Here is a 57,522-nt window from a genome sequence, read left to right on the forward strand (position 1 = left end):
GGCTTCGGCTTCGGCGCCGCGATGCTCGCGATGTTCATGCGGGTCGGCGGCGGTATCTTCACCAAGGCTGCCGACGTCGGCGCCGACCTGGTCGGCAAGGTCGAGCAGAACATCCCCGAGGACGACCCGCGGAACGCCGCGACGATCGCCGACAACGTCGGTGACAACGTCGGTGACTGCGCCGGTATGGCGGCCGACCTGTTCGAGTCGTACGCCGTGATGCTGGTGGCCTCGCTGATCCTGGGCAAGGCCGCGTTCGGCGAGCAGGGCCTGATCTTCCCGCTGATCGTGCCGGCCATCGGCGCCATCACCGCGGTCGTCGGCGTCTTCCTGACCCGCCCGCGGACCGGTGAGAACGGTCTGCGCACGATCAACCGCGCGTTCTACATCTCCGCGGTCATCTCCGCCGTACTCTGCGCGGTGGCGGCGTTCGTCTACCTGCCGAGCAGCTTCAAGGACCTGACCGGCGCGGCCGGTACGGCGATCGCGGACAACAGCGGCGACCCGCGGCTGATCGCGACCGTCTCGGTGATCATCGGCATCGTGCTGGCGGCCGTCATCCTGGCGCTGACCGGTTACTTCACCGGCACCGAGGACAAGCCGGTCAAGGACGTCGGCAAGACCTCGCTGACCGGCGCCGCGACCGTGATCCTGTCCGGTATCTCGGTCGGCTTCGAGTCCGCCGTCTACACCGCAGTGGTGATCGCGGCGGCCGTGTACGGCGCGTTCCTGGTCGGTGGTTCCGGCATCGTCGCGCTGTTCGCGATCGCGCTGGCCGGTTGCGGTCTGCTGACCACCGTCGGCGTCATCGTCGCGATGGACACCTTCGGCCCGGTCTCCGACAACGCGCAGGGCATCGCCGAGATGTCCGGCGACGTGGACGGCGAGGCGGCCCAGATCCTCACCGAGCTGGACGCCGTCGGCAACACCACCAAGGCGATCACCAAGGGCATCGCGATCGCGACCGCCGTACTGGCCGCGACCGCGCTGTTCGGCTCGTACACGGACGCGATCCGGACCTCGCTGGCGAACAACTACGCCAAGTTCGAGGCGGACGCGCTGGTGTTCAACCCGGGCACCCTGGTCGGCATCATCCTCGGTGCCGCGGTCGTGTTCATGTTCTCCGGTCTGGCCATCAACGCCGTCGGCCGTGCCGCCGGTGCGGTGGTCTACGAGGTCCGTCGGCAGTTCCGCGACATCCCCGGGATCATGGAGGGCACGGGCAAGCCGGAGTACGGCAAGGTCGTGGACATCTGCACCAAGGACTCGCTGCGGGAGCTGGCCACCCCGGGTCTGCTCGCGCTCACCGCGCCGATCGCCGTCGGCTTCGGCCTCGGCGCCCCGGCGCTGGCCGGCTACCTGGCCGGTGCGATCGGCTCCGGCACGCTGATGGCGGTCTTCCTGGCCAACTCCGGTGGTGCCTGGGACAACGCCAAGAAGCTGGTCGAGGACGGCAACCACGGCGGCAAGGGTTCGCCCGCGCACGAGGCCACCATCATCGGTGACACCGTCGGTGACCCGTTCAAGGACACCGCCGGCCCGGCCATCAACCCGCTGATCAAGGTGATGAACCTGGTCTCGGTGCTGATCGCCCCGGCGATCGTCGGGATGTCGAAGATCGGCGACAACCCGAACACCGCGCTGCGGATCGTTATAGCGGTCGTCGCGGTGGTCATCCTGGCCGCGGCGGTGTACATCTCCAAGCGTCGCGAGTCGGTCATCTCCGACACGCCCGCGGAGGCGAAGGCAGCCGCCTGACGTAGGCAACTCCATGGAACGGCCCGCCGGTGAAGCCACCGGCGGGCCGTTCCGTATCTCTGGACCCGGCCCACCCGCCCCGATTACTGTCGTCGTACGACGGACTGCGGGGAGGTAGGGGTGCGACGACTGCCGGCGTTGCTGCTTCTCGCCTTGGCCGGGCTGCTGGTGACGATGCAGCCGGCGGGTGCGGTGACGACGCAGCCGGATCCGACGTACCTGAACGCCGCCCATCAGCTGAACCTGACCATCATCGAGGCCGCGCACGCGGCGACCACGGCCGCGAAGACCGCGTGTGTACGGCGGGCCGGGGCGCAGCTGGAGAGCGATCACCGCAAGCTCGCGGCACAGGAGCTGGACGTCGCCACCCGGCTCGGGATCGTGCTGCTGACCGTGCCGTCGCTGGCCCAGCGCCAGCAGCTCGACGCACTCGCCGCGAAGGGCGGGAAACCGGGGTACGACGCCGCGTGGCTCGTGCTGCAGCGGCAGCAGCACCAGAAGTACCTGACGCTGGTCAACGGCGATCTGCCGAAGAACGCGTCGCCGGCCGTGGAGTCCGTGGCCAACGCGGCCAAGCCCGTGATCGAGATGGACCAGCGGCTGATCGCCGGCAAGTGCAAGGCGGGCACCGGCACCCCGGTGGTCTCGACCGGCAGCGGCGGACAGCACGCGGACGCGGTGCTGGCCCGTTCGCGGGCGGCGCTGATCCTGCTGGGGCTCGGCGCGATCCTGCTGCTGGTCGGCAAGTCGATCTCGGTACGCCGGCGGCTGCTCGGGATCGCGGCGCTCGGGGCCGGGCTGGTGCTGATGTTCGGCGGTCAGCCCCGGAACACCGGGAAGGTCCCGGACGCGAGCGCGTCGCTGTCCGACCGGGAGGCCGCCGTACCGCCGGTGAAGCTCAAGCTGCCCGGATACCTGGAGGCGACGGTACGGCCGGTCGCGACCGGTGGGGACGGGCAGCTCCAGGTGCCGAAGACGGCGGACGTCGGCTGGTGGGCCGCGGGGGCGGCGCCCGGCGCGGAGGGCGGCACCGTACTGCTGGCCGGCCATGTGGACACCACGCAGGGCCTCGGGGTGTTCGCGCCGCTGTCCGGGGTGCCGGTCGGCGCGAAGGTCGCGGTGACGGCCGGGGACGGCGACGTGCACTGGTACCGGATCGTCGCGCGGCGGACGTACAAGCAGAACGCCTTGCCGTCGGACCTCTTCCATGGCGCCGTGAAGCCGCGGCTGGCCCTGGTTACCTGTACCGGTCCGTACGACCACAAGGCGCAGCGCTACAGCGACAACCTGGTGCTGTACGGCGTACCGATGGACTGAAGTACGCCCCGCTGTCGACTTTCGGCTGATGTGCTCACCCTCGGGATGGGGGATCGTCGGGGTCGTGGTCAGGGTTTCAACCGATGGCAGCAGCCGCCGTGCGGACGGCAGAATCAACCCACGGGTGGACACACCGGATCCGCCCGGGGTCCGATGCCTTGCACCGCATGGACCTCGATACTGATCTCATCACCACAAGACCCGGCCGCCCGGGAACGGTTCTCACGCCACCGAACGAGGAGTTACGGCGATGATCGAGGCAAAAGGCCTCACCAAGCGATACGGCGAGACAGTTGCCGTTGACAACCTGTCTTTCGAGATCAAACCCGGTAAGGTGACCGGCTTCCTCGGTCCGAACGGCGCCGGCAAGTCCACCACCATGCGGATGATCCTCGGACTCGACACCCCGACGTCCGGCGTGGTCACGATCGACGGGCAGCGCTACCGCGACCTGAAGCGGCCGCTGACCAAGGTCGGCGCGCTGCTGGACGCGAAGTGGGTGCACCCGAACCGCTCGGCCCGTGCGCACCTGGCCTGGATGGCGGCCTCGAACAAGCTGCCGAAGGCGGCGGTCGACAAGGCCCTCGACATGGTCGGCCTGCACTCGGTCGCGAACAAGCGGGCCGGCACCTTCTCGCTGGGTATGTCGCAGCGGCTCGGCATCGCCGGCGCCCTGCTCGGCGACCCGGAGGTGCTGCTCTTCGACGAGCCGGTGAACGGCCTCGACCCGGAGGGCATCGTCTGGATCCGGACGTTCATGCACCGGCTGGCCGACGAGGGCCGGACCGTGCTGGTCTCCAGCCACCTGCTGTCCGAGATGGCGCTGACCGCCGAGGAACTGGTCGTCATCGGCCGCGGCAAGCTGATCGCGCAGAGCAGCACCCAGGAGTTCGTCGACCGCGCCAGCGGTACGACGGTCAAGGTCCGGACGCCGCAGCTCGACCAGCTGGCCGGCATCCTGAACGAGCAGCAGCTGACGACCCGGATCGAGGACGTCGAGGACGAGGGCAAGGTGCTGTTCGTCGAGGGCGACCTGAAGACCGACCAGATCGGCGAGACGGCCGCCGTGCACGGCATCGTGCTGCACGAGCTGACGCTGCAGCGCGGTTCGCTGGAGCAGGCCTTCATGCGGATGACGGGCGACTCCGTGGAGTACCACGCGTCGGAGGAGATCGCCGGCGTCACGCACCTCGAGGCGCCGTCCGGCGCCGAGGTGGCCGCGGGTCCGAAGGAGGACAACTGACATGTCGGTCATCAACGTTGAGCGGATCAAGCTCTTCTCCACCCGCTCGCCGTGGTGGTGCATGGTGGTCGCGGCAGTGCTGTCCCTTGGGCTGGCGGCACTCGCGACCGGCTTCCTCAAGGGCGACCAGAAACAGCAAGCGACGATCTTCATGACCCAGGGCGGCACCTCGCTCAGCCAGATGGTGATGATGGTCATGGCGGCCCTCGCGGTCACCACCGAGTACCGCTTCGGCACCATCCGGACCAGCTTCCAGGCGGTCCCGCAGCGCGCCCAGCTGCTGCTCGGCAAGACCGTCGTGGTCGCCGCCCTGGCCGCCCTTGTCGGCGAGATCGCGGCCTTCGGCGGCTGGGGGATCGGCAAGCTGCTGGCCAGCGGCGCCGACCTGTCGATCAACACCGGCGCGGAGTGGCGGCTGGTCGCCGGGCGCGGACTCATCTTCTTCCTGTCCGCCGTGGTCGCGGTCGCGGTGGCGATCCTGCTCCGGCACACCGCCGGTGCGATCGCGCTGCTGATCCTGTGGCCGCTGGCGGTCGAGCAGTTGTTCAGCCTGATCCCGAAGGTCGGCGACGACATGACCAAGTGGTCGCCGTTCCAGAACGCCAGCGCGTTCATCGCCCAGGGCAACGACGGCGGTCTGGCAGGCAGTGTCGGCGACGCCAGCAACTATGCGCTGGGGCCGTGGATGTCGCTGCTGTACTTCGCCGGCTGGGCAGTCGTCCTGATGGCGATCGCGCTCTTCACGGCGAGCAAGCGCGACGCGTGACACAGTCCACCCCGGTTCGAGGTTGAGGGGCCTCGACCGGGGCGCGGGGCCCGGCCGGGCTGAGGGGTCCTGGCCGCGAACGGCCCGTGGTGCATCCGGGAGACCGGATGAACCACGGGCCGTTTCCCGTGGACCCGGGACGGAATACCGTGCCGCGCATGACCGATTGGGTGCAGGTCCGGGAGAACGGGTTCGCCGTACCGGAAGGGCCGCCGGTGCGGGAGCTGGTGGCCGAGCTGGTAGGGATGCTGCGGTCGCCGGATCCCGGCGTACGGGACCGGCAGGCGTACTCGACGCTGGCGACCTGGATCGACCGCGGGGTGCTGTCCGAGCCGGAACTGCGGGCGCTCGGCGACGAACTGGTGCCGCGGTTCGCGGACCCGGAGATCCAGGCGCGGACGTTCGTACCGCTGATCCTCGACTCGATCGTGACGGCCGGGGTCTTCGAGCCCGGCTGGGTGCCGCCGTTCGAGCGCTGGTACGTCGGGGAGCGGGACCTGCGCGGGTACGACGAGAAGCTCGGCTGGCTGCACGCGGTCGCGCATGGGGCCGACCTGCTCGGGGCGCTCGGTCAGCATCCGGCCGTGGAACCGGTGCAGATGCTCCGGCTCGGGATCGGGCGGCTGCTGACGCCGACGCCGTACGTGTTCCGGGACATGGAGGACGACCGGCTCGGATACGCGCTCGCCGCGACGCTCACCCGCGACGACCTCACCGGGAACGACGTGACCGACTGGCTGGACCCGGCGCTGCGGGTGCTGGCGAACCCGCCGGCCGAGGGGATCACGCCCGAGGTGACCAACGTGGTCCGGACCTTGCGGGTGCTGTACGTGTTCGCGGACCACGGACTCCGGATCGGCAGTGCGAAGAAACTCACACCGATCCCGCGGCGCGAGCAGCTGAAGGCCAGGCTCGCGGACGTGCTCCGGATCTTCACGCCGTACTGGCTCTGAGGCATCCGACTTTCGGCTGGTTTTTCCCTGAATCCTCCCCGAGACACGGCATGTCGAGGTCCAGGGCGGCGTACAGGTGGTGTCAGGTGGCAGTGGAACCTCGGTCCGTGACAAGGTTCTCTGCTGGTACTCCGCGGCCCCCTCCCGTGGTGGTGCCAACGCCACTACCGCAGTAGTGCCAACACCATCAGATCTGGTCCCTGACGACGTTAGCTTTGAGTCACAAGAGCCGTGCGGGGGCGCAGTCGAGAGAGGGCGCGTAGAAGTCATGGTTGCGACATACCTGAAGCGTTGGGTCGGCAACCGGATCCTCAACAGGGCCAGCCGGAAGGGCGGTCTGGACCTGTCGAAGATGCGGATGTTCCCCGACTCGGTCTCGATGCCGCTGCGCCGGCACGGCCTGGACCCGGTGCCCGACCTGGCCGCCGTCCGGGAGACGGAGCCGGTGCACAAGCTGGCTCATCTGTTCGGGCTGAACGTCTGGGTCGTGAGCGGACACGCCGAGGCCAAGTACGTGCTGTCCAACGAGGAGGACTACAGCCACGACATCCGTCCGCTGGTCGGCTCCGACCCGAACAAGCCGTCCGAGGGGATCGGCGGACTCGGCTTCACCGACCCGCCGGACCACACCCGGCTGCGCAAGCTGCTGACGCCCGAGTTCACCAAGCGGCGGCTGGCCCGGCTGGAGCCGGCGATCGAGAAGATCGTCAACGACCAGCTGGACCTGATGGACGCCAAGGGCCCGGTGGCCGACATCGTCGCGGACTTCGCGTTCAACGTGCCGTTCCTGCTGATCGCCGATCTGCTCGGCGTCGAGGAGCAGGACCGCGACCGCTTCCGCGCCCTCGGTCCAGCCCGGTTCGACATGTCAGGCGGCGGGATCGGGCTGTTCGGGTCGGCGTCGGAGTCCCGCGAGTTCCTGTTCGAGATCGTCCGCAAGCAGCGCGCGAACCCAGGCGACGGGCTGATCGGGTCGATCATCCGCGACAAGGGCGACGACATCGACGACGTCGAGCTCGGCGGGCTGGCCGACGGCGTGTTCCTCGGCGGGTACGAGACGTCCGCGAGCATGCTCGCGCTCGGCACGCTGGTGCTGCTGCGCGACCCGGAGAACTTCGAGCGGATCCGGAACGAGCCGGGCGCGGTCGACGTGATCGTCGACGAGCTGCTCCGGTACCTGACCGTCGTCCAGGTGGCGTTCCCGCGGTTCGCGCGGCACGACCACGAGCTGTTCGGGCAGCCGGTGAAGAAGGGCGACCTGGTCGCGGTGTCGCTGTCCGGCGCGGACCGGGACAAGGGCGTCTTCGGGTCCGACGCCGAGGACTTCTACCCCAAGCGCACGGTCTCCTCCGCGCACCTCGCGTTCGGGCACGGCATGCACCGCTGTGTCGGCGCCGAGCTGGCCCGGATGGAGCTCCGCGCCGCGTTCACCGCGCTCGCGCACCGCTTCCCGGACCTCGCCCTCGCCGTACCGGAAGACCAGCTCCGCTTCCGTGACTTCTCGATCGTGTACGGCGTGGACTCGCTGCCGGTCCGCCTGCATGCGGCTGCCGGTACCGAACAAGCGGCCGGGTAGCCGGTGCCGGACGGGGGATACGCGGCGGGGCTGCCGCGCAAGCGTGTCGCGGCCGGCGTCCTGTTCCGCTCGGCGGACGGGCGGGTGCTGCTGGTCGAGCCGTCGTACAAGCCGAACTGGGAGCTGCCCGGCGGGGTCGTCGAGGCGGACGAGGCGCCGTGGGACGGGGCGGTCCGGGAGCTGGGCGAGGAGCTCGGCACCGACCGGCCGGTAGGGCGGCTGCTGGTCGTCGACCACGTGCGTGGGTACGACGGGCGTCCGGACGGCATGAACTTCGTCTTCGACGGCGGCGTGCTGGACGACGCCGATGTCGCGGGCTTCGTGTTCCGCGACGGGGAGATCCTGTCGGCGGGGCTGTACACGCTCGAGCAGGCGCGCGGGCTCGGCAAGCCGATGCTCGCGGAGCGGCTGTCGGCGGCGCTGGCCGCGGTCCGTGAGGGGTCGGTCGCGCTCTGCCGGGACGGCGTACGGATCTCCTGACAACGTTTTGGCGGTCCCACCGCGTCTCGGTGGGCGTCGGAACGGGGCTGCGAAGGGATTCGGCATGGAACCGGAGTTCGAGGCGTTCGCCGTGGCGCGGCAAGGGGCGTTGTTCCGCTACGCCTACCTGCTCGTCGGCGACCGCGGACATGCCGAGGATCTGCTGCAGGAGGCGTTGACCAAAACCTTCATGCGCTGGCACCGGCTGCGGGACTCCGCGAACGCCGAGGCCTACACGCGCCGGGTGATCACCAACACCGCGTTCAGCTGGTTCCGCCGGAAGGGCTGGAGCGAGAAGCCGCGGGACGACGTCCCGCCGCTGCCGCACACCGACGACACGACGACCCGGATGTGGCTGCGCGCCGAGGTCCGCAAGTTGCCGCCGCGGCAGCGCGCCGTGCTCGTGCTGCGGTACTTCGAGGACCTGAGCCTCGCCGAGACGGCGCGGATCCTCGGGTGCAGCGAAGGGACCGTGAAGAGCCAGGGCAACCGGGCACTCGCCCGGCTGCGCGCCACCCTCGGGCCGGAAGAGACGCTGATCATCGAAGAGGTGGTGCTGTGATGAACGCCCTGCTCAAGGAGGCCTTCACCGAAGAGGCCGCGGCCGCCGGCGAGCCGAACCTGGACCTCGACGCGATCGTCGGCAACGGTCGCCGGCGGGTACGGCGGCGCCGGATCACGACCCTGGTGGCGGCCGTGACGGCGGTCGTGGCGGTCGCCGGCGGCGTGACCGTGGTCCGGCAGATCACCCGGACGGACTCGGTGGTGCAGCCGGCCGGACCGTTCGCGGAGATCCGCGCGACCTGGGCCACCGGGACGGTCATCCACTACGGCAGCACGACGTACGAGGCGCCCGTGCCGATCGCGTCGTTCGTGCAGACCACGGCCGGGTTCGTGGTCGCGGGGGCGGACGGGACCGTGTACGCGGTCGACGGGACCGGCCCGGCGCAGATGATCGGCCGCGGCGACAAGACCCAACTGCTCGCGGCCGAGGGCCCGGTGGCCGGCTGGGTGGACGCGCGCGCCGCCGTTCCGGAGTTCGTGCTGTATGACGTCGGCGGGCGCCGGGAGCTGAGTCGTACGGCCGACAAGGCCGGCAAGGGCGCGGTGAACTCGGATCCGGTGCATGTGGTCGCGATCGACGGCGGTACGGCGTACCTCGCGGCCTCGGACGGTCTCCGCCGCCTCGACGTCGCTTCCGGGCGGAACGAGCTGATCAAGCCCGGCGCCAAAACCAGCCTCCTGCAGGCGGCTCGCGGCGGGCGGCTGGTGTGGGAGCACCCGTCCAAGGACGCCGGCAACGACCTCGCGGTCGCGATGGACCTCGATGCGAAGGCGCCGAGCATCTTCGAGGGCTGGCACGCGTACTTGTCGCCCTCCGGCCGCTATCTGCTCACCGACAAGTCCGACGAGGTCCGCATGTTCGACGTCGCGAACGGCAGCCAGTTGCCGTTGACCTTCGACGGCTACGCGTTGATCGCGCCGACCCAGTGGTCCACCGAGAACACCTTCTACGCGGTCGGTTACCGCTCCGCGGAGAGCGACCCGGTAGACCTCCTCAGCTGTTCGGCCGCCGCCGGGAGCTGCGCGGTGGCGGTCCCGGGGATCGCGTCGTCGAGCAGGGCGCCGCTGCGCTTCCAACTCCCGATCGGCGTTCCGATCGGCTGACTCGCCCGGCACCGAGACCCGGGAGTTCCGCAACTCGCAGTACGGTGGTTGTGGCACTAAGTGGCCGTTGGCGGGTTCGGGCCGTGACAGGACGTGGAGAGCGTGGTCACAATGGGCGGTCCGGCCCGAGAGGCGGGTGTCGGATCAGGGAAGGGCCGTCGGCGGGTATGGGGAATGGCGAGATGGCGGCGGACGCTCCGCTGACCGCCCGGATCGCCGCCGCGATGACCGCGGCTCAGTCGGGTGGGCAGGCGGGTGCGGCGGCCGAGATCGAGGCGATCCGGGCCGAGCTGGGCGGCGTACCGAGCTACCCGCTGGCCGCGGCGGAGTACGTCCGCGGCGTGACCGCGCACCACGCCAGCGACGCCGACGAGGCGCTGCGGGCGGTGGACGCGCTGATCGAGGTGGCGCGGGCGATCGACGAGCCGGGCTGGGAGGCGAACGCGCTCCCGATCCGGATCATCAACCTGGCCCGCAGCGGCCGCGGCGGCGACACCGTCAACGACCTGGTCGCGGCCGAGGCGGCGTTGAACCGGACGAAGGACGCCGGCCTGATCGCCTGGGCGCATACGGGCCTCGGATACGCGTACGACGTACTGCGCTTGTTCGAGCTGTGCATCCCGCACTACGAGCTCGCGACCCAGCTGGACGACGACGTGTTCGAGCTGGCCGAATCGCTGGCGATCGACCGGCTGAACCTCGCGGAGACGTACCTGCGCTGGGCGCACGAGCTCGAGCGGCTCGGCGATCCTTTGTACGCAAGGGAAATCGAGGAACGGATGGCGTCCGCGGCGTACTGGGCCCGGGAGGCCGAGCGGGTGGTCGTCGACGACGAGAGCCAGGAGTTCTGGAAACTCAGCGCCCGGCTGTGGCTGGCCGCGGCCGCCACCGAACAGGACCCGGAGCAGGCGGCCGCCGAACTGACCGAGATCCGCGACGAGATCGGCAAGCTCGGCGAGACCGAGCGGCTCGCGATCGCCGGCGCGTACCTGGCCCGGGCGTTGCGCGCGAACGGCCAGGTCGAGCAGGCGAAAGCGGCCGCCGACCGGGCCGCCGCGGACCTGATTCCGTTGGCCGATCCAGCGACCAACATCCTGGTCCTGCAGACCCGTTCGGAGATCGACGCCCTCGACGGTACGCCGGGATCCCTTGCCGGACTGGCCTACGCCCGGTCGGTGGCGCGCGGCTGGTGGAAGGAGCGGCAGCGCGCGCTGAACGCCGTACGGCATGCACTGGCCGCGCACGACCTGCCGGCCCGGCACGACGCCGAGTGGCACGCGGCGCGGCAGGATCCGCTGACCGGGGTGGGAAATCGGCGCGCCATGGACGAGCGGCTGACCGCGGCCCGGGACTCGGGACGGGCGGTCACCCTGCTGGCGCTCGACGTCGACGACCTGAAGATCGTCAACGACACGTTCGGGCACGCCTGCGGCGACGAATTGCTGCAGGTTGTTGCAAATCTGCTGGTAGAACAAGCGCGCGCGACCGATGCCGTGGTTCGATCGGGTGGCGACGAGTTCTTCGTGGTGCTCGACCAGCCCGACGCCAAGGGCGGCGCGCAGCTGGCCGAGCGGATCCGGGTCGCGGTCGAGGCGATCGCGGCGACGACGGACAAGCCGTGGCTGCGCCGGCTCGGACTGAGCATCGGGTACGCCGCGACCGCCGAAGGGCTCGGCGTGGAGCAGCTGGTCCCACGGGCGGACCGACGGCTGTACGAGGACAAACAGCGGACCAGGTGAGATCGGGGGGTGTGGTGCGGGAGACGTCGGGGGTGACGGCGCGGATCGCGGCCGCGATGACCAGGGCCCAGTCGGGCAACGCGGTCGACGCGATGACCGAGATCAACGACCTGCTCGCCGAGCTCGACCCGACGCCGAGCCACGAGCGCGCCGCCGCCGAGTACGTGCGGGCCGTCGCGGCCCACCACGCCACCGACTCGGTCGAGGCGCTGGACGCGGTCGACGGCTGTATCCGGGTCGCCCGGGCGATCGACGAGCCCGGCTGGGAGGCGAACGCGGTCGCGCTCCGGATCGTCACGCTGATCCGGACCGGCGAGGGCGGCGACTCGGTCGCGGACCTGGTCGCCGCGGAGAACGCGCTGTCCCGGACCCGGGACCTCGGGCTGGCGAGCTGGGGACACACCGGTCTCGGGTACGCCTACGACCTGCTCCGGCTGTACGAGCTGTGCATCCCGCACTTCGAGCTGGCCGCCGAGGGCGACCACGACCCGCTCGGCCTGCCCGAGTCGCCCGCCATCACCCGGCTGAACCTGGCCGAGTCGAACCTGCGCTGGGCGCACGAGCTCGAGCGGCTCGGCGACACGACGTACGACGAGGAGATCCAGGAGCGCCGGCGGGCCGCGCACCGGTGGGCCGGCGAGGCGGTCGAGGCGATCCTGGCGGCCGACCTGCTCGGGTACTGGCCGATGGCCGGGCGGATGTGGCTGGCGGCGAGCAACGACGACGCGGACGCGGCCGAGGCGGCGGTGATCCTCAAGGACTGCCGGGACCAGCTGGCGAAGCTCGGCGACCTGGAGCTGGCCGCGATCGCCGGCACCTACCTGGCGAAGGCGTACCTGACGCTCGGCCGGACCGGCGAGGCGCTGGACGCCGCGGACCGGGCGGAGAGCGACCTGCCGCTGATGTCGGACCCGCCGGTGGAGGCGCTGGTCCGGCACACGGTCGTCCAGGTGATCGCGGCCTCCGGCGACTCCGGCGCGACCACCGGGCTGCAGTACGCGCGGGCGATCAGCCGCGGCTGGTGGGCGGAGCGGCTGCGCGGGCTGTACGCCGTACGTACGGCGCTCGCGAACCACGAGCTGTCGATCCGGCACGATGCGGAATGGCGGGCCGCCCGGGAGGACCCGCTGACCGGCGTGGGGAACCGGCGCGCGCTCGACGAGCGGATGTCGGCCGCGCAGGACTCCGGCCGTTCGATCGCGGTGGTGGCGATCGACGTGGACAACCTGAAGGTGATCAACGACAGCTTCGGGCATGCCAGCGGTGACGAGGTGCTGCGTCGGGTCGGGTCGCTGCTGGTGAAGCAGTGCCGCGCGGAGGACGTGGTGGCGCGGGCGGGTGGCGACGAGTTCGTCGTCGTACTGGACAACCCGGACGAGCGCGGGGCGCCGGAGCTGGTCGAGCGGATCAAGGGCGCGGCGGATCGGGAGGCGGCCGCTGCCGAGGCGCCGTGGTTCGCGCTGCTCCGGTTGAGTGTCGGACAGGCCAGCAGTACGGACGGCACGCCGGTCGCGGACCTGCTGACCGAGGCCGACCGGCGGATGTACGCCGAGAAGCGCCGACGCCGGCGTCAGTAGTCCAGGAAGCCTTCTACCACAAGGTTTCTGACCTGGGGCAGGTAGTCGGAGAGTACGTCGACCACCGGGCGATCGGTCAGGTCGGCGAGCGCCGCGAGGATCTGCCCGGTGCTCAGGTCGCCGTCGCAGGCGCCGACGAAACCGGCCAGCACCGTATCCACCTGCTCCGCCCGGCGCATGCCGCGTTGCCGCCTGAGCACGATCGTCGCCGGGTCCTCCGCGCCGGGACGGCCGCTGGTCTCCTGAACGACGTCGTCCGCGACGCGAAGGTACAGCCCGGTCAGGTCCTTCGGGAGGCCTTCCTTGCGTTCGAACCGGTGCAGGACATGCGGGCCGATCGGGCGCTCGATCTCGTACGGCCAAGACTCCGCGTCGAGCTCGCCGGGGACGTTGTGCAGGGTGATCCAGCCCATCCCGATCGCCTCGACGTCGTACTGGTCGAGGTAGCGCATCCATTCGTCGTACCGCGTCGTGTACTGCGGGGTGCCGTGCAGGCCGGCGTCGCGGAGCCAGAGCTCGACGTACTCCGAGGTGTCGAGCTGCTCGCGCTGCACCGCCCAGGCCTCGCGGTCGGTCGTCCACCCGGCGAGGCGGTCCTGCCACTCCTCGCCGCGGACACAGGTCCAGTTCGCGAGCAGCTGGCACCAGCCGCCGTCCGTGAGGTGCTGCGGAGCCTGGCGGACGAGCTGCTCCACGACGGCGTCACCGGTGAACCCGGTCTCGCGGTAGGTCAGGTCGCCACCAGGCGGGGAGATCACGTACGGCGGATTGCTGACGATCAGGTCGAACCGCTCACCCCGCACCGGCTCGTACAGGCTTCCGTCACGGAGATCCAGCTCGACGTGGTTGAGCATCGCGGTCGCTCGCGCGAGCTGCAGCGCCCGCGGGTTGACGTCGGTCGCGGTCACACTCGCGGCCCGCCCCGCCAGATGCAACGACTGGATCCCGCACCCCGTCCCGATGTCCAGCGCCCGCTCCACCTTCACCGGCACCGTCAACTGCATCAAACTCAAACTCGCCGGCGCAATCCCCAACACATAGTCCGACCGCATAGCCTCCCGCCGCCCGTCCAACCCCGGCGTCAGATCCGCCACCACCCACCACTCGAACCCATCCTCCGCAAACGGCCGGATGTCGAGGACGGCGCGCCCCTCGTCCCCGCTCCGCTCAACGATGCCCAAAGCAACCAGATCGACACCCGGAAACGCCTTGTCCACAAGCTCTTTCGGCACCGCCCGCTGAAGCAGGAACAGCCGGATCATCGTGTCCAGCGCATCCCCCGTCGCGGTACGCCGTACCGCCGGCGCCGTCTCGTTCCGCGCCAACGCGGCGTTCGCCTGCTCCGCCAGCCGCTCAGCCACCCCGTCCACGGTGTACCCGGCGGCGCCGAACGCCGCATGCAACCGGTCCACCGCATCCCGCGTCAACTCTCGCATGCCCGCATTCTTCCGCACCGGTCAGCAGGCTGACCGGGCGGAGAGGTGAATTTCGACAGGAGGTAGTGGTCCACGGCCTGTTCCGTCCAGGCTCAGGCGGGGTCTCTGGAGGGTGTTGTGGGTGTGTAGGTCCTGTTGGTCTTATGGGTTGCAGGTGAGTTTGGCTTCGGCCCAGTCGGCGTGGTCGCTCGTGTTGCCGTCGCCGGCGTCGGTTACTTGGAGGGTTAGGGTTTGGGCGCCTGTTACGTCGACTGTGGTTGAGGCGGTGGGGGAGGTGCCTGTCAGTTGGTCGGAGGTGTATTTGGCGGTGCCGTCGGTGAGGACCTTGAAGGTGACCTTTCCGCGGTCGTCGACCTCGTCGTCGACGCCCAGTTTGCTGGTGAAGGTGATGCAGTTGCCGCCCAGGCGGATGGAGACCGAGGAAGGGGCATGGGCGCCGAGGCCCTTGGCGTACTGGACGCCGTCGAGGGTGATCGGGCCGCCGTCGTTCGCGGCGTCCTCGCCGTTGCTGTGGTCGCGTTCGACCGGGCCCCAGCCGTTCGTGGAGTCGAGGAACTCCAGGTCGCTGACCCAGTTCTCACCGGTGGGTGCCGGGGGCAACGGTTTGTCCGCTATCGTGGCGGCGAAGAAGCCCAGTCCGCCGCCGGGCAGCTTGATCGCCTTCACGGTCTTGCCGGGATCCAGCGGTACGGCGGTGTAGAAGACCCGGTAGTCCGTTGTCGTGTTGCTCAGACCGGCCGCCGTGTAGCGGCCCTTGACCGACACCGCGAGCTTCGCGCCGCCCGTGGTCGGGTCTTGACAGCACCAGTTCGGCAGCTGGAACGTGCCCTCGGACGTGGTCCCGTCCGTGTAGATGATCGTGACCGTGCCGCGGGCGTTCAGGCTCGCCCCGGCGCCGAGGAGCGCCAGGTGTGATCCGGTGCCGGAGACGAGGATCGGTGCGGACTGGTTCTTGACGAGGTTCGGCGTACCGGGTGCGCCGGTCGGCCAGGTGAAGTTCGCGCCCTGGACCGAGACTGTCGCCCCGGGCGTGTATCCGGCGGCCGCCAGCGCCTCGCCGTTGAAGCTGTTGCCGGACCCGTCGAAATTGCCTTGCTTGTACGTCGACGCGTCGCTGACGCCGACCACGTTCGCGGCCTGCGACAACGATGCGTACGGCAACTGTGCGGTGCCGGTCGCGCTATTGGAGTAACTCTTGCTTTGGGCAACGTACGACGCCTGCAAGGTCAGCGTGAAGCTTGCCGGTTTGACGTCTGCACCGGGCGTGACCTGGAGTTTCGTGGTGATGCTCTGGCCGGGGGAAACCTCGGAGAACGTGTTCTTGCCGGCCACGGACCAGCCGGACGGGACCTGTACGTCGAGCTTCACGTTGCGGACCGTCGTACCGGTGCCGTTGCGGAAAGAGGCAGTGACCTCGGTCGGCTGACCCGGTGCGTTCCAGAGCGACGGAGTGGTCAGGTCGGGGGTGCCGAAGGTGTTCGTGACGTCGGGGCCGCCTACTGCTGAGGTGCCGTCGATCTGGACCACGGCGTTGCGTGCGGTGGAGATTGATCCGGTGGGGATCCGAATCACTCCGTTCGAGTAGCTCCAGCTGATGGCCTTGCCATCAATGGATACGTGGTGGGGTGCGCTGCCGGTGTGGAGGGTCAGGTCGTACGCCCGCGCGGCTGGTTTGCCGTCGTAGGCGCCGATGCTGGGGCCGATGTTGACGCTGATGTCGCCGCGCCCCTGCGAAGGTGCGTCGACCGAGAACGTCTGGGTGGCGGACTTCGTGGCGCGCGTCACCCGGTCGTCCTCGTACATCGCGAACGACGACTTCCCGGACGGGTAGATGTCGACGCTGACGGTGTCACCGGGCTTCTGTTCGGCGGCGTTGTTGATGCCGGGCTTCCACATCGGCACTACCGCGCCGGCCTTCACGAACAGCGGCAGCGTGTCGAGCGCCGCGTGGTACCCGTTCACGGTTGTCGGGCCCTGGTACACCCGCCCGGTCCAGTAGTCGATCCACCGGCCCGCGGGCAGGTAGATCCCGTTCTTGACCTCGTCGGCGTCGTACATCGGCGCGACCAGGAACTCCTTGCCGGCCAGGAACTCGTACTTGGCCGTGTCGTCCCAGGTGCGAGGGTCGTTCGGGTACTCGAGCACCAGCGACCGGTCCAGCGGCGCGCCGGTCCGGTGCGCCTCGGCGGCGTACGTGTAGAAGTACGGCAGCAGCCGCTCGCGGAGCTTCAGGTACTTCCGGTTGATCGAGGTGTACGGCTCGCCGTACGCCCAGGGCTGCTTGTACGCCGGCGTCGACCAGCCGGACATGCTCATCAGCGCCGGGTTGAACACCTTCCACTGCAGATCACGCACGTACGACGTCGCGCTGCCGCCGAAGATGCCGTCCACGTCGCCCGCGCTGTAGGCGATCCCGGAGTTGCCGGAGCCGGTGATCGCGGGGATCTGCCACTTGATCGCGTCCAGCGAACCGCTGTGGTCGCCGGTCCACTGCACCGCGCACCGCTGCGCACCGGCCCAGCCCTCGACCATCCACGCGAACCCGCGGGCGTTGCTGTACTGCTCGATGCCGTCGTGCGCGGTGTCGCAGGCGCTCAGCGCGTACCGGTACCCGGGGCCGACCCACGCGACGTCCAGCTTCCGCACCCGGACGCCGGCGTCGCCGACCTCGGCGGGCTGGCGGTCCAGGTTGGACTGCGTCCACAGGCCCATCTGGAGGTTGCGGGCCCGCAGTTCGTCGCCGGTCTGCTTCAGTGCGGGGATGTCGCGCTTGCCCCACCAGGTGCCGTCGACCTGCTCGGAGTCGGTGTTCGCGGAGTACCCGCAGCCGTAGTCGTCGTTGACGAGCATCCAGCCGCCGGGCATGTCCTGGTCCTTGAAGCGTTGCGCGACCTTGACCGCGTCCAGCGTGGTCACCTTGTCCGGGTTGACCTTCCAGTCGTTGCTCGGGTCCGGGTCGGTGGCGTAGTGCCCACGGTTGTAGCAGTCGGAGTCGCCGTACTCGAGCCCGTAGATCGGCGGCATGAACGGCCGGCCGGTGAGCTCGGTGTAGCGGTCGAGGGACGTCTTCAGGTCGCCGACGAAGTAGTACGCGTCGAAGCGCTGCTCGTCGTGGGTGCTCACCACCGGATCGGTGAAGCTGTAGCTGCCGGGGCTGAACGTGTTGCGGAGTACGCCGTACCCGGCCGTGCTCATGTAGTACGGCGAGGCGTTGGGGTTGCCGCTGTCCTCCCAGTTGAAGTCCTTGGTGATCTTGATCGTCTGGTCGCGGTGCGAGAACCGGCCGTTCTGCATGCCGCCGCCGAAGAACTGCTCACTGGCGCCGCGGTTGAGGGTCTGGGTGGTGGACGTGTCGGTCCAGGACAGCGGGGCGGCCTCGGACCAGACGAGCTGGCCGTCGGCGCGGTACAGGGAGAACTTGAGCGGCTGTTTCTGGGCGCGTACTTCGATCTTGCCGGTGCTGAGCGAGTAGTACGTGCCGCGGTCGCGCCAGGTGGTCCGCGGGGTTCCGTAGTCGGTCTTGGTGACGATCGTCGAGCCCGCGCCGGTGCTCGCCGGGTCGGTGAAGTTGCCGTCGGGGGCCATCCACAGCCGGAACACGTCGTCCTTGAGGAACACGACGCGGACCTTCGCGGGGCCGGCGGTGAGGGTGTACGTCGCCTGGTCGGCGGCGAAGCCGGTGACGTCACCGAGAGTGGTGCCGGCGGCCCGGGCGGGACCGGCGGTGTACACGAGTGCACCGGCGAGTAACGCCAGGGCGACTACTGAACGTTTCATGCGGACAAAGATGCTCACGAGTGCCTCACTTCACGCATCAATGAACAAGATGTGCACAGTGAAGCTCATCGATCGCGGATTGTCATCAGGTCAGCTTCATCAAGTTGAGACGGTGTCGCCATCACGGGGTGAAACCAGAAGTTGACGATGAGTCGCATGGCGAACTCGCGTCCCACCAGCCTCAGCAGCCTCAACCTCACCAGACGCGGGCTGTTGACGGCCGGCCTGGCAGCCGGGGCGACGGCGGTCGTGCCGAACCTCGCACACGCCGTACCTTTCGATCCCGGAGTACGTGCCCAGGGTGACCCCAACTTTCATCCGGTGCGTTTCTCGTTGCCTGCGCCTACCGGACGGAAGGCGTTGGGGACGACCGCTGTGCATTTGGTCGACAACGGGCGGATCGATCCGGCGATGCCCAGCGGGCAGCGGGAGTTGATGGTCAGCTTCTCGTATCCGTCGGGGATGTCCGCGACGGCGCCGTTCGCGAAGTACATGCCGGCGCGGACCGCGGTCGAGGTGGACGCGATCTGGACCGGCGAGGACGGGCTCGCCCTGCCGGCCGGGTCCTTCGACTTCGGCAACACCGTCACGCACGCGCGGGTCGACGTACCGATGCAGCCCCTCCGCCACCCCGTCGTACTGTTCTCCCCCGGCCACCAGACCAGCCGCTTCGTGAACACCGCACAGGTGGAGGACCTCGCCAGCCGCGGGTACGTGGTGGTCACGATCGACCACTCCCACGAAACGCCGGTGGAGTTTCCTGGCGGACGGTTCCTCCCCGGTACGTCGCAGGATCCGCCGCGGCCGTCCGACATCCGGGCGGCCGTCGACACCCGGACCGCCGACGTCCGCTTCGTCCTCGACCAGTTGCAGCGGATCGCCGACGGGGACACCGTCGACGCGGACGGCAAACGTCTCCCGGACGGGTTCGCGGACGGGCTGGACGTGCGCAAGATCGGCATGTTCGGGCACGCGCTCGGCGGCTACGCGACCGGGAACGCGATGCTCGCCGACGAGCGGATCCTGGCCGGCGCCAACCTCGACGGCACGCTCCAGGACGACAGGCTGAAGGGCCCGCTCGGCGACGTCGCCGAGCACGGGCTGGACCGGCCGTTCATGCTGTTCGGCTCCGCCGAGACCCAGCGCACCGAGCCGGGCAAGGACTACTACGACAAGTCCTGGGCGGCGTTCTGGGCGGCGCAGCGCGGCGGCCGGCTGAACCTGACGCTGACCCGGTCGAAGCAGAAGGCGTTCACCGACTACCAGTTTGTCTTCTCCCAGTTATTCCATGCGATCTACGGCGAGGACCCGATCGTCTCGTCGGTGATCACGGCGCTGGTCGGCAGCGCGAAGCCGGCCCGCAGCGTGCTCGCGCAGCGCGGGTACCTGGCCGCCTACTTCGATCTGACGCTCCGCCGGCGGCCCGCGCTGCTGCTCCGCGGCGACTCCCCGAAGTTCCCCGAGGTACGGTTCGTCCGCTGAGACGGCGTACGCTCGATTCGTCGCCGGGGGCACACTGTGGTGGGATCGCGACGCGCCGTGATCGTGGGGCGTTCGCCACTTTCTGGCACCCTCGGAGGCGTACGGGGCCGTTTGCGGTTACCGTGCGTTGAGAAATTGCATTGCCGTCGGCCGTACCCTGTCCACGGGCAGGGTCGGTCTGTGCTCGGGGGAACAGGCGTCGGACGAGGGGCGTTGTCAGCAGGACGAGAAGAGTAGGGAGCGCAGTGGCAGGGGCAGCAGGGACTAAGACAGCCGCAGGGACCCGTTTGGTGATCGTCGAGTCGCCGAAGAAGGCGCGGATGATCGCCGGCTTCTTGGGGTCCGGGTACGTGGTGGAGTCCAGCTTCGGCCACATCCGCGACCTGCCGAGCGGGGCCGACGAGATCCCGGCGAAGTACAAGGGCCTGCCGTGGGCACGGCTGGGCGTGAACGTCGACGAGCACTTCGACCCGCTGTACGTCGTACCGGCCGACAAGAAGGCGCAGATCCGCAAGCTGAAGGACCTGCTCAAGGGCGCCGACGAGCTCTTCCTGGCGACAGATGAGGACCGCGAGGGCGAGGCGATCGCCTGGCACCTGCTCGAGGAGCTGAAGCCGAAGGTCCCGGTCAAGCGGATGGTCTTCCACGAGATCACCCCGAAGGCGATCCAGGACGCGGTCGGCAACGCCCGGGACATCGACGAGGACCTGGTCGACGCCCAGGAGGCGCGCCGGATCCTGGACCGGTTGTACGGGTACGAGGTCTCCCCGGTGCTCTGGAAGAAGGTCATGCCGCGGCTGTCGGCGGGCCGGGTGCAGTCGGTCGCGATCCGGATGGTGGTCGACCGGGAGCGCGAGCGGATCGCGTTCCGGAGTGCGTCGTACTGGGACCTGGACGCCACGCTGGACGCCGGCGAGGACCGGAACCCGCGGCAGTTCGGTACCCGCCTGGTCTCGGTGGACAGCAAGCGGGTGGCGCAGGGCCGCGACTTCAGTTCGACCGGTGAGCTCAAGGGCGCGAACACGGTCCACCTGAACGAGGCGACCGCGACCGCGCTGGCCGGTGCGCTGCGCGAGTCGCAGTTCACGGTCCGGTCGATCGAGTCCAAGCCGTACACCCGCAAGCCGTACGCGCCGTTCCGGACCACCACGCTGCAGCAGGAGGCCGGCCGCAAGCTCGGCATGTCCGCTTCGCAGACCATGCAGGTCGCCCAGCGGCTCTACGAGAACGGCAACATCACCTATATGCGTACCGACAGCGTCACGCTGTCGGACACCGCGATCACCGCCGCCCGGGCGCAGGTCCGGGAGCTGTACGGCGCGTCGTACCTGCCGGACAAGCCGCGCGTCTACACCTCCAAGGTGAAGAACGCGCAGGAGGCGCACGAGGCGATCCGGCCGGCCGGCGAGACGTTCCAGACGCCCGCGCAGACCGGGCTGAGCGGCTCCGAGTTCCGGCTGTACGAGCTGATCTGGATGCGGACGATCGCCTCGCAGATGCGGGACGCGATCGGGAACAGCGTCTCGATCAAGATCGACGCCACCGCCGGGACGGGCGAGCAGTGCGAGTTCACCTCGTCCGGCCGGGTGATCACCTTCCACGGGTTCCTCAAGGCGTACGTCGAGGGCGCGGACGACCCGTCCGCCGGGACGGACGACCAGGAGACCCGGCTGCCGGACGTGACCGAGGGCGACGTACTGCCGGCGTCGGAGGTGATCGCGTCCGGGCACGAGACGAAGCCCCCGGCGCGCTACACCGAGGCGACGCTGATCCGCGAGATGGAAGAGCGCGAGATCGGCCGGCCGTCGACGTACGCCTCGATCCTCGGGACGAACGTGGCCCGCGGGTACATCTACAAGAAGGGTCAGGCGCTGGTTCCGGCCTGGCTGGCGTTCGCGGTCGTGCGGCTGCTCGAGGAGCACTTCACCCGGCTGGTGGACTACGCGTTCACCGCGACGATGGAGGACGTGCTCGACGAGGTCGCGTCCGGTGACCTGCAGCGCGAGGGCGTGCTGTCCCGGTTCTACTTCGGTGACGACCAGCTCGAGGGCCTGAAGTCGATGGTCACCGACCTCGGCGACATCGACGCCCGGCAGATGTCGACGTTCCCGGTCGGCGGTGACGACTCCGGGATCGTGCTCCGCGTCGGCCGCTACGGGCCGTACGTCGAGGACAAGGACGAGCGGCGCGCGAACGTACCGGAGGACCTGCCGCCGGACGAGCTGACCGTCGACAAGGCGCGCGAGCTGCTGGAGCAGCCGTCGGGCGTCGAGCACGAGCTGGGCAACGCGCCGGACACCGGGCTTCGCGTGGTGGCCAAGGCGGGGCGGTTCGGGCCGTACGTGACCGAGGTGCTGCCCGAGGACGCGCCGAAGAGCGCGAAGCCGCGGACCGGGTCGCTGCTGAAGTCGATGACGCTGGACTCGATCGGCCTCGACGACGCGATGAAGCTGCTGTCGCTGCCGCGGGTGGTCGGGGTCGACCCGTCGAACGGCGAGGAGATCACGGCGCAGAACGGGCGGTACGGGCCGTACCTGAAGAAGGGCACGGACTCGCGGTCGCTGTCGACCGAGGAGCAGATGTTCGACATCACGCTGGAGGAGGCTCTGAAGATCTACGCAGAGCCGAAGCAGCGTGGCCGCCGGGCCGCCGCACCGCCGCTGAAGGAGCTGGGCGAGGACCCGGAGTCCAAGAAGCCCGTGGTGGTGAAGGAAGGCCGCTTCGGCCCGTACGTCACCGACGGGGAGACGAACGCGACGCTCCGCAAGGACGACTCGGTCGAAACCATCTCCCTGCTCCGCGCAGCCGAGCTCCTGGCCGAGAAGCGCGCCCGCGGCCCGGTCAAGCGCACCGCGAAGAAGGCCGCCGCCAAGAAGACCACCACGAAGAAGACGGCCGCCAAGAAGACCGCAACCAAGAAGGCCGCAACCAAAAAGACTGCGGCAAAGAAGGCGACCGCGAAGAAGGCTCCGGCCAAGAAGTCCTGAGGCTCAGCCGCCGAAGCTGCTGATGCCGCGGACGATGAAGTAGACGACGAACGCGAAGAACACCAGGAACGCGATCCCGACCGGAAGTGCCAGCCACAGCGGCGGCTTCCGGGCGCGGACCGCGACCCCGGTGCTCTCGCTGCGGATCTCCCGCGCGACGAGGCGCCCGCCCCGCCACTTGCCGGCGACACTCACCTGCTCGCCGTCGACGACCTGACCCTCCAGCGCGAGTGCGCGCAGCTCGACCTGGACGGGCTGGAGCCCCGGCTGCTCGAGCCGGAGGGTCAGCACCTGGACCGCGCCGTTCTCCGAGCGGGCCTCGGAGCGGTACTGGACGTTCCGTGCGACACCACGCAGCTGGGCCTGGCCGCGCCGGGCCATCGCGTTCGGCTGATCACTCATCGGAGTTCCCCCGGGGTAGGACGTGGTAGGAACGTACATTGGGTGGGGTCAGAACCGGTGGATTTGCGAGGAGCGCGGATGACGAGTGCTGTCGAGGTCAGCGCGCAGCGGTTGCGGGAGCGGGGCGAGCGGGTGACTCCTGCCCGGCTTGCGGTGGTGGAGGTGCTGGCGGGGACCGAGGAGCATCTCAGCGCGGAGCAGATCGGGGAACGGGCCGAGCAGCTGCGGCCGGGGATCCATCGGGCGACCGTGTACCGGGCGCTGGACGCGCTCGGCGAGTTCGGGCTGGTCACGCACGTGCACCTCGGCCGGGCGGGTACGACGTACCACCTGGCCGGGGATCTGGCGCCACGGCACCTGCATCTGCGGTGCTCGGAGTGCGGGACCGTGTACGACGCTCCCGGCGACATCCTCGAGTCCGCCCGGAAGAAGCTGGCCCGCGACCTCGGGTTCCACCTGGCGCCCGAGCAGGTCGCGCTGGTGGGTGTGTGTCAGAACTGTCAGGCCTGACTGTCCATATCTGTTGATAGGTGTGGAGTTGTGAACAGTTAGGCCTTAGGGTCGACTTTCGTGACTCATTACGTCGAGGACTTTGCTTCCGGGGCGAACGTACTGCCCCCGCGTTCGTGGCTGGATGACGACTCCGGGCGGCTGCCGCTCAGCGGGGACTGGAGCTTCCGGCTGTCCCCGAGCGTCGCGGACGCGCCGGACGACCTGAAGGACCCGGACACCTCCGGCTGGGACACCATCGCGGTCCCGGGCCACTGGCAGCTCAGCGGCTACGGCAAGCCGGCGTACACGAACGTGGTGTATCCGTTCCCGCTGGAGCCGCCGTACGTGCCGACCGACAACCCGACCGGCGACTACGTCCGCACGGTCACGGTGCCGGCCGACTTCGCGGGCGCCCGGATCGTGCTCCGGTTCGAGGGTGTGGACTCGCGGTTCGCGGTGTACGTGAACGGGTCGTCCGTCGGCTGGTCGTCCGGGTCCCGGCTGGTCTCGGAGTTCGACGTGACCGACCTGGTTGCCCCCGGCAAGGACGCGCAGATCGCGGTCCGGGTGCACCAGTGGTCGACGGGTTCGTACGTCGAGGACCAGGACATGTGGTGGCTGTCCGGGATCTTCCGTGAGGTGAACCTGCTCGCGCTCCGTCCCGACGCGCCGACCGACGTGTTCGTGAAGGCGGCCTGGGACCACGTCGACGGCGTCGGCACGCTGCTCGTCGAGTCCGACGTACCGGGCACCGTGTCCGTGGCAGAGCTGGGCCTCGAGGTGCCGACGGGTGAGCACGTACGGGTCGAGGGCGTGCAGCCGTGGAGCGCCGAGGTGCCGCGGCTGTACGACGCCGTACTGCGGACGGCCGGCGGTGACGTGCGGTTGCGGATCGGGTTCCGGACGGTCGCGATCGTCGACGGGATCTTCACCGTCAACGGCAACCGGGTGCTGTTCAAGGGCGTCAACCGGCACGAGTTCCACCCGGACCGCGGGCGGACGCTGACCGAGCAGGACATGCTCGACGACGTACTGATCATGAAGCGCGCCGGGATCAACGCGGTCCGCACCAGCCACTACCCGCCGCACCCGCACTTCCTGTCGCTGTGCGACGAGTACGGGCTGTACGTGATCGACGAGTGCGACCTGGAGTCGCACGGGTTCGGGTACGAGCCGCAGCCGCCGAAGCTGCCCAATCCGGTGATGGACGTGCGGTTCCGGGACGATCTGGTGAACCGGATGCAGCGGACCGTGCACCGGGACAAGAACCACCCGTCGATCGTGATCTGGTCGCTCGGCAACGAGTGCGGGATGGGTTCGAACCTCAAGGACATGTACGACGCCGTGAAGGAGCTCGACCCGTCGCGGCCGGTGCACTACGAGCGCGACACCGAGGCCGAGTTCGTCGATATCTACTCGCGGATGTACACCTCGCCGGAGGGGTGCGCGGAGATCGGGGCCGACAGCGGTCTGTATCGGAACCTGCCGTTCATCCTGTGTGAGTACGGGCACGCGATGGGGAACGGGCCGGGTGGGTTGCTCGACTACCGGGAGGCGTTCGAGAAGTACCCGCGGTGCCAGGGCGGGTTCATCTGGGAGTTCATCGACCACGGGATCCGGACGACGATCGACGGGCGCGAGGTGTACGCGTACGGCGGCGACTTCGGCGAAACCATCCACGACGGGAACTTCGTCTGCGACGGGCTGCTGTTCCCGGACCGGACGCCGTCGCCGGGCATGCACGAATACGCGAAGGTGATCGAACCGCTGCGCATCGTTGCTGATGGCAACCGGGTCGCGATCACCAACCTGTACGAGGTGCTGGACACGAGCCACCTGACGTTCACGACGCGGACCGAGGCGGAGGGTGAGTTCGTCGGCGGTGGGAACCTGCCGGTTCCGGTGATCGCCCCCGGCGAGACGGTCTCCGTGGAGCTGCCGCCGGGCGTCCTCAAGCAGAGTGAGCGCACCGAGGCGTGGCTCACGGTCACAGCCGAGCTCACCGAGGCGACCCCGTGGGCCGACGCCGGTCACCGCGTCGCCTGGGGTCAGATCCGCCTGGACGAGCCGGCACCTGCGGCCCCGATCGCGACCGGTACGCCGGCTGATGGTGTTGCTGGGGTTGGGGGGATTGCCGTCGGTGGGTTGCGGAACGTGCGGCTCGACGTCTGGCGGGCGCCGATCGACAACGACACGAACCCGGGTGTCGCGGACAAGTGGCGCGAGGAAGGGCTGCACCGGGTGCAGCACCGGATCGTCTCGGAGGAGGAGCGGGACGGGGCCTGGGAGGTCGTCACCCGGACGGCGCCGCCGCAGCTCCAGTGGGGTTTGCGCAGCACCTGGCGCTGGACCGCCGTCGACGGTGCGACCGTGCTCGAGCTGAGCATCGAACCGGAGGGCCTGATCCCGGAGGTGCTGCCGCGGCTCGGCATCACGTTCGACGTACCGAAGGCCGACCGCGTCGAGTGGTTCGGCACCGGCCCGAACGAGGCGTACGTCGACACCCGTGCGGCCGCCGCGGTCGGGAAGTACTCCGCCACGGTCGCCGAACTGCAGACGCCGTACGTCCGTCCGCAGGAGAACGGCCAGCGCATCGACACCCGCTGGGCCACGATCGACGGCCTGCGCATCGAGGCGCTCGGCGAACTCTTCGGCCTCACGGTCCGCGACTGGACGACGCACGACCTGGAAACCGCCCACCACACGGCGGACCTGGTCCCCGGTGACACGACGTACGTCACCCTCGACATCGCCCAGACCGGCGTCGGCACCGCAGCCTGCGGCCCCGCCCTCCCGGACCGCGACAAACTGAAGACGGCCCCCGCCACCCTCACCCTCCGCTTCACCCACTGATCCCACCCCGCCGCGCCCGCCTACCCCTCCTACAGGCCCGGCGCGGCGGGGTGCGTCAGCTCAGATCGCGCCGGGCGCGGCCGTCGGCAGACCGATGTCAGCGGCCGCAGCCAGCAGACGCTTGTCGTAGGTGACCAGCGCAGTCAGCCCGATTCCTTCGAGAACCAGCGACTGCGCCGTCGCCAGATGAATCGCGTCGAGCGTGCGCAGCATCGGATCCTCGTACGCCGCCGCGGTCGCCAGGACGGTCTCGTCCACAGGAACCCGATCGAGCCTCGCCAGCGCGGTAGGAACGGCGGCCAATCGCCCTGGATCGGATCGACGCAGTGCACGAGGCACCTCGGTGAGCACCAACGCCGACGCGACGAGCCCTGTGTTCGCGCCATGACTCGAGCGCCGCACTTTCCGCTTCCTGCCGGATCATTTGCCAGCGTGGGCCGAGGGCTACAGTCGTTCCTCCCGAAGATCCGACACGATCTCGGTGGACTCGAGAGACGCATGTGACGTGCCCGCAGGAAGAACCATCCGGCCCGGGTTGCTCGCCGGAATCAGCCGACCACGACGGATCAGGTCGGACCGGATGCTGGTGTTGTCGTCAATCGGCACGATCCGTGCGGTTGGCCGGCCTCTGACCGTGATCTCGAGCGACTGACCGTCTGATACGCGTGCCAGCACCGCTCTCGTGTGCTGGCTGAGCTCACGTATCGGAATCCTGTCCATGCGTGGAATTTAACGCACCCGCCAGCTCAGATGGCGATGGTTGGGCGGGGGTGGGTGGGGACGGGTGGTGGGTTGTAGGTGTGCCAGGCCTTGGTGAGGCGGTGGACTGCTTCGGTGAGGTCTGTGGGGCGGGCGCGGAAATGCAGGCGGAGGTGGGAGGTGCTGGCGCCGGTGATGTCGAGGCCGGTGCCGGGGAGGACGGCGAGGCCGTGTCTCAGGGCGGCTTGGGCGAAGGAGTTGGCGTCGCCGTACGGGAGGCGTACCCAGAGGCACTGGCCGCCTTTGACTGGTGGGACGTGCCAGTCGGGGAGGGCGGCGGTCAGCTGTGAGTGCAGGTGGTCGTGGCGGGCCTTGAGGGTGTTGTGCAGCTCAGGAGCGTCCAGCAGCGGCAGCAGGTGTGCGGCGGCCAGTTGAGTGGGCACGTTGCCGCCCAGGTCGTGTACGGCGCGCAGCCGGGCCAGCCGATTGATCAAGGGTGGTGCGGCGCGTACCCAACCGATCCGCAGACCGCCCCAGATGCTCTTGCTGAGCGAGCCGATCGAGATCACCGCATCGCCGTACGCCGCCATCGGCGTGACCACGGGCTCACCAGGGAACGCGAGATCAGCCGGGACCTCGTCCTCGATCACCGGCACGCCCGCATTCGCCAGCCGCTGCCGGGCCAGCGCGGACAGCACCGAGCCGGTGGGGTTGTGGTACGTCGGGATCACATACGCCACCGCCGGACGCCGCTCCCGGACCGCGGCCTCTAGCCCGTCCAGCCCGACCGGCAGCCCGCGCAGTACTGCGCCTTCTTCCCGGAAGACCTCCAGCGCCCCCGGGTACGTCGGCGCTTCCACGATCACCTGGTCACCAGGCGACACCAACGCATGCGCCAGCAACGAGAGAGCCTGCTGGCCGCCGTTCGTGACCATGATCTGCTCCGGACGCGTCAGCACCCCGCGAGACGTGTACCGGTCCGCCAACGCCTGCCGCAGTGACGGGTGGCCGTACGGGTAATACCCGATGTCGTTGTCCACACACGCGAGCTCAGGCGCGATCTGCGCGAACGCCTCCGCCAACTGCGGCGGCGGATCCCCCGGTGCGGCACAGATGGCCAGCAGTACGTCGTCGTCCCGCGCCTCCAGTGAATCCAGGAAGATCGGGTCCACCGGCGCGTCTTCCACCTGCGCTCCGCGAGGTACGCCGGCCACGCGCGTCCCGCTGCCCTGGCGCCGGGTGATCCGCCCCTCGGCCCGGAGCAGGTCGTACGCCGCGACCACCGTCGTACGGCCGACCGCCAGCGCGGCCGCGAGGACACGGTCCGGTGGCAGCAGTACGCCGGGCGGGAGTTCGCCGTCGTCGATCAGCTGCCGCAGGCGGGCCGCGAGCAGCAGGTAGAGCGGGCCGCGGCCGGACGACCAGCGGCCCAACCGGTCAGCCACCTCGATTGGTCTCATCTGCGAACCAATTCTGCCGGATTGGCTCTCCAGTGGCGAGCGGATGGGCGGAACGATGGCGGTATGCCGAAGTTTCCGCGCCACCAGATCATGTCCCTGACCGCCGACCAGGCCCGCCACGAACTCGGCGAGAGCTACGGGCCGGACCTCCGGCTCGCGGAGCTGCTGACTCCGGAGCTGGGCGATCTCGAGCTCGGCTACGGTACGGCGGCCGGCGACGTCCGGCTGCGGACCGCGATCGCGGAGCGGCACGGCGTACGGGCCGATGACGTCGTCGTGACGGTCGGCGGGATGCACGGGATCTTCCTGCTCGCGTACCTGCTGGCGGAGCGGGGCGAGGTGGTGACGACGGCGCCGGAGTTCCCGATGACGCGGAGCGCGTTCGAGACGGTGGGGGCGTCGGTACGGGTGGTCCCGGTGGGCTTCGACGACGGGTATCAGGTACGGGCGGACTCCGTACGCGCGCAGCTCACGCCGGAGACGAAGCTGGTCAGCTTGGCGACACCGCAGAACCCGTCGGGCGTCGCCGTACCGCTGCCGGTGCTGCGGGAGATCGTCGAGGCCATGGACGAGATCTGCCCGGACGCGTATCTGCTGGTGGACGAGACGTATCGGGTGGCGACGTACGGGAGTGATGCGGTCGCGGAGACGGCGGTCGGGCTTGGGGCGCGGGTGGTCTCGGTGGCGTCGTTGTCCAAGTGCCACGGGGCGGCCGGGTTGCGGATCGGGTGGGTGATCAGCACGGATCCGGCGTTGGTGGAGCGGTTGGTGACGGCGAAGTTCAGTACGGTCGTGTCTGTGTCGCCGGTGTGTGAGGCGCTGGCGGTTCGTGTGTTCGAGCAGGAGAACCTGGCCGAACGAAGCAGCTGCTTGGAGCAGAACCTTCTAATCACCCAGGACTGGGTAAGCGCGAACAGTCGGTTTGTGGAGTGGGTTCGGCCTTCGGCGGGGGCGTTGTGTGTGGTGGGGGTGAAGGTGGATGTGGGGCGGTTCAAGGAGGCGGCGGCGCGCGTCGGCGTACGGCTCGCTGACGGGGACTGGTTCGGGGACGAGGCGCGGGTGTTCCGGCTTGGGTTCGGTTATCTGCCGGCGCCGGAGTTGAAGGCCGCGTTGCACGCGTTGACAGGTGCTTTGGAGCAGGCGGCCTTGGGGACCTGAACGGTCGGGCTCGGGTCCGGCGCGTGCGGCTTGGCCGGCGCCGGGCCGGAGGGGCTGAACAGGGCGGTCCCGGCGATGCCGACCGTCCCGACGAGGGTCGCGATCGCCGCGACGCCGACGGGTGCGCCCGAGCCGCGTCGAGGCAGCCGGTGTCTGCTGTGGTGCGCTTTGACGTGGCTCATCAGCCCCCCGGACGCTCGACTACTTTCAGTGTGGACCCGATGCCGGAGAGTTGCGATCGGGATGCGTGTCGGGCTGTCCGGAGTGCCCACTAGGCTTGCGGTGTGCCGGAGGCCTATGACCCGCTGACAGATCCTGCACCGGCGCACGATGTGCGCGCGGTGCTGCGGATTCGGGCGTTCCGGCGGCTGTGGATCGGGTTCGGGCTGTCCAGCCTCGGTGACTGGATCGGCCTGCTGGCGCTGACCGCGATGGCGAAGTCGTTCGCCGGCGACAACTACCAGCTGGCGAACTTCGCGATCGGCGGCGTGCTGTTCCTCCGGGTGCTGCCGGCGCTGGTGATGGGACCGGTCGCGGGCTGGGTCGCGGACCGGCTGGACCGGCGCGCGACGATGATCGTCGGCGACCTGGTCCGGGCCGCGTTCTTCGTCACGATCCCGATCGTCAACACCCTCACCTGGCTGCTGGTCGCAACCGTGCTGATCGAGATCGTCAGCCTGATCTGGGGTCCCGCCAAGGACGCCAGCGTGCCGAACCTGGTGCCCCGGCACCGGCTCGAGGCGGCGAACCAGCTCAGCCTGATCACGACGTACGGCTCGGCCCTCCCGGCCGCCGCGCTCTTCACCGCGATCACGCTGGTCACCCGCTGGGCCGGCGACTTCTCGATCCAGCTGGCCGTCTACGTGAACGCCGCGACGTTCGCGATCTCCGCGCTCGCGATCGTGTCGGTCTCCGAGATCGGCCGCGCGGTGCACGAGCACGAGGACCACCCGACGCTGTGGCGGACGATGGTCGAGGGCTGGTCGTACGTCACCGGTACGCCGGTGGTCCGCGGGCTCGTGGTCGGCATCTCCGGGGCGTTCGCGGCGGGCGCGGTCGTGGTCGGCCTCGGCCGGACGTACGTCGAGGACCTCGGCGCCGGCGACCCGGGGTACGGCGTGCTCTTCGGGGCCGTGTTCGGCGGGCTCGCGCTCGGGATGGGGTTCGGGCCGCGGATCTTCTCCGGGCTGTCCCGGCGCCGGCTGTTCGCGGCCGGGCTGGTCGGGTCCGGGATCTGCCTGGCCGGGCTGGCGTTGATCCAGCAGATCGAGATCGCCACGATGATCGCGATCCTGCTCGGGTTCTGCGCCGGCGGCTCGTGGGTGTCGGGGTACACGCTGCTCGGTCTCGAGGTGCCGGACGCGGTGCGCGGGCGGACGTTCGCGTTCGTGCAGTCGGCGGTGCGGACGGTGCTCGCGGTGACGCTGGCGATCGCGCCGTTCGCCGCGGGTGCGATCGGACGGCACACCTGGACGATCGCGGGCCACTCGGCGACGTACAACGGCGCCTCGATGACGATGGTGATCGCCGCGGTGGTGGCGGGCGTGATCGGGCTGCTCGCCTGGCGGCAGATGGACGACCGGCCTGGCGTGCCGTTCTGGCGCGACGTCCGGCGGAGTTTCGGCAAGACCCGCGGCGACTACCCGACCACCGGGCTGTTCGTCGCGCTGGAAGGCGGCGAGGGCGCGGGCAAGTCGACGCAGTCCGCGCTGCTGGTGAAGTGGCTGGAGGAGCAGGGCCAGCAGGTGCTGCTGACCCGCGAGCCCGGCGCGACCGAGCTCGGCAAGACGCTCCGCCAGATCGTCCTCGACCCGGCCACCGGTGACATCTCGCATCGCGCCGAGGCGCTGATCTACGCCGCCGACAAGGCCGAGCACGTCGACTCGGTGATCAAACCGGCGCTGAAGGCCGGCGCGGTGGTGATCACCGACCGGTACGTCGACTCCGCGCTCGCGTACCAGGGCTCCGGCCGGGATCTCGACCTGTCCGATGTCGAGCGGGTGAACCGCTGGGCCACCAACGACCTCCGGCCGAACCTGACGATCCTGCTCGACCTGCCGCCGAGGAGCGGGCTCGGCCGATTCAAGGAGCGGGACCGGATCGAGGCGCAGGGCGACGAGTTCCACGAGCGGGTCCGGCACGCGTTCCTCGAGCTGGCCGCCGCCGAGCCGCAGCACTACCTGGTCGTCGACGCGTCCCAGGACCGCGAGGACATCGCCCGGCAGATCCGGGCCCGGCTGCAACCGATCCTCCCGAAGGTGAGTCACCTATGAGTGTTTGGGACGACCTGGTCGGGCAGGAGCCCGCGGTCGCGGTGCTGCGGAAGGCCGTCGACGGAGCGGCCGGCGTACTGCGTGGCGAAAGTGGCGCGGCGGTCGCCGGGATGACGCACGCGTGGCTGATCACCGGGCCGCCAGGGTCCGGTCGGTCGAACGCGGGGCGCGCGTTCGCGGCCGCGCTGCAGTGCCCGGACAACGGCTGCGGCGACTGCAACGTCTGCCGTACGGCGCTCAGCGGCGCCCATCCGGACGTGTCGTTGATCCGCACCGAGCTGCTGTCGATCCGGGTCAGCGAGGTCCGTGAGCTGGTCCGGCGGGCCGCGATGAGCCCGACGCAGGGCCGCTGGCAGGTGATGGTGATCGAGGACGCGGACCGGCTCACCGAGCAGGCCGCGGACGCGTTGCTGAAGAGCATCGAGGAGCCGTCGCCGCGGACCGTCTGGGTGCTGTGCGCGCCGACCGTCGAGGACGTCGTACCGACGATCCGTTCACGCTGCCGGCTGCTCGTGCTGCGGACGCCGCCGGTCGCGGCGGTCGCGGAGATGCTGAGCGCGAAGCTGGGCGTGGACGCGGACCTGGCGTGGTTCGCGGCGCGGGCCGCGCAGGGGCACATCGGGCGGGCGCGGGCGCTGGCCCGGGACGCCGAGGTACGGGACCGGCGGACGCGGGTGCTGGAGGTTCCGTTCGCGCTGCGTGATCTCGGGGCGTGCCTGAAGGCGGCGCAGCAACTGGTCGACGCGGCCAAGGAGGAGGCCAAGGCCAGCGCCGAGAAGGTCGACGAGAAGGAGCGCACCGCGCTCGAGCAGGCGCTCGGCGTCGGGACCAAGGGCGCCAAGCCGCGTGAGGCGAACGCCGCGCTGAAGGAGCTCGAGGACCAGCAGAAGGCGCGCGCGAAACGGTGGGAACGCGACGTCCTGGACCGCTCGCTGGTCGACCTGATTGCGCTGTACCGGGACGTGCTGGTGGTGCAGACCCGCGCCGGCGGCGAGCTGATCAACGCCGAGCTGCACCGCAACATCGAGCAGCTCGGGACCCGCACCACTCCCGAGCAGACGATCCGCCGGATCGACGCGATCGCGACGGCGCGGGAGGCGATCGAGGCGAACGTGGCGCCGCTGGTCGCACTGGAGGCGATGACGGTGTCGCTGTTCGAGGGCCGCAGCGACGGGTTCACGATCCCGCGCCAGGTGCGCCGCTGAGGCGTGACTCACGTCCGATAACTGGGCGGCACGTGTAACACCGAGACGGGCGGGTCCGATGACTGGGTGTCCGGGGTAGCCCGGCGTACCCTCCCGGAACGGACCCCGATGAACCAGCCCTCCTCCCCGATCCAGCCGGTGCGGCAACCGCTGCCGTCGGCTGAGTCCTGGCTGGAGGGCGTCCCGAAGCCGGTCAAGCGCCAGGACGGGTACGCCGTCGCCGCGCTCGCGGTCAGCCTGCCCGGGCTGGTACCGCTCGCGGTCGTGCTGGCGGGGATCGCGCTGCGCCGGATCAAGCGGCTCGGCGGGCACGGAAAGCGGCTCGCGTACGGCGCCTTGCTGGTCTCGCTGTGCTGGGCGATCGCGATCGGCGTCGCGGTCACGCTCAACCTGGTCGCCGAGCACCGCCGCGGTATCGGCCGGACCGTGTCGATCTCGCACGTGGACGTCGGCCGCTGCTTCGACGCGGACCTGGAGTCCGACGCGCTGCGGCTGGTCCGGATCGCCGACTGCGCAGCGCCGCACACGGGCGAGGCATACGCGAAGGTGCAGGCGGCGCTGGTCGGGTTGTCCGGCACACAGGCGGGTGCGGAGGCGATCCAGCAGTGCGCGGGCGCGTTCGTCGATTTCGTCGGGAAGCCCTACGAACGGTCCGGGCTCGACATGTACTACGTGGTGCTCGAGGACCACGCGGTTGCTGACGGCAACGTCCTCTGCCTGCTCGGGATGCCGGGAACGCACCTGAGCGGTACGATGCGCGGAGCGCAACGGTAGCGCCTGCGGGGGATTGGGAGACAACGTGACTCAGCCGCCGTACGAGCCCGAGCCGCCGGAACGGCCGCAGGACGTGCCGCACGACCCGACGCGCTCGTTCCCGACGTACGGCCGGTCGGATGAGCCGACGGAGCCGTTGCCGACGGGTACGCCGGGCGAGCAGGCCGGTGGTACGCCGTCTACGGGACAGGACGCGACCGGTACGTCGTGGGTCGCGCCGGGGCAGCAGCCGCCGTACGGACAGGGTGCGCCGTCGGCCGGTCAGCCGACGTACGGTCAGCCGCAGTACGGGCAGGCGCCTGGGCAACCGCAGTACGGGCAGCCGTCTTACGGTCAGCCGCCGTACGGGCAGGTGCCGCACGGGCAGCCGCAGTACGGGGCTTCGGCTTATGGGCAGCCGCCGTACGGGCAGGCGGCTTATGGGCAGCAGGCGCCGTACGGGCATGGGTACGGTCCGGGGCAGTATCCGGTGGCGTACGGGCAGCCGCCGGCGGCGTACGGGTACGGCTACACGGGCGGGTCCGGCGGGACGAACTCGCTCGCGACCGCCTCGCTGGTGACCGGCCTCGGCGGCATCGTGATCGGCGTCTCCGCGCCGGTCGCGGTCGGCCTCGGGATCGCGGCGCTCGTCCAGATCAGCCGGCGCCCACAGCACGGCAAGGGAATGGCGATCGCCGGCATCATCATCGGCGCCCTCGTGACCCTCGGCTACATCGCCTTGATCGCCCTCGTGATCGCGTTCGGCTCGTCCAGCGACACCTCGGGCGCGCCCGGCCCGGGGTCCTCGAGCGTGTACGTCGACGAGCTCACGGTCGGCGACTGCTTCGATGAGACCAGCGTCGAGGACGAGGTGATCCAGCGCGACTGCCCGGTCGAGCACGACGGCGAAATGGTCGCCTCCGTCACCCTCCCCGCCGGCGCCTACCCCGGCGACAAGGCGATCGACGACGCCGCCGACCAGGCCTGCGCCGGCCCGTTCGGCACGTACGTCGGCAAGTCCCGCGACGAGTCCGAACTCGAACTCGCCTGGTGGACCCCGGACAAGCCCACCTGGAATTCCGGCGACCGCCGCGTCCTGTGCGCCGCGTACGGCCCCGGCACCGACAAACTCACCGGCACCGTCAAGAACAGCCACCGCTGACCGGTTGCTCACAGCAACATCCACCGACAGGCCCCCGCCCGCCAGGTACGATGCGCGGAAACTGGTACCCCCTGGGAGTAGCGTGACGCAGCCACCGTACGGGTCAGACCCCAACCGCCCATAGGACGTGGTCCGCCCGCAACCGACGTACCCGACCCAGCAGTACGGCCAACAGCCGACCTACGGCCAACCGGGGTACGGCCAACAACCCGGCTACCCACAGCAGCCATACGCGCAACAGCCCTACGGCTACGGTTACGGGTACGGCTACCAAGGCACATCCGGCGGTACGAACGGCCTCGCCACCGCAGCCCTCATCTGCGGCCTCGGCGGCCTCGTCATCGGCATCACCGCCCCGGTAGCCATCGGCCTGGGCATCGCCGCCCTCGTCCAAATCAAACACCGCAACCAAGAAGGCAAAGGCATGGCCATCGCCGGCCTGGCCATCGGCGCCGTCCTCACCCTCGCCTACATAGCCTTCTTCACCTTCATCATCGTCCTAGGCACCACCTCCCACACCGACTACGGCGCCCCCACCCCAACCACCGTCCAACACGACCCCACCCCCCACGCAGCCGCACAAGCAGCCCCCCGCGCGCTACACACCCGCTAGCTTCGTCGCTCCACTCCTCAAACGCGCCCGCTCCGCGCCCGGCTTCGGCGATCTGGACGGCCTGCTCGACTGACTTGCCCGCCGCGTCGAGCATGGTGGCGATGTCCTGGTCGGCGCGGGTGGCGGATCCCGAGATGAGGGCTTGGACGTGTTGGCTGGCTTGCTCGAAGCGCTGCTTGAACCCGGCCAGACTGCCCGCACCCTGCCGGGACTGGTCGGCCAGGCCGTGGAGCTGCAGCTTCAGTTGCTCGATCTGCGACATATGACAGCTCACTTCGGGGAAGGCGGAAGCGTGGAACGGCTGGCGCAGTGCAGGCCTCGCCTCACTACACCGCGCCAGCCGGTTTGAGATCCCTGGCCGAGTCCTCCACAGGGGAACAGACGACTCGGACAAGGACGCATGTGGTCGCGGACCGGATCAAGGCACCGCCGCGCGAGCGGGACAGGCCACAGGGTGGTCCAACGTGACGCCCCGAGCCTCGGTCGCGGCCTCGAAGTGCTCCCTGATGCGCCCCGGCGCCCCCAGGACCATGAGATGCAGCAGGCTCGGCAGGAGCACCACCGGGACATGGTCGCGCATGACGGCCTGGAAGAACCGTTCAAACGCCAGCAGCGGTCGCCGCGGATCCTCTTCCACGAAGACTGCCGCCAACTCCAAGCCGGAGGTTTTGGCGAACGCGGACAGCCGCTCCTTGGTGCGGTTGACCTCGGAGGTGGACACCAGCAGCTCGGCACGCACGTAGGCGTAGGCCCGCGGGTGTGCGGCTGGCTGGCGGCGGCTCTCGGGACCGCACCTGCAGCGGACCGAATAGCAGGCTTCAGATGTGTGCAGGCGCTGTCCGTCCCTCGTGTGCATGACCGTTGCCGTCATGCCAATGACGCTACAAAGGGGCTATGGGCAACGACCAGACCGTTGCGAACAGTTGCTATGCCAATTCGCCCTGGATGCGGATGATCAGCGCTCGGGCGTCGCGACCGTAAAGGGCCGGCTGCCGGAGCTGCTCGAACATCCGCTCGTACAGCCCGATCTCTTGAGGCTGGCTGACGTCGATACTGGCGGTGGGAGTTTCCAGCGAGACGAGGGTGTCGTCGAAGATCCAGAAGCCGGTCGAGCCAACGGTCCGGCGCTGCACCATGAGCGGAACGACACCAAACGAGATGTTGGGCAGGGTCATAACCGACAGCAGGCGATCGAGCTGGCCAGCCATGGTGTCCGGTGTGCCGAACTGGGTGCGGACGGCGGCCTCCTCCAGCACCACCGAAAAGGTCTTCGCAGCCCGGTACAGGATGGCTTGGCGCTCCATTCGGGCGGCCACCGCGGCCTCGATGTCGTTGCGCGTCTCCAGGAAGTCAATCCAGAAAGTCAGTAGCTCGGTGGCGTATTCGGCAGTCTGGAACAGCCCGGGGATGACGTTGTGTTCGTAGATCCGGAACCGTTCGGTGCGCTCGAACAGGTCGCCGCCCGCCTGGAGGAGCTGCTTCATGCCGGCGCGGGTGCGCCGTTTGAACTCCATGTACATCGACTCGACGGCGCGCGCCTGCGCGATGAGATCGGGGATCTTCTCCTCAGCTGAGCAAGCGGCGCACCAGGTACGGAGGTCGGCGTCGGTGGGGCCCTGGACGCCGTTTTCAATCTTGCTGACACGCGTAAAGTGCCAGCCTGTCGCGGCCGCGAGGTCACGACCGGACAGACCGGCATCCTTACGCAACTCCCGCAGGCGCTGGCCGAGCGCTTCTTGAGCCTTGCGGGCGGCGTCAGACGGGCTGGTACTCACGGTGCTTGATAGTTAGCGCCCACACCTTCTCGAAGGCCGCCGAACACATCTGGACAACCGCCGGGTCGGTCGTCGTGGTGAAAGCCGTGTTCAGACCAGAGCCGGCGTAGTGCAAGAACACGACCTGCTGGTTGTCGATGAGATAGAAGTCGTTGCCCGGCAGGCAGATGGTTGACGTCAGCCGGCGCGGTACCCAGCGGATGTCTTCACCGGCGTCGACCATGGGATCAGCGATGCTGTAACTCCAGCGCTGGTAGTCGCTCAAGGGTTCGGAGACGACGCGTGCCCGCCGGACGCTCCGGCCAGCCCGCACGTGGTCCCGCAGCTCTTGGCACCATTCGTTGAGCCATGCCAGGTCGTCCGGTTCGCCCCGAGCCCACTTGGCCATGTACGGCAGCTCAGTGACGGTGCCGTAGGCGTCGCGGGTCTCGAGGTGAACCGCTGAGTGCTTGAACGACGACAGCAGCTCGGACAGATCGTCAGACGTTATCTCCTGCACGACCCTCCTGGAAGAAGAACGGGACCAGCCGGTCCGGGATCTCGACGGCGGACTCACCGTCAGGAAGGTTGAGCGTAGTCAGGGCGTCCGCGTCGTTGACCACCCAGCCCTGGACGATCCAGCTGTCCCGGTCGGTCTTGTAGAGGGTGGGTGAGTTCTTCGGGTTGGACGCCGGATCTCCGGCGACGAAGGTAAGGCGCATGTCGTACTCCCCTGAAGTCGTTGCGATCGGTTGCCGCTGACTACCCTCCGCTTGCGTCTGGTTGCGGTCAAGAGTAGTTGCGAGATGTTGCGAGACGAGTTTGAGCGTAGGCCAGCCTGCCCTCAAGGGCCGGCAGGCGATCTGGCCGCAGTCACCTCACGCCGTTGAGGTGACCGAGCGCGAAGCCCTGCTGATCTCCGGCTGGTGCATGTGATCCACAGTTCGTTTGGTGTAGCACGTGCGGGTCGACTGGGGGGATGTTGCCGCCGTCCCCGATGTGGTTTGTCGGTACGACCGCGAACGCTCTGCGGAGCGATTTGGCGGGCGAAGTCGCCACCTCACTCGGCGGCCGGCGGTGACCGGCGGTCGGTTGTCGGGGGCGATCGGGCGAGCTGATGTTGTGGGTCCCGGCCGTATGACGGGTCGCCTGTCACCACCGGGTACGACGATCACAGTCACGGTACGAAGAACGTCCGCCTGGCAGTCACACGCGAGCGGCAGCTCGCAAAACGCCGGCGGTAGCCGGCAATCCCGCGGCGCTAGCCGCAATTCGCGGCGGTAGCCGCAGCCCGCGGCGGAGCCGCAGGTCCGGGCGGTAGTCCGGGGGTGGGTGGGGCGCGCGGAGCGGCCGCGTCTGAGGAGCGGAGCGACGAAGCTAGCGGCTGCGGAGCACGCGGGGGGCTGTTCGTGCGGCTGTGCAAGTACGGGGGCTGATCGTGGGGTTGTGTTGAGGGGGTCAGGGCGGAGGTCTGCAAGTAGTCTGGCGGCGTGGGCATGGTGATGGCGGTGTCGTTCGAGCGGTACGGGCGGCTTTATTACCTTGATCCGGGGGAGTTTCGGCCTCGGGTGGGGGACAAGGTGCTGGTGCCTACCGATGACGGGCCTGAGGTTGCGGAGTGTGTGTGGGCGCCGCAGTACGTGACCGAGGAGGTCGGTGGGCTGCCGGCCTGTGCGGGGATCGCGTCGGCGGCGGATCTGGAGCGGGACGAGCAGAATCGGCAGCGGCGGGCGGATGCCCGGGGGATCGCGAAGCGGACGATCCGGCAGCACGGGTTGCCGATGAAGGTGGTCGGGATCGATTTCGTCGATCGGCGGCCGGACATCGATCAGGTGGTGATCGTGTACTTCTCGGCGCCGCACCGGGTGGACTTCCGGGAGCTGGTGCGGGATCTGGCGCGGGCGTTGCGGGCGCGGATCGAGTTGCGGCAGGTGGGGGCGCGGGACGAGGCGCGGTTGCAGGGCGGGATCGGGCCGTGTGGGCGGGACCTGTGCTGTGCGACGTTCCTGAAGGACTTCGAGCCGGTCAGTGTGCGGATGGCGAAGGACCAGGACCTGCCGCTGAACCCGTTGAAGATCTCGGGCGCGTGCGGCCGGTTGATGTGCTGCCTGAAGTACGAGCACCCGCTGTACCAGGAGTTCAACGCGAAGGCCCCGGCGCTCGGATCCGCGGTGGAGACCCCCGCAGGTGATGGAGTGGTGGTCGGGCACAACGTGCCGAGCGACACGGTGGTCGTCCGGCTGGCGGCTTCCGGCCGGCGCTGTGCGTGCAGCCGGGCCGACGTGTGTTCGCCGCGCCAGCAGTACGAGGCGTCCAGTACGACGACCCCGGACGCACCGCCAGTAGTACCGGAGGAAACGCCGCCGGCGGAGGAAGAGCGCCGTACGCGGAAGCCACGCCGGCGTCGCCGGTTGCATCATGACGACGAGGGAGAAAGCCCGCAGTGAGATTCCGCAGGTCGACCGTACTGGTGGCAGCTCTGGCGGTGCTCGCGAGTGGGTGTGGGGTGGCGAGTCGCGCGCAGGACGCCGGCAACGGTACGGCGCCCGGGGTCGGGAGCAATCCGCCGAGCGGACCGGTGGGGCCGATCCCGGCGGGGCTGGAGAAGTTCTACCAGCAGCGCCCGGACTGGCAGCGCTGCGGGACGAACCAGGAGTGCGCGACGATCCAGGTGCCGCTGGACTACACGAAGCCGGCCGGCCAGACGATCGAGTTGCGCGCCCGGAAGGTGCTCGCGAAGGACCGCGGCGGCCGGATCGGGACGCTGTTCATCAACCCGGGCGGGCCGGGGGCGAGCGGGCAGGAGTTCGCGGCGCAGGCGCCGATGCTGTTCGGGGCTTCGGTACTGCGCAAGTTCGACATCATCGGCTGGGATCCGCGCGGGGTGGGTGAGTCGACGCCGGTGAAGTGCCTGGACACGGCGCAGCTGGACGCGATGATCGCCGCCGACGGCAGCCCGGACAACGCCGCCGAGATCGCGGACCTGGACAAGCAGTCGAAGACGTTCGCGGCCGGGTGCGAGCAGCGCTCCGGCAAGCTGCTGCCGTACGTGAACACGAAGGACGCGGCCCGGGACATCGACGTACTGCGGGGTGTCGTCGGCGACCCGCAGCTGTACTACCTCGGCATGTCGTACGGGACGTACCTGGGCGCGACGTACGCCGAGGAGTTCCCGAAGAACGTCGGCCGGATGGTGCTGGACGGCGCCGTCGACCCGGCGATCACGTCGGAGCAGATGGGGATCGAGCAGGCGAAGGGGTTCGACAAGGCGCTGGACGCGTTCGCGGAGGACTGCGCGCAGCGGTCCTGCAAGCTCGGCAGCAGCAAGGAGGAGGTGCTCGGCAAGGTCGACAAGCTCATCAAGGACAGCGACGAGCACCCGCTGCCGGGGGACGGGCAGCGGCAGGTCACGCAGGCGCTGGTGATCCTCGGCCTGGTCTACCCGCTGTACCTGAAGGACTTCTGGCCGCGGCTCGAGGACGCCGTCGCGGCGGGGCTGTCAGGCGACGGCAGCCGGCTGCTCGCGCTGGCCGACGAGTACACCGACCGCAAGCCGACCGGGTACGCCGACAACTCGAACGAGGTGCAGATCGCGGTGAACTGCAGCGACCGCCCGGACGCCACCTCGATCGCGCAGATCCAGGCGGACCTGCCGAAGTTCAAGGCGGCGTCGCCGCGGTTCGGCGAGTTCATGGCCTGGTCGTCGGTGTCCTGCGTGAACTGGCCGGTGAAGCCGACGAACACCCCGCACCCGATCAAGGCGGCCGGCGCGAAGCCGATCATGGTGCTCGGTACGACGCGGGACCCCGCGACCCCGTATGAGTGGGCGGTCGGGCTGGCGCACGAGCTGGAAAGCGGCGTCCTGGTCACCCGGGACGGCGACGGGCACACGGCGTACCTGTCCGGGAACGCGTGCGTGAAGAACGTCGTCGAGAGCTACCTCGTGCAGGGCAACACCCCGGCCGCCGACATCAAGTGCTGATCAGTTAGGGCGGTTGTCGCCGGGTGAGACCGGCACCTTGAGGGTGTCGACCGCCTGCTGGAGGACGGCGCGGAGTCCCGCCTCGTCCTGCGGGCGGCCGCCGACGGTGATCTCGACGGCGGCCGTCTTGCCGTCGTCCAGCGAGATCCAGCGCGACAGGCCCATCCGCGGCCCGCGGGTCTTGTCGACGTACGTGTAGACGAGCATGCCGTTGTCGCGGCTCAGCACCTTGAGGTCCTTCTCGTCGATGCTGCGCTCACGGTTCCGCACGAGCTCGTCCGGGCTCTGCTTGCTGCCGCGGGTGTCGAACCGGAGCTGCCAGACGCCGGTCGGGTCGAGGAACTTCGGCCGGGTGCCGCTCTGCGCGCTCTTCCAGCCGGTCGGCACCTCCGCGGACACCGGGTCCTGGTCGGTGCCGAAGTTCTGTACGACGTACTGCAGCCCGTCGGCCTGCAGCCCGTTGCCTCGGTTCGGCGTACTCGAAGAGGTCGGGCTGACGATGCCCACCGGCTCGTCGTGCGCTGTGAACGGATTGCCGCCGTTGACGACGACGACCGTGCCGAACGCGACCACACCGACGGTCATTCCCGCCAGCGTCATCAGCAGCGCCTGGTGCCTGGGCGTGAGCATCCCGACCTCGCTTCCCTCTCTCCCGCCCGATTATCGCCGACGAGAGGGGCGTCACCGCAAACGCCGCGTACGCTGGCACGTCGTGGAGACGTCAGACACCGCTTTCCAGCAGGCCTTGCAGCATTACGACGACGGTACGGCGGAACGCGCCGAACTGAAGCTGCTCACCAAGGTGTTGCTGAACCGCCTGGTCGCGAAGGCGCCGGGGCACGCGGTGGAGGTACGGATCCCGCCGTACGGCGCGGTGCAGTGCATCGAGGGCCCGCGGCACACCCGTGGTACGCCGGGAGCGGTGATCGAGATGCCGCCGGAGCTGTGGATCGAGGTCGCGCTCGGCCGCATGAGCTGGGCGGACGCACGGATGTCCGGGAAGCTCCGTGCGAGTGGCGAACGGACCGATCTGACCGCGTTGCTGCCGCTCACGAACAGCTGACGAACAGTTGGCGAACAACTGAGCCGCGGCCTCCCCCGAGGACGCCGCGGCTCAGGAACTGAGGAGATTCTCAGCTGACCCAGACCGTGGTCCGGCCGAAGATGATCGCGAGCTTGCCGTCGCCGCGCATCTGCAGCACGGAACCTTTACGGGTGGTCTTGGAAGCCCAGAGCGGCTTCTTGGCGGCGCTGTAGACAACGAAGTTGCCATCGGTCTGCATGGTCGCGAACGCGCCCTTGCTGACCGTCTTGGTGCTCCAGATCGGCGTCTTGCCGTACTTCACGATCACCAGGTTGCCGTCGGCCTGCATCTGCGCCCGGTACACCCGGTTCTGCGAGTACAGCGCGACCGGGTTGCTCAGGACGCGGCCCGGGTACAGGTTGACCATCACCATGTAGCGGGACCAGACGGCCTTGCGGCGGATGTTGTAGAGGACCAGGTTCGAGTCGTTCTGGACGTTCAGGATCGCGCCGGTGCTGCCGGCGGTTCCGCTGGCCCAGACCGTCGTACGGCCGGAGATGACGACCAGGTTGCCGTCGGGCCGCATCATCAGCGTGGACGACTTGCGGTTGGTCATGGTCGCCCAGATCGGGGTCCGACCCTTGACCAGCACAGCGTTGCCGTCGGTCTGCATGACCAGCGTGTAGACCTTGTTGAGCGAGCGGAGGTACTGGCCGGGCTTCAGGTACTGGCCCGGGCGCAGCAGCCCTCCCGACGGTGTGGTGGCGGTGACAGCGGTGGCAGCCGTCTGCGACGCGGGGGCGGCGTGCGCGGCCGACGGAACAAGCAGGGTGGCACCGGCCGCCGCACCGACGGCGAGGCCGGCGAGCAGGCGGGTGCCGACCGACTTGATCGAGATCATGCGGTTGTTCTCCGATTCCCGAGGATGGCCGGGATCTTTCCCGGCCGCCGAGATTGACGCCGTGGGCAACCAATCGGTTGTCACGCTAGGACGGCTGCGGGTCGCACCCGGGCCCTTTCGACGGTGGTGGAAAGGCTGGCGGTTAATCAGGTTCGTCTGGGGCGGTCGGACCTGTCACCATGTTCCGGTGGCAGCAAGTCTTCGCTCGCGGCTGGCCCGGTTGCGTGTCGATCTGACCCCGTGGCGTGGTTCCCGCGATTTCCGCGTCCTGCTGGTCGCCGGCTCGGTCTTCTTCCTCGGCGGCATGGTCGGGTACGTCGCGCTGCCGTACCAGCTGTACCAACTCACCGGCTCGAACTTCGCGGTCGGCGCGATGGGCCTGGTGACGATCGCCCCGCTGGTGGTCTTCGGCCTGTACGGCGGTGCGCTCGCGGACCACGTGGAACGCCGGAAACTGCTGGTCGGCACCGGGATCGCGCAGGTCGTGATCTCCGCGCTGATGGTGACGAACACGCTGCTCGCGCATCCGCAGGTCTGGCTGATCTACGTCTGCGGCGCGCTGAACGCGGTCGCCTCCTCCCTGCAGCGCCCGAGCCGGGAGGCCCTGCTGCCGCGGGTGGTGAAGCACGAGGAGATCCCGGCCGCGGTCGCGTTGAGCTCGCTGACCTCGCAGATCGGGCAGCTCGCCGGCCCGGCGCTGGGCGGCGTACTGGTCGGATCCGTGGGCGTGACCTGGGCGTTCTCGGTCGAGCTGGCCGGGATCGTGTTCGCGACGCTGCTGTACGCCCGGCTCGGGTCGTACCGGTCGAAGGAGCACACCACGGCGCCGAGTCTGCGGGCGATCGGCGGCGGGATCGTGTACGCGTTCCGCCGCAAGGACCTGCTGGCGACGTACCTGGTGGACATGGTCGGGATGTTCCTGGCGATGCCGATCGTGCTGTTCCCGGCGTTCGCGACCGACGTACTGAAGGAGCCGAGGCTGCTCGGGCTGCTGTACAGCGCGGAGGCGATCGGGGCGATGTGTGCCTCGCTCACCAGCGGCTGGGCGAAACACGTCCACCACCAGGGGCGGGCCGTCGTGCTCGCGACGATGGGCTGGGGCGCCGCGGTCGGGATCGCCGGGCTGGCGCCGAACATCTGGTTCGCGATCGGGTTCTTCGCGCTGGCCGGCGCCTGCGACATGGTGTCGGTGCTGTTCCGCTCGGTGATCTGGAACCAGACCATCCCGGACGAGATGCGCGGCCGGCTGGCCGGGATCGAGATGCTCGGGTACTCGCTCGGCCCGCTCGGCGGTCAGGCCCGCTCCGGCCTGGTCGCCGACCTCACCACGGTCCGGACCGCGATCGTCAGCGGCGGCGTCCTGTGCGTCGCCGGCGTGCTCGCGACCTCGGTCTGGCTGCGCGAGTTCTGGCGGTACGACGCCCGCACCGACGAACACGCCGTCCGCGAAAGGCAACTCCGCGCCGCCGGTTAGAGTCTCAGTCATCATGCGTACCCTGATCGCCGCCGGGCTGGCCGTCGTACTGCTTGCGGGGTGTGGGGGTCATGGGCAGGAGACCGCGCCGAGTGTGCCGCCGCTGGTGTCGGTGAGCGGGTTCGACACCCCGTCCGCGACGCCCTCGGACACGCCGTCACCGACCGCGTCGGCGACGCCTGTCGAGACGCTGTGCACCTCGATCGACGAGACGTTGGTCCGGACCACGCTGGCCGTGCCGGTGGTGAAGATCGTGCGCCAGAACCCGCCGGCCGAGATCGACATCCCGTCGTACGACGTCTGCCAGCTGAGCCTGAGTACCGCGCCGGACGGCCCGGTGCTGCGGATCGGGGTCTCGGTGCTGCAGGCAACCGCCGCGACGCTGGCGGCGGCGCGGAAGACGTACGCCGCGCACGGGCGGGAGCCGGCCGTGACCGCGAACGTCGGCGACGGCGGGTACGGGACGAGCCAGTTCCTGGTGTTCCTGCTCGACGGCCGGCTGTACAAGCTCTCCGGTCCGCAGGCCACGCTCGCGAAGTACGTCGTCCTCGGGCAGGAGGTCGCCCGGCAGGCGCCGGGGCTGCAGGCGCCCGCGCTCGAGATCACCCGGCCGGAGTGCGATCGCGGATCGGACGCGGCCGAGCAGGTGCTGGGCGTACCGGCGACGGCCCGCCGCGACGGCGAGACCCTCGTCGGCGACCCGGTGTGCGGCTGGATCACCGCCACCCGCGTGCTGTACTCCTCGGTCCGCCGGGAGCCGGACGCGAAGGCGTTGATGGCCCCGCTCCGGAACGCCTCCACCTCGCAGTCGATCCCGCTCGGCGACGAGGGGTACATCGACACCGCGACCGGCCGGACCACGATCCGGGTCGGCGACGACAAGCTGGTCGACCTGGTCCCGCTGCCGGCCCGCGCGGTCAACCCGGACCTGATGACCCAGTTCGCGCTCGCCCTTTCGTCGCTCTACACGCACTGACCCGGGTGCTATGGTGACCGCGCCGTGGTGTTCGGGAAGCCGGTGAAGTACCGGCGCGGCCCTCGCCACTGTGATCGGGATGTGCACCTGTCGTACCCGTAAGGGGACCACTGGCCGCGTGCGGCTGGGAAGGTCAGACCGGTGGACGTGGTACCCGTCAGCCAGGAGACCGGCCACGGCGCTGACCCGTCCACGAGGTGCTGGAGGAGCGGTCCACTCATGGCCGTCGTACGTGTGCTTGCTGTCGCCCTGTCCTTGACCCTGCTGGCCGGCTGCGCGCCGTCCGCCGCGGAGAGTCCCGGGGCCACCACGGTGAAGAACTGCGGGATCGACGTGTCCGTCGACGGGCCGCCGAAGCGGGTGTTCGCGGCGTACCAGCCCGCGATCGAGCTGGCCCACGCGCTGGGTATCTCGGACCGCCTGGTCGGTACGGCGTACCTCGACTCCCAGGTGCTGCCGGAGTACGCCGCCGCGCAGTCGAAGGCGAAGTACTTCAAGAACCTGCCGAGCCGCGAGGAACTGCTCAGCCTGCACCCGGACTTCGTACTGTCCGGGTTCAACGACGTGTTCAGCGCCGTCGGGAGCGACGCGAGTTTCGGCAGCCGCAAGAGCCTCGCCGACCTCGGCGTACAGACTTGGATCTTCAGCCCGCTCTGCCCGACCGCGGACGGCAACGGCGACGAGGCGATCGACCCGGCGACGGTCTCGATGGACAACGTGTACGCCGACCTGCGCGACCTCGGCCGGCTGTTCGGCGTCGAGGACCGCGCCGAGCAGGTGATCGCCGACCAGCAGAAGCGGATCGCCGCGGTCGCGGCCGCCGTGAAGGATGCGCCGCGCCCGACGGTGGCGATCGTCCGCCCGGGCCTGGAAGGCGGCGGGATGACCGTGTCCGGCGGTCCGGACTTCGGTACGGTGCTGATCCGGCAGGCGGGCGGCGTGAACGCGTTCGCCGACCTGACCTCGAAGCGGAACGTGAAGATCAGCGTCGAGGAGTTCATCAAGCGGGACCCCGACTACGTGCTGATCAGCGGGTGCTGCGACGCGTCGCTGACACCCGCGGCCTCGCAGCCGGGCGTTCGGAAGATCCTCGCCAATCCGGCGTTCGCGAACCTGAAGGCAGTGCGTTCCCAGCACGTCGTGCCGTGGCTGTTCGCGAACCATTCCGCCGGCGTCCGCGGCGCCTACACCACCGAGAACCTCGGCCACATCCTGCACCCCGACCTGGTCAAGTGAAGCGCGCGGCCGGTCTGGTCGCGGTGCTGGCGGTCGTCGTCGTGCTGTCCTTGTGCGTCGGCGACCGCTGGATCGGGCCCGGCGCTGTGTACCGGGCGCTGGCGGACTTCAGCGGCAGCGACGGCGACCGCGTGGTCCGGTACCTGCGGTTGCCGCGGACCGTCGCAGGCGTGCTGGTCGGCGCCGCGCTCGGGCTGTCCGGCGCGGTGATGCAGGGCGTCACCCGGAACCCGTTGGCCGACCCCGGGATCCTCGGCGTGAACGCCGGTGCCGCGGTCGCGGTCGTGGCGGCGATCGGCCTGTTCGGCATCCACAGCCTGACCGGGTACGTCTGGTTCGCGATGGGCGGGGCGCTGGTGGCCACGGTGGCTGTCTATCTGGTCGGCGCGGTCGGCGGTACGACGCCCGTGAAGCTCGCGCTGGCCGGTGCGGCGATCTCCGCGCTGCTCGGCTCGATCACGTCGGCGGCGACGCTGGTGGATCTGTCGACGCTGAACGAGTACCGCTTCTGGGTGGTCGGTTCGCTGTCGCTGGCCGACCAGCGGGTGGTCGCCCAGGCCGTGCCGTTCGTTGCTGTCGGCATCGTTCTTGCGCTGGTGCTGGGGCGATCGTTGAACCAGCTCGCACTGGGCGACGACCTAGCGCAGGCGCTCGGCACGCGGGTGCTCCTGGTCCGCGTACTGTCCGGTCTCGCGGTGGTGGTGCTGGCCGGTACGGCGACCGCGATCGCGGGGCCGATCGGCTTCCTCGGGCTCGCCGTACCGCATGTCGCCCGGTTGGTCGTCGGACCGGACCAGCGCCGGATCCTGCCGTGCTCGATGCTGCTCGCGCCTGTCGTACTGCTGCTCGCGGATATCGTCGGGCGGGTCGTCGTACGTCCGGCGGAACTGCAGGTCGGGATCGTCACCGCGCTGATCGGTGCGCCGCTGTTCATCGGGTTGGTCCGGCGCCGACGAATGGCCGCGTTGTGAGAGCGGGCCTCGTCGCGTCGGTGCTGACCGTCCTCGTGGGCGCGTATGCCCTGACCCGCGGCGACTACACGCTGTCGATCGCCGAGGTACTGCGGACTCTGTCCGGGCACGGCACTTTGATCACGTACGACGTGGTCGTCAACAACCGGCTGCCCCGGGTGCTGACCGGGATCGGCGTCGGGGCGGCGTTCGCGATCTCCGGCGCGATCTTCCAGCGGCTCGCCCGGAACCCGCTGGTCAGTCCGGATCTGATCGGCGTGAACGCCGGCGCCGCGCTGGCCGCCGTACTGATCATCACCGTCATCGGCAGCGGGTGGATCCCGCTCGGGGCGCTGCTCGGGTCGTTGCTGGCGGCAATCAGTGTGTATTTGCTGGCGTACCGGAACGGGATGTCGGGGAATCGGCTCGTGCTGGTCGGTGTCGGGGTGACGGCGATTGTCGGGTCGTTGACGGCGTACCTGCTGACGCTGGCGGACATCTACACGGCGAAGAGCGCGTCGATGTGGCTGGCCGGGAGTCTTGCGGGGCGGTCGTGGACGCACGTCGTACTGATTGGGGCCACACTCGCGGTGGGGGTGCCGGCGGCCGTGGTGCTGACGCGGCAGTTGCGGTTGCTCGAGCTCGGCGACGACGTGGCGCGGGCGCTCGGCGGGCGGGTCGAGTTGGCGCGCGGGGCGTTGATCGCGCTCGGGGTGGGGCTCGCGGCGTTCGCGACGGCGGCGGCCGGGCCGGTGGGGTTCGTGGCGTTGGTGGCGCCGCAGTTGGCTCGGCGGTTGGTTCGGCGGCCCGGGCTGGTGGTGCCGGGGGCGATCGGGGCGTTGCTGGTGGTTTCGTCGGATCTGCTGGCGCGGACGGTGGTCGCGCCGACGGTGCTTCCGGTGGGGGTGGTGACCGCGTTCATGGGTGCGCCGTACCTGCTGTATCTGCTGACGCGTCCTAGCTGACCTTCGCGATGGTGGCGATCGCGTCGGCGATCTCTGTCGGGGTGCGGGCGGCGTACCCGAGGACCAGGCCGGGGGCGTGCGGGAGTTGGCAGTGCCAGGAGAGCGGGTGACACTTGACGCCCGCGTCCAGGGCGGCCGCGGCGAGGGCGACGTCGTCCGCCTCGTCGAAGGTGATCGTCAGGTGCAGGCCGGCGGCGGCGCCGTGGATGGTTGCTGTCGGCAAATGAGTGCGAATGGCGGCGACCATCGCGTCGCGGCGGGTGCGGTGCCGGCGGCGGAGCAGACGGAGCTGGCGTTCGAGTTCGCCGGACTCCATCAGGTGCGCGAGGGTGAGCTGGGGGAGGGCGGCGTTGCCGAGGTCGGCGAGGCGTTTGCGGGCGATCACTTCCTCCTTGTACTGCGGGGGCGCCAGCATCCAGCCGATCCGCAGGGCGGGCGCGAGCAGCTTGGAGACGCTGCCGACGTAGAACACCTGCTCGGGCAGCATCGCGCGGAGCGCCGGGACCGGCGGGCGGTCGTAGCGGTGTTCGGCGTCGTAGTCGTCTTCGAGGATCAGGCCGCCGTTCGTGGCCCATTGGACGAGTTCGCGGCGGCGTTCGCCGTCGAGGACCACGCCGGTCGGGAAGTGGTGCGCCGGGGTTGCCATCACCACGGCGGCTTCGGACTTGCGCAGTACGTCGACCTGGAGGCCGCGGTCGTCGACGGGGATGGGTGGGGTGCGCATGCCCCAGTTCTGCAGGTGTTGCCGGGAGCCGAGTGAGCCGGGGTCCTCGACGGCGACCTCGTGGATGCCGTGCCGGTCGAGCAGCTGCGCGACGATCGCGATCGCCTGCGCGACACCCGCGACGACGATGACGTCCTCCGGGTCGGCCGCGATCCCCCGGTACTGCGCCAACCACCCCGCCACCGCCCGCCGGAGCACCGGCGTCCCGGCCGGATCGCCGTACCCGAACTCCGCCGCCCCCAGCTCGCCCAGCACCGCCCGCTCCGCCCGCAACCAGGCCCCCCGCGGAAACGCCGCCAAGTCCGGCACCCCCGGCGTCAAATCCACCCGAGCCGGCGCGGCCCGGAGCGCGTCGAAGATCTCGGGGTTGTCGGCCGAACGACAGGAGGTGTCGGTCGATTCGGCCCATTCGCCGGACTCGCCAGGCGGGCGGGCTCGTATACGTAGACGACTACGTCCTGTCGAACGGTCGACCACGGGCGCCGCCACCACAACAGTGCCTCCTCGGCCGCGGCCTGCAACCTGCCCGTCTTCTGTGAGCCGCTGGTAGGACTCGGTGACGACGCCGCGGGAGATGCCCAGGTCGGCGGCCAGGGTGCGGGTTGCGGGGAGGCGGGTGCCGGTGGCGAGCTGGCCGCTGGAGATGGCGGCCCGGAGGCGTTCGGTGAGCCAGTCCGCGAGCCCGCCGGGCGGCGCCTCCGACGGATCGAGCTGGAGGAAGTCCGCGCCGCCTTTGGACCGGCCACTTGGTGCCGGATTGGACCTGTTCACTGGACCATTGTCGCGCGACCGTGGAGGTATGGGAACCGACTACGTCCACGGCTACACCCCGGCGGAGACCCGCCGGCTGACCGACCAGGCCGGCACGCTGGCCGACCTCCTGCACGGCGGTACGACGTACCCGGCCGGCAGCCGCGTCCTCGAGGCGGGTTGCGGCGTCGGCGCGCAGACCGTCCAGCTCGTCACCCGCAGCCCGGGCATCGACCTGGTCGCGATCGACATCTCCGAGGCCTCGCTCGCCCAGGCGAAGGCCCGGGTCGCCGAGCACGCGCCGTACGCCGTGGTCGACTGGCGGCACGCGGACCTCCGCGAACTGCCGGACGAGAAGTTCGACCACGTCTTCGTCTGCTTCGTCCTCGAACACCTCGCCGATCCCGTCGGCGCCCTCACCCAGCTCCGGCGCCTGCTCAAGCCCGGCGGCACGATCACCGTCATCGAGGGCGACCACGGCTCAGCCTTCTTCCATCCGCGCAGCGCCCGCGCCCAGGCCGTCGTCGACTGCCTCGTCGACCTGCAGGCCGCGGCGGGCGGCGACTCGCTGATCGGCCGCCGCCTCCAGCCGCTGCTCGAGCAGGCCGGGTACGACGACGTACACGTCGAGCCTCGGACCGTGTACGCCGACCAGAACCTCCCGCACCTCGTCGACGGGTTCACCCGCAAGACGTTCATCGCGATGGTCGATTCGGTCCGCGAACGCGCGATCGCCGCCGGCCTGTTGACCGCCGTGGAGTGGGCGGCCGGCATCGCCGACCTGGAGAAGTCCGCCGCACCCGGCGGCACCTTCCACTACGCGTTCTTCAAGGGGGTGGGACGGACATGATCGGCTTCCTGATCCTGATCGCCGCGGTGTGCCGGGCGCTGAAACGCAACCAGCGCTGCCAGCTCCGGCCGACGGTCGGCGGCGTCACCGATCGGGATCTACAACGATTGGTGGACGATCTCAGGGCCAGTTCATGAACGCCTGGTAAACAAGGAGGATGGCGCGGACCGAGCAGCTCGAGATCGAGACGAAGTACGACGTCGGCGAGGACGCGATCGTGCCGGCGCTGCACGACCTGCCCGGTGTCGCGAGCGTCGCGGAACCGCTCGAGCTCGACCTGGAGGCGGTGTACTACGACACCGCCGCCTTCGACCTGGCCGCGCACAAGGTCACGCTGCGGCGCCGGACCGGCGGTGAGGACGACGGCTGGCACGTGAAGTTCCCCGGGACGGCCGGGCGGCTCGAGGTCCGGTACCCGCTGGGGCGTTCGGTGCGCAGCGTGCCGGTCGCTGTGGTCCGTACGGTCCGGGTCCACGTCCGGGACCGCAAGGTGGAGCCGGTGGTCACGCTGTCGACCCGGCGAGTGGTGCATCGCCTCCTCGACGCGGACGGCGCGGTGCTCGCGGAGCTGGCCGACGACCACGTGACCGCGACGGTCACGGGCGGTACGCCGGAGAGCTGGCGCGAATGGGAGGTCGAGCTCGTCGGCGGCGACGCCCTGCTCCTTGAGGACGCGGGCGAGCTGCTCCGCTCGGCCGGTGCGGTTCCGGCGGGCGGCCCGAGCAAGCTGGCGAGGGCGCTCGGCGACCGCGTCCCGGCATACGACGAAGGTGCCCTGCCGACGAAGCCGCGGACGTCGGACCTGTTCCGCGCGTACGCCGGCGCGCAGGTGCGGGCGATCCGGGAGCGGGACCCCGAGGTACGGCGGGATGTGCCGGACGCGATCCACAAGTTCCGGGTCGCGACGCGGCGGCTCCGGTCGGCGCTCGCGACGTACCGTCCGGTGATCGACCGCGCGGCCGGCGACGAGCTGCGCGCCGAGCTGAAGTGGCTCGCCGGCGAGCTCGGGGTCGCCCGGGACGCCGAGGTACAACGCGAACACTTCGCCGCCGAGGTCGCGGAACAGCCCGCCGAGCTGGTGATGGGCCGGGTCGCCGGCCGGATCGACGACCATCTCCGCCGCGTCTACCGCGAGGGCCGCGCCGGCGCGCTGGCCGCACTGGAGAGCGCGCGGTACTTCCAGCTCCTCGACGCCCTCGACGACCTGATCGCCAAACCGCCCCTGACCGGCGACGACCGCAAGGCCGCTCGCCAGATCCGCGAGCTGCTCGCCCACGACTACGACCGGATGCGCAAGGCCGTACGCCGTTCCCAGCAGGCCGAGACCGCCGCGGAACAGGACCACGAGCTCCACGAGGTACGAAAGTCCGCGAAGCGCCTACGCTACGCCGCGGAGTCCGTCGTACCGGTCCTGAACGACGAGGCCACCGCACTCGCCGCCCGCGCCGAACAGGTCCAGGAGATCCTCGGCGAACACCAGGACTCCGTCGTCTCCCGCGACCTCCTCCACACCCTCGCCCTCCAGGTCCACGCCGAAGGCGGCAACCCCTTCACCTACGGCCGCCTCCACGCCACGGAGGAACACCGAGGCAACACCTCCCGCGAAGCCTTCTACAAGCTCTGGCCGACCCTCGAATTCCAAATCTGACTGCTCCGACCCCGCGGCGCGCAGCCCGGCTCCTTCGTCGCCGATCTACGCGCCGCTCCCGCCCACCCGTGACTGTGCGCACGCGGCCGCGCTGTCATCGGTGAACTGGGGCGCTCGCGGACCGTGAGATGTTGGCGCCGTGACCGCCTGGAAACAGCTGCTGGTCGACAGCGCATCGTCCGGCCCGATCTGCCTCGCACCGCCTTCGCCTCGACCGCTCCACACTGAGGTCCTGCCGTGTGGCCAGGTGCCGTGGCACGCGAGAGGCGGACAAGAGTGTGCGTTCCCTAGCGCGCACTGGAGGGCTATCGAGACTCGTAGAGCTTGGCGTCCGGGCCTTTCGCGCGGTGGAGGCGGTCGGGCGTGTCGCCTTCGAACCTCAGGCCGTAACGGGCCAGCACTGTTGCCTGGCAGTCTGCGTAGAGCTGTGAGGGTGCCGCATTGGGATCAACGCCGGTCTCGGGATCCTTGGCGGTGTGATCCAGTGCCTTTGGGTGTCCGTGTTCGGCGAGGCAGTCAGCGAACAGCTTCTCCCGGCGCTGGCCGAAGACGGTGATGCTGTCCTTGACCGAGCCAGGGATCTGGCGGCTGGTTTCCACGTGGAGGTATGCGGCGTCCAAGCCGGTCAGGTTGCCCCGAAGGGTGAACTCGCCGCCGATCTTGACGATCTGAATGTCGAACGGAGCGAGGATCTTGTTCGCGGTGACCTCATCCGCGGTGAGGTGCTGGTCAGGATCTGCGGGCAAGGCGGGTATTGACATTTGCTGCATGTTCTTTCTTTCGTGGCCTCGGAAACCTTAGGGTCAGCGCCGAAGGTGACCACCACTCTATATCTCTTCTCTTGTATTTCTTTTGTTCTTCTCCCTTCTCTGTTTCTTTCCTTCCCATCTTTTGTTTGGGGCTGTCAGGCAGGCTCGCGTTGGTTCGGCAGGGCCTGCCTGACAGGTCTTCTAGTGCGCCACCGCCTTCTCGGCGCCGGCGCCGGTGAGGGAGCGGACCTCCATCTCGGCGAACTTGTCGACGTCGACCGGCTCCTTGCTGGTGATCGTGCCGAGCCAGCCGAGCAGGAACGCCAGCGGGATCGAGATGATGCCCGGGTTGTCCAGCGGGAACCAGTGGAAGTCGATCCCGGTGTCGGTGATCATCGACAGGCTCTTGCCGGTCTTGGCGTCGACCTTGCCGGAGACGACCGGGCTGAAGACGATCAGGACGATCGTCGAGACCAGGCCGCCGTAGATGCTCCACAGCGCGCCGCGGGTGTTGAACCGGCGCCAGAACAGCGAGTACAGGATCGTCGGCAGGTTCGCACTCGCCGCGACCGCGAACGCGAGCGCCACCAGGAACGCGATGTTCTGCCCGTTCGCGAAGATGCCGCCGATGATCGCGACGATGCCGATCACGACCGCGGTCAGCCGGGCCACCCGGACCTCGCCGTCGCCGCTGATCTGGCCCTTCTTGATGATCTGGCCGTAGATGTCGTGCGCGAACGACGTACTCGCGGTGATCGTCAGCCCGGCCACCACGGCGAGGATGGTCGCGAACGCCACCGCCGAGATGACCCCGAGCAGCACCTCGCCGCCGAGTTCGTACGCGAGCAGCGGGGCAGCCGAGTTCGCCTTGCCCGGGGCCGCCTTGATCCGGTCGGGTCCGACGATCGCGGCCGCGCCGTACCCAAGCACCAGAGTGAACAGGTAGAAGATGCCGATGATCCAGATCGCCCAGCTGACACTGCGCCGGGCTTCCTTCGAGTCCGGCACCGTGTAGAAGCGCATCAGCACGTGCGGCAGGCCCGCGGTACCGAGGACCAGGGCGAGCGCGAGCGAGATGAAGTCCAGCTTGGTGACACCGGTCAGGCCGTACTGCAGGCCCGGGCTGAGCAGCTTCTCGCCGGCCGCCGGGCTCTTGTCGACCGCCGCGCCGAGCAGGCCGGACAGGTTGAAGGCGTACTTCGCCAGCACCCAGATCGTCATGATCCCGGCGCCGATGACCAGCAGTACCGCCTTGACGATCTGCACCCAGGTGGTGCCCTTCATGCCGCCGACCAGCACGTACACGATCATCAGGATGCCGACCACGGCGATCACGATGCGCACACCGGTGTTGCTCGAGACGCCGAGCAGCAGTGCGACCAGCCCGCCGGCACCGGCCATCTGCGCGAGCAGGTAGAAGAAGCAGACGCAGAGGGTGGAGATCGCGGCCGCCATCCGGATCGGCCGCTGCTTGAGGCGGAACGACAGTACGTCGGCCATCGTGAACCGGCCGGTGTTCCGGATCAGCTCGGCGACCAGCAGCAGCGCGACCAGCCACGCCACCAGGAAGCCGATCGAGTACAGGAAGCCGTCGTACCCGTTCAGCGCGATCGCGCCGGCGATGCCGAGGAACGACGCGGCGGACAGGTAGTCGCCGGAGATCGCGATGCCGTTCTGCGGGCCGGTGAAGTTCCGGCCGCCGGCGTAGAAGTCCGCGGCGGTCTTGTTGTTCCGGGAGGCGCGGAACACGATCGCCAGTGTGGCCAGCACGAACAGCGCGAAGATCAGGATGTTGACGGTCGGGTTGCCTACTGTTGCCAGCGGCAACATCAACGGGGCGGTCACTGCGGTGCTCCCTCGATCTGGTGGCGGAGCTTCTCGGCGTCCGGGTCGACCCGGCGGTCCGCCCAGCGGACGTAGATCATCGTGATCGCGAACGTCGACACGAACTGGCCGAGGCCGAACAGCAGCGCGACGGTGATGTTGCCGCCGCCGATCCGGTGCGACATGAAGCCGTGCGCGTAGTCGGCGAGCAGGACGTAGACGAAGTACCAGACCAGGAACAACGCGGTCATCGGGAACACGAAGCGCCGGAACCGGCGACGCAGCTCGGAGAAGTCCGGTGAGATCTGGACATCCCGGTACGTCGTGAGTTCCGGTTCGCGAGTGGATTCACTCATGCGGGACCTCCAACGGGGATCACGCCGGGCGGTAGGGAGCCGGCTGCCCCGTACTGTGTCGTGGCTCACTACCGTCCCGACAGCACCGGCGCGCACCGGTCGCTCAGCGGAGCACACCAGTCGTTCGGTGGATCACTCAACTGCGGTGAACGGTAGGAATCACACGACGAACGGTCAGCGCGACGGCAGGCCGCGGTCCACGTCGACGGCCTCGGGCGTGTGTAGCCGGACCATGCTGCGGGCGGTGCCGGCCGGGATCTTGCCGGGCGTGAGCTTCGAGACCACGATGACGGTGAGGAACGCGAGCGGCATCGTCCACGCGGCCGGCTGACCGACGAGCGCCCGCGGCCAGCCGCCGTGCGGCCCGCCGGACATGTTCACCAGGGCGGCGGCGCTGGCCGCGATCCCGCCGACGACCAGCCCGGCCGCGGCGCCGGCCGTCGACATCCGCCGCCACCAGATCCCGAGCACCAGCAACGGGCAGAACGTCGACGACGCGAGCGCGAACGCCAGCCCGACGGTGTCCGCGAGACTCAGCGCGCCGGTGACCGTGAACGCCAGGTACGGCACGATCATCGCGATCAGCGCCGCGATCCGGAAGCTGCTCACCGCGACGTAGTCCCCGCCGGTCCACCGGTGCAGCCGGCTCCGCAACAGGTCCTGGTCGATCACCCCGGCGATCGCGACGGTCAACCCCGACGACGTCGACAGGAACGCCGCGAACGCCCCCGCCGCGACGAGCGCACCGAGCAGATCCCCTGCTGTACCAGGGAAAACCCGTCCGGGCAGTTCGAGTACGACGGTGTCCCCGCCGGTGCTGACCAGGTCCGGCGCGAACGTCCGCCCGAGTACGGCGTACATCGGTGGGAAGAGGTAGAACAGGCCGAGCAACGCCAGTACGACCACCGTGGTACGCCGGGCCGCGCGGCCGTCGGGGTTGGTGTAGAAGCGGACCAGGACATGCGGGAGGCCCATCGTCCCGAAACAAAGGGCCAGGAGCAACGAGTACGTCGCGTACAGCGGGTGGTCGCGCCCGCCCGCGCGGGACAGCGGCTCGGCCCACGCGGCGGCGGCGCCGTGGAGTGAATCGAGGACGCCGGTCGGCTGGTGCCAGATGAGCAGGATCACGAAGATCGGCGCGGCGAGCGCGGTCAGCTTGAGCCAGTACTGGAACGCCTGCACGAACGTGATCGAGCGCATCCCGCCGGCGGCGACGTTGATCACGACGATCACCGTCACGACCGCGGCCCCGACCTGCGGCTGCGCGCCGGTCACGGTCTGGACGGCCAGGCCGGCGCCTTGCAACTGGGGCAGGAGGTAGAGCGTCCCGATGCCGACCACCAGCCCGGCGCAGATCCGTCGTACGGCGGCCGACTCGAAGCGGGTCTCGGCGAAGTCGGGCAACGTGTACGCGCCGGACCTGCGCAGCGGAGCGGCCACCAGGACAAGCAGCATCAGGTAGCCGACGGTGTAGCCGACCGAGAACCACAGCATGTCGGCGCCGTTCACCAAGACCAGTCCTGCGACGCC

49 protein-coding genes and 1 riboswitch (2 of these 50 only partly in view) are annotated in these 57,522 nt (G+C 69.6%); of the genes, 32 read left to right on the forward strand and 17 right to left on the reverse strand.

Features of this window, described 5'->3' with window-relative positions; genetic code table 11:
- The 11 genes from ACFV9C_RS04760 to ACFV9C_RS04810 form a co-directional block, all read left to right on the forward strand.
- Positions 1-1,758, forward strand: partial view of a sodium-translocating pyrophosphatase gene (locus ACFV9C_RS04760; protein ID WP_380190708.1) — the 3' portion only. The gene continues 549 nt to the left of window position 1, outside the view; only the last 1,758 of its 2,307 coding nucleotides appear in the window; the start codon falls outside the window, past its left edge; it ends in the stop codon at positions 1,756-1,758.
- A gap of 120 nt (positions 1,759-1,878) precedes the next feature.
- The gene (locus tag ACFV9C_RS04765) at positions 1,879-3,075 is read left to right on the forward strand and encodes a DUF4142 domain-containing protein (RefSeq protein WP_380190709.1); all 1,197 of its coding nucleotides are present in this window, start codon (positions 1,879-1,881) and stop codon (positions 3,073-3,075) included.
- Between the two features lie 250 nt (positions 3,076-3,325).
- Complete coding sequence (locus tag ACFV9C_RS04770) at positions 3,326-4,318, forward strand: ABC transporter ATP-binding protein (protein WP_380190710.1); 993 nt, start codon at positions 3,326-3,328, stop codon at positions 4,316-4,318.
- Between the two features lies 1 nt (position 4,319).
- Positions 4,320-5,084 (forward strand): hypothetical protein, encoded by a 765-nt coding sequence (locus tag ACFV9C_RS04775; RefSeq protein ID WP_380190711.1) that lies wholly within the window; start codon positions 4,320-4,322, stop codon positions 5,082-5,084.
- Positions 5,085-5,242: 158 nt separating this feature from the next.
- Positions 5,243-6,037: a DUF2785 domain-containing protein gene (locus ACFV9C_RS04780; RefSeq protein WP_380190712.1), complete on the forward strand. Its 795-nt coding sequence runs from the start codon at positions 5,243-5,245 to the stop codon at positions 6,035-6,037.
- A 268-nt stretch (positions 6,038-6,305) separates the two neighbouring features.
- Positions 6,306-7,613: a cytochrome P450 gene (locus ACFV9C_RS04785; protein WP_380190713.1), complete on the forward strand. Its 1,308-nt coding sequence runs from the start codon at positions 6,306-6,308 to the stop codon at positions 7,611-7,613.
- 3 nt (positions 7,614-7,616) lie between these two features.
- Positions 7,617-8,093 carry an NUDIX domain-containing protein gene (locus ACFV9C_RS04790; RefSeq protein ID WP_380190714.1) on the forward strand — a complete coding sequence of 159 codons (477 nt, stop codon included), beginning with the start codon at positions 7,617-7,619 and terminating at the stop codon, positions 8,091-8,093.
- Positions 8,094-8,157: 64 nt separating this feature from the next.
- The gene (locus ACFV9C_RS04795) at positions 8,158-8,655 is read left to right on the forward strand and encodes a SigE family RNA polymerase sigma factor (RefSeq protein WP_380190715.1); all 498 of its coding nucleotides are present in this window, start codon (positions 8,158-8,160) and stop codon (positions 8,653-8,655) included.
- Positions 8,655-9,761: a hypothetical protein gene (locus tag ACFV9C_RS04800; protein WP_380190716.1), complete on the forward strand. Its 1,107-nt coding sequence runs from the start codon at positions 8,655-8,657 to the stop codon at positions 9,759-9,761. The genes ACFV9C_RS04795 and ACFV9C_RS04800 overlap by 1 nt, the downstream gene beginning before the upstream one ends.
- A 182-nt stretch (positions 9,762-9,943) precedes the next feature.
- Positions 9,944-11,500, forward strand: coding sequence for a diguanylate cyclase domain-containing protein (locus ACFV9C_RS04805; protein ID WP_380190717.1), 1,557 nt, complete (start codon positions 9,944-9,946; stop codon positions 11,498-11,500).
- Complete coding sequence (locus ACFV9C_RS04810; RefSeq protein WP_380190718.1) at positions 11,497-13,077, forward strand: diguanylate cyclase; 1,581 nt, start codon at positions 11,497-11,499, stop codon at positions 13,075-13,077. Before ACFV9C_RS04805 ends, ACFV9C_RS04810 begins: the two co-directional genes overlap by 4 nt.
- Here the strand turns inward: ACFV9C_RS04810 and ACFV9C_RS04815 are convergent.
- Both ACFV9C_RS04815 and ACFV9C_RS04820 read right to left on the reverse strand, forming a co-directional pair.
- A complete protein-coding gene (locus ACFV9C_RS04815) occupies positions 13,071-14,513 on the reverse strand; it encodes a methyltransferase (RefSeq protein ID WP_380190719.1) in 1,443 nt (480 codons plus the stop codon). The genes ACFV9C_RS04810 and ACFV9C_RS04815 overlap by 7 nt on opposite strands.
- A gap of 141 nt (positions 14,514-14,654) precedes the next feature.
- Positions 14,655-18,290 carry an NPCBM/NEW2 domain-containing protein gene (locus tag ACFV9C_RS04820; RefSeq protein ID WP_380190720.1) on the reverse strand — a complete coding sequence of 1,212 codons (3,636 nt, stop codon included), beginning with the start codon at positions 18,288-18,290 and terminating at the stop codon, positions 14,655-14,657.
- Positions 18,291-18,446: 156 nt separating this feature from the next.
- Between ACFV9C_RS04820 and ACFV9C_RS04825 the strand changes: the two genes are divergently transcribed.
- Positions 18,447-19,772, forward strand: coding sequence for a hypothetical protein (locus ACFV9C_RS04825; protein WP_380190721.1), 1,326 nt, complete (start codon positions 18,447-18,449; stop codon positions 19,770-19,772).
- A 290-nt stretch (positions 19,773-20,062) separates the two neighbouring features.
- Complete coding sequence (gene topA, locus ACFV9C_RS04830; RefSeq protein WP_380190722.1) at positions 20,063-22,759, forward strand: type I DNA topoisomerase; 2,697 nt, start codon at positions 20,063-20,065, stop codon at positions 22,757-22,759.
- Between the two features lie 3 nt (positions 22,760-22,762).
- Here the strand turns inward: topA and ACFV9C_RS04835 are convergent, their stop codons facing one another.
- Positions 22,763-23,161 (reverse strand): hypothetical protein, encoded by a 399-nt coding sequence (locus ACFV9C_RS04835; protein WP_380190723.1) that lies wholly within the window; start codon positions 23,159-23,161, stop codon positions 22,763-22,765.
- Positions 23,162-23,239: 78 nt separating this feature from the next.
- Here ACFV9C_RS04835 and ACFV9C_RS04840 point away from each other — a divergent pair, with 78 nt between their 5' ends.
- Positions 23,240-23,671 carry a Fur family transcriptional regulator gene (locus ACFV9C_RS04840; RefSeq protein WP_380190724.1) on the forward strand — a complete coding sequence of 144 codons (432 nt, stop codon included), beginning with the start codon at positions 23,240-23,242 and terminating at the stop codon, positions 23,669-23,671.
- Between the two features lie 60 nt (positions 23,672-23,731).
- Entirely contained in the window at positions 23,732-26,506 is a 2,775-nt protein-coding gene (locus ACFV9C_RS04845; RefSeq protein ID WP_380190725.1) for a glycoside hydrolase family 2 TIM barrel-domain containing protein, read from the forward strand.
- A gap of 60 nt (positions 26,507-26,566) precedes the next feature.
- Here the strand turns inward: ACFV9C_RS04845 and ACFV9C_RS04850 are convergent, their stop codons facing one another.
- Genes ACFV9C_RS04850 through ACFV9C_RS04860 form a run of 3 tightly spaced genes read right to left on the reverse strand, consistent with a single transcriptional unit; the run spans position 26,567 to position 28,665 of the window.
- Positions 26,567-26,908: a type II toxin-antitoxin system VapC family toxin gene (locus tag ACFV9C_RS04850; protein WP_380190726.1), complete on the reverse strand. Its 342-nt coding sequence runs from the start codon at positions 26,906-26,908 to the stop codon at positions 26,567-26,569.
- A gap of 42 nt (positions 26,909-26,950) precedes the next feature.
- Positions 26,951-27,226 (reverse strand): type II toxin-antitoxin system Phd/YefM family antitoxin, encoded by a 276-nt coding sequence (locus ACFV9C_RS04855; RefSeq protein WP_380190727.1) that lies wholly within the window; start codon positions 27,224-27,226, stop codon positions 26,951-26,953.
- 26 nt (positions 27,227-27,252) lie between these two features.
- Positions 27,253-28,665: a PLP-dependent aminotransferase family protein gene (locus ACFV9C_RS04860; protein WP_380190728.1), complete on the reverse strand. Its 1,413-nt coding sequence runs from the start codon at positions 28,663-28,665 to the stop codon at positions 27,253-27,255.
- Between the two features lie 63 nt (positions 28,666-28,728).
- Here ACFV9C_RS04860 and ACFV9C_RS04865 point away from each other — a divergent pair, with 63 nt between their 5' ends.
- The 6 genes from ACFV9C_RS04865 (at position 28,729) to ACFV9C_RS04890 (ending at position 35,829) form a co-directional block, all read left to right on the forward strand.
- Positions 28,729-29,823, forward strand: a complete 1,095-nt coding sequence (locus tag ACFV9C_RS04865) for a pyridoxal phosphate-dependent aminotransferase (protein ID WP_380190729.1) — start codon at positions 28,729-28,731, stop codon at positions 29,821-29,823.
- A 284-nt stretch (positions 29,824-30,107) separates the two neighbouring features.
- Positions 30,108-32,096: a dTMP kinase gene (tmk, locus tag ACFV9C_RS04870; protein WP_380190730.1), complete on the forward strand. Its 1,989-nt coding sequence runs from the start codon at positions 30,108-30,110 to the stop codon at positions 32,094-32,096.
- On the forward strand, positions 32,093-33,301 hold the full coding sequence (locus ACFV9C_RS04875) for a DNA polymerase III subunit delta' (protein ID WP_380190731.1): 1,209 nt from the start codon (positions 32,093-32,095) through the stop codon (positions 33,299-33,301). The genes tmk and ACFV9C_RS04875 overlap by 4 nt, the downstream gene beginning before the upstream one ends.
- A gap of 108 nt (positions 33,302-33,409) precedes the next feature.
- Positions 33,410-34,075, forward strand: a complete 666-nt coding sequence (locus ACFV9C_RS04880; protein ID WP_380190732.1) for a DUF4190 domain-containing protein — start codon at positions 33,410-33,412, stop codon at positions 34,073-34,075.
- Positions 34,076-34,100: 25 nt separating this feature from the next.
- A complete protein-coding gene (locus tag ACFV9C_RS04885; protein WP_380190733.1) occupies positions 34,101-35,216 on the forward strand; it encodes a DUF4190 domain-containing protein in 1,116 nt (371 codons plus the stop codon).
- 127 nt (positions 35,217-35,343) lie between these two features.
- Positions 35,344-35,829, forward strand: coding sequence for a DUF4190 domain-containing protein (locus ACFV9C_RS04890; RefSeq protein WP_380190734.1), 486 nt, complete (start codon positions 35,344-35,346; stop codon positions 35,827-35,829).
- Positions 35,830-36,247: 418 nt separating this feature from the next.
- On the opposite strand, the gene ACFV9C_RS04895 is transcribed toward ACFV9C_RS04890, so the two are convergent.
- Genes ACFV9C_RS04895 through ACFV9C_RS04910 form a run of 4 tightly spaced genes read right to left on the reverse strand, consistent with a single transcriptional unit; the run spans position 36,248 to position 38,305 of the window.
- Positions 36,248-36,700, reverse strand: a complete 453-nt coding sequence (locus ACFV9C_RS04895; RefSeq protein ID WP_380190735.1) for a hypothetical protein — start codon at positions 36,698-36,700, stop codon at positions 36,248-36,250.
- Between the two features lie 55 nt (positions 36,701-36,755).
- Complete coding sequence (locus ACFV9C_RS04900; RefSeq protein WP_380190736.1) at positions 36,756-37,604, reverse strand: helix-turn-helix domain-containing protein; 849 nt, start codon at positions 37,602-37,604, stop codon at positions 36,756-36,758.
- Positions 37,585-38,103, reverse strand: coding sequence for a DUF6879 family protein (locus tag ACFV9C_RS04905; protein WP_380190737.1), 519 nt, complete (start codon positions 38,101-38,103; stop codon positions 37,585-37,587). The genes ACFV9C_RS04900 and ACFV9C_RS04905 overlap by 20 nt, the downstream gene beginning before the upstream one ends.
- Complete coding sequence (locus ACFV9C_RS04910; protein WP_380190738.1) at positions 38,084-38,305, reverse strand: hypothetical protein; 222 nt, start codon at positions 38,303-38,305, stop codon at positions 38,084-38,086. Before ACFV9C_RS04910 ends, ACFV9C_RS04905 begins: the two co-directional genes overlap by 20 nt.
- 774 nt (positions 38,306-39,079) lie before the next feature.
- On the opposite strand from ACFV9C_RS04910, the gene ACFV9C_RS04915 reads away from it, so the two are divergent.
- Both ACFV9C_RS04915 and ACFV9C_RS04920 read left to right on the forward strand, forming a co-directional pair.
- The gene (locus tag ACFV9C_RS04915; RefSeq protein ID WP_380190885.1) at positions 39,080-40,030 is read left to right on the forward strand and encodes a stage 0 sporulation family protein; all 951 of its coding nucleotides are present in this window, start codon (positions 39,080-39,082) and stop codon (positions 40,028-40,030) included.
- The gene (locus ACFV9C_RS04920) at positions 40,027-41,565 is read left to right on the forward strand and encodes an alpha/beta hydrolase (RefSeq protein WP_380190739.1); all 1,539 of its coding nucleotides are present in this window, start codon (positions 40,027-40,029) and stop codon (positions 41,563-41,565) included. The genes ACFV9C_RS04915 and ACFV9C_RS04920 overlap by 4 nt, the downstream gene beginning before the upstream one ends.
- Here ACFV9C_RS04920 and ACFV9C_RS04925 read toward each other — a convergent pair whose 3' ends face one another.
- Positions 41,566-42,195 (reverse strand): hypothetical protein, encoded by a 630-nt coding sequence (locus ACFV9C_RS04925; protein ID WP_380190740.1) that lies wholly within the window; start codon positions 42,193-42,195, stop codon positions 41,566-41,568.
- An 82-nt stretch (positions 42,196-42,277) separates the two neighbouring features.
- On the opposite strand from ACFV9C_RS04925, the gene ACFV9C_RS04930 reads away from it, so the two are divergent.
- Positions 42,278-42,628 (forward strand): sterol carrier family protein, encoded by a 351-nt coding sequence (locus ACFV9C_RS04930; RefSeq protein WP_380190741.1) that lies wholly within the window; start codon positions 42,278-42,280, stop codon positions 42,626-42,628.
- Between the two features lie 70 nt (positions 42,629-42,698).
- On the opposite strand, the gene ACFV9C_RS04935 is transcribed toward ACFV9C_RS04930, so the two are convergent.
- Complete coding sequence (locus ACFV9C_RS04935; RefSeq protein ID WP_380190742.1) at positions 42,699-43,490, reverse strand: hypothetical protein; 792 nt, start codon at positions 43,488-43,490, stop codon at positions 42,699-42,701.
- A gap of 187 nt (positions 43,491-43,677) precedes the next feature.
- Here ACFV9C_RS04935 and ACFV9C_RS04940 point away from each other — a divergent pair, with 187 nt between their 5' ends.
- The 5 genes from ACFV9C_RS04940 to ACFV9C_RS04960 all read left to right on the forward strand — a co-directional run bounded on the left by ACFV9C_RS04940 (position 43,678) and on the right by ACFV9C_RS04960 (position 49,091).
- A complete protein-coding gene (locus tag ACFV9C_RS04940; protein WP_380190743.1) occupies positions 43,678-44,964 on the forward strand; it encodes an MFS transporter in 1,287 nt (428 codons plus the stop codon).
- Between the two features lie 13 nt (positions 44,965-44,977).
- Entirely contained in the window at positions 44,978-45,940 is a 963-nt protein-coding gene (locus ACFV9C_RS04945) for a hypothetical protein (protein ID WP_380190744.1), read from the forward strand.
- A gap of 8 nt (positions 45,941-45,948) precedes the next feature.
- A riboswitch (cobalamin riboswitch) is annotated at positions 45,949-46,133 on the forward strand.
- A 26-nt stretch (positions 46,134-46,159) separates the two neighbouring features.
- Complete coding sequence (locus ACFV9C_RS04950) at positions 46,160-47,176, forward strand: ABC transporter substrate-binding protein (protein WP_380190745.1); 1,017 nt, start codon at positions 46,160-46,162, stop codon at positions 47,174-47,176.
- Positions 47,173-48,147: a FecCD family ABC transporter permease gene (locus ACFV9C_RS04955; protein WP_380190746.1), complete on the forward strand. Its 975-nt coding sequence runs from the start codon at positions 47,173-47,175 to the stop codon at positions 48,145-48,147. The genes ACFV9C_RS04950 and ACFV9C_RS04955 overlap by 4 nt, the downstream gene beginning before the upstream one ends.
- On the forward strand, positions 48,144-49,091 hold the full coding sequence (locus tag ACFV9C_RS04960) for a FecCD family ABC transporter permease (RefSeq protein WP_380190747.1): 948 nt from the start codon (positions 48,144-48,146) through the stop codon (positions 49,089-49,091). The genes ACFV9C_RS04955 and ACFV9C_RS04960 overlap by 4 nt, the downstream gene beginning before the upstream one ends.
- Here ACFV9C_RS04960 and ACFV9C_RS04965 read toward each other — a convergent pair.
- Positions 49,084-50,586, reverse strand: coding sequence for a PLP-dependent aminotransferase family protein (locus tag ACFV9C_RS04965; protein ID WP_380190748.1), 1,503 nt, complete (start codon positions 50,584-50,586; stop codon positions 49,084-49,086). The genes ACFV9C_RS04960 and ACFV9C_RS04965 overlap by 8 nt on opposite strands.
- Before the next feature lie 28 nt (positions 50,587-50,614).
- Between ACFV9C_RS04965 and ACFV9C_RS04970 the strand changes: the two genes are divergently transcribed.
- The 3 genes from ACFV9C_RS04970 to ACFV9C_RS04980 are packed head-to-tail and all read left to right on the forward strand — an operon-like array spanning position 50,615 to position 53,063.
- Positions 50,615-51,415 (forward strand): methyltransferase, encoded by an 801-nt coding sequence (locus ACFV9C_RS04970; protein WP_380190749.1) that lies wholly within the window; start codon positions 50,615-50,617, stop codon positions 51,413-51,415.
- Positions 51,412-51,552, forward strand: coding sequence for a hypothetical protein (locus ACFV9C_RS04975; RefSeq protein ID WP_380190750.1), 141 nt, complete (start codon positions 51,412-51,414; stop codon positions 51,550-51,552). Before ACFV9C_RS04970 ends, ACFV9C_RS04975 begins: the two co-directional genes overlap by 4 nt.
- A 20-nt stretch (positions 51,553-51,572) precedes the next feature.
- Positions 51,573-53,063: a CHAD domain-containing protein gene (locus tag ACFV9C_RS04980; protein ID WP_380190751.1), complete on the forward strand. Its 1,491-nt coding sequence runs from the start codon at positions 51,573-51,575 to the stop codon at positions 53,061-53,063.
- Between the two features lie 305 nt (positions 53,064-53,368).
- Here the strand turns inward: ACFV9C_RS04980 and ACFV9C_RS04985 are convergent, their stop codons facing one another.
- The 4 genes from ACFV9C_RS04985 to ACFV9C_RS05000 all read right to left on the reverse strand — a co-directional run.
- Positions 53,369-53,824 (reverse strand): hypothetical protein, encoded by a 456-nt coding sequence (locus ACFV9C_RS04985; protein WP_380190752.1) that lies wholly within the window; start codon positions 53,822-53,824, stop codon positions 53,369-53,371.
- Positions 53,825-54,013: 189 nt separating this feature from the next.
- Positions 54,014-55,642: a cation acetate symporter gene (locus ACFV9C_RS04990; protein WP_380190886.1), complete on the reverse strand. Its 1,629-nt coding sequence runs from the start codon at positions 55,640-55,642 to the stop codon at positions 54,014-54,016.
- Positions 55,643-55,653: 11 nt separating this feature from the next.
- Positions 55,654-55,992 carry a DUF485 domain-containing protein gene (locus ACFV9C_RS04995; protein ID WP_380190753.1) on the reverse strand — a complete coding sequence of 113 codons (339 nt, stop codon included), beginning with the start codon at positions 55,990-55,992 and terminating at the stop codon, positions 55,654-55,656.
- Between the two features lie 174 nt (positions 55,993-56,166).
- Positions 56,167-57,522, reverse strand: the 3' portion of a protein-coding gene (locus tag ACFV9C_RS05000) for a cation acetate symporter (RefSeq protein ID WP_380190754.1). It continues 183 nt past the right edge of the window; only the last 1,356 of its 1,539 coding nucleotides appear in the window; its start codon lies off the right edge, out of view — the gene reads right to left on this strand; its stop codon occupies positions 56,167-56,169.

The sequence above is a fragment of the Kribbella sp. NPDC059898 genome, from assembly GCF_042730855.1.
Lineage (GTDB): Bacteria > Actinomycetota > Actinomycetes > Propionibacteriales > Kribbellaceae > Kribbella.

What these genes read in the sequence shown, in the direction of transcription:
- ACFV9C_RS04770 (WP_380190710.1), top strand. Translation starts at nt 3,326, where the DNA reads ATGATCGAGGCAAAAGGCCTCACCAAGCGATACGGCGAGACAGTTGCC.
- ACFV9C_RS04775 (WP_380190711.1), top strand. Translation starts at nt 4,320, where the DNA reads ATGTCGGTCATCAACGTTGAGCGGATCAAGCTCTTCTCCACCCGCTCG.
- ACFV9C_RS04780 (WP_380190712.1), top strand. Translation starts at nt 5,243, where the DNA reads ATGACCGATTGGGTGCAGGTCCGGGAGAACGGGTTCGCCGTACCGGAA.
- ACFV9C_RS04785 (WP_380190713.1), top strand. Translation starts at nt 6,306, where the DNA reads ATGGTTGCGACATACCTGAAGCGTTGGGTCGGCAACCGGATCCTCAAC.
- ACFV9C_RS04795 (WP_380190715.1), top strand. Translation starts at nt 8,158, where the DNA reads ATGGAACCGGAGTTCGAGGCGTTCGCCGTGGCGCGGCAAGGGGCGTTG.
- ACFV9C_RS04800 (WP_380190716.1), top strand. Translation starts at nt 8,655, where the DNA reads ATGAACGCCCTGCTCAAGGAGGCCTTCACCGAAGAGGCCGCGGCCGCC.
- ACFV9C_RS04805 (WP_380190717.1), top strand. Translation starts at nt 9,944, where the DNA reads ATGGCGGCGGACGCTCCGCTGACCGCCCGGATCGCCGCCGCGATGACC.
- ACFV9C_RS04815 (WP_380190719.1), bottom strand. Translation starts at nt 14,513, where the DNA reads ATGCGAGAGTTGACGCGGGATGCGGTGGACCGGTTGCATGCGGCGTTC.
- ACFV9C_RS04820 (WP_380190720.1), bottom strand. Translation starts at nt 18,290, where the DNA reads ATGAAACGTTCAGTAGTCGCCCTGGCGTTACTCGCCGGTGCACTCGTG.
- ACFV9C_RS04825 (WP_380190721.1), top strand. Translation starts at nt 18,447, where the DNA reads ATGGCGAACTCGCGTCCCACCAGCCTCAGCAGCCTCAACCTCACCAGA.
- ACFV9C_RS04835 (WP_380190723.1), bottom strand. Translation starts at nt 23,161, where the DNA reads ATGAGTGATCAGCCGAACGCGATGGCCCGGCGCGGCCAGGCCCAGCTG.
- ACFV9C_RS04840 (WP_380190724.1), top strand. Translation starts at nt 23,240, where the DNA reads ATGACGAGTGCTGTCGAGGTCAGCGCGCAGCGGTTGCGGGAGCGGGGC.
- ACFV9C_RS04855 (WP_380190727.1), bottom strand. Translation starts at nt 27,226, where the DNA reads ATGGACAGGATTCCGATACGTGAGCTCAGCCAGCACACGAGAGCGGTG.
- ACFV9C_RS04860 (WP_380190728.1), bottom strand. Translation starts at nt 28,665, where the DNA reads ATGAGACCAATCGAGGTGGCTGACCGGTTGGGCCGCTGGTCGTCCGGC.
- ACFV9C_RS04865 (WP_380190729.1), top strand. Translation starts at nt 28,729, where the DNA reads ATGCCGAAGTTTCCGCGCCACCAGATCATGTCCCTGACCGCCGACCAG.
- ACFV9C_RS04875 (WP_380190731.1), top strand. Translation starts at nt 32,093, where the DNA reads ATGAGTGTTTGGGACGACCTGGTCGGGCAGGAGCCCGCGGTCGCGGTG.
- ACFV9C_RS04880 (WP_380190732.1), top strand. Translation starts at nt 33,410, where the DNA reads ATGAACCAGCCCTCCTCCCCGATCCAGCCGGTGCGGCAACCGCTGCCG.
- ACFV9C_RS04895 (WP_380190735.1), bottom strand. Translation starts at nt 36,700, where the DNA reads ATGACGGCAACGGTCATGCACACGAGGGACGGACAGCGCCTGCACACA.
- ACFV9C_RS04910 (WP_380190738.1), bottom strand. Translation starts at nt 38,305, where the DNA reads ATGCGCCTTACCTTCGTCGCCGGAGATCCGGCGTCCAACCCGAAGAAC.
- ACFV9C_RS04915 (WP_380190885.1), top strand. Translation starts at nt 39,080, where the DNA reads ATGGTGATGGCGGTGTCGTTCGAGCGGTACGGGCGGCTTTATTACCTT.
- ACFV9C_RS04925 (WP_380190740.1), bottom strand. Translation starts at nt 42,195, where the DNA reads ATGCTCACGCCCAGGCACCAGGCGCTGCTGATGACGCTGGCGGGAATG.
- ACFV9C_RS04935 (WP_380190742.1), bottom strand. Translation starts at nt 43,490, where the DNA reads ATGATCTCGATCAAGTCGGTCGGCACCCGCCTGCTCGCCGGCCTCGCC.
- ACFV9C_RS04945 (WP_380190744.1), top strand. Translation starts at nt 44,978, where the DNA reads ATGCGTACCCTGATCGCCGCCGGGCTGGCCGTCGTACTGCTTGCGGGG.
- ACFV9C_RS04950 (WP_380190745.1), top strand. Translation starts at nt 46,160, where the DNA reads ATGGCCGTCGTACGTGTGCTTGCTGTCGCCCTGTCCTTGACCCTGCTG.
- ACFV9C_RS04970 (WP_380190749.1), top strand. Translation starts at nt 50,615, where the DNA reads ATGGGAACCGACTACGTCCACGGCTACACCCCGGCGGAGACCCGCCGG.
- ACFV9C_RS04975 (WP_380190750.1), top strand. Translation starts at nt 51,412, where the DNA reads ATGATCGGCTTCCTGATCCTGATCGCCGCGGTGTGCCGGGCGCTGAAA.
- ACFV9C_RS04980 (WP_380190751.1), top strand. Translation starts at nt 51,573, where the DNA reads ATGGCGCGGACCGAGCAGCTCGAGATCGAGACGAAGTACGACGTCGGC.
- ACFV9C_RS04985 (WP_380190752.1), bottom strand. Translation starts at nt 53,824, where the DNA reads ATGTCAATACCCGCCTTGCCCGCAGATCCTGACCAGCACCTCACCGCG.
- ACFV9C_RS04990 (WP_380190886.1), bottom strand. Translation starts at nt 55,642, where the DNA reads ATGTTGCCGCTGGCAACAGTAGGCAACCCGACCGTCAACATCCTGATC.
- ACFV9C_RS04995 (WP_380190753.1), bottom strand. Translation starts at nt 55,992, where the DNA reads ATGAGTGAATCCACTCGCGAACCGGAACTCACGACGTACCGGGATGTC.